Consider the following 56,412-nt stretch of genomic DNA (forward strand, 5'->3'; position numbering starts at 1 on the left):
GCTTCCAGCCGTTGCACCGCCTTGCCGATGTTCGACTTGCTGCTGCCCAGACCTTCGGCCGCCTTGGTGAAACTGCCGGTCTGTGCCACGGCGGCGAAGGCGGCGATGTCGGGAATCGAGGTGTCTGTGCGTTCGATCATTGTCTCCGCCGGGGCTACTAAGTGTCTCGGGCTGGTCGGTTTATCAAGCAGGATGCGGCAGTCAGAATTGCGCCCATGGTCAGGCAAGTCAAGCCTGAACAGGCCATGAGGATGCCCACATGTTGACCCGACAGTCGCTCAGTTCCGGGGCCTACCTGGCCTGTTTCGACTCGCTGCCCGAGGACGTGCTCTGGACCCGCGAACGGATCGAACAGTCATTCCGGGCCACCATGAACACACGTCCGGCCTCGAAGGACATCTGGGTCTTCGGCTACGGTTCGTTGCTGTGGAACCCGGTGCTTGAGTTCATCGACCAGCAACCCGCGACGCTCCATGGTTGGCACCGAAGTTTTTGCCTGCGGATGATTTTTGGCCGTGGCTCGGAACACGCGCCGGGGCGGATGCTTGCCCTGGAACCCGGTGGAGTGACTCAAGGGCAGGCGTTCCAACTGTGCCCCGACAGTGCCGATGAAGAGTTGCTGCTGTTGTGGATTCGCGAAATGCCCACCGGTGCCTATCGACCGATCTGGGCAGCGGTGACGCTCAACGATGGCCGTGAGGTGAGCGCGATTGTGTTTGTCGCCGAGCCGGATCATATCCATTACGAAACCGACTCCACGCTTGCCGTGATCGCCCCGTTGGTGGCCAGCGCTTCGGGCCAGTTCGGCAGCAACGCCGAGTACGTATTCAACCTCTCGACGGCGCTGGAACAACGCGGTGATCGCGATGCTTGCGTCGATGCCTTGACCTGCGAATTGCAGCGTCTTTCTGATCGGTAATTCCTTCCTTATGAAGTTCGTCGTCATCACCAGTGCGGTGCATGCGCCGCTGTACATCTGTTCGCCGCCCGGACACCGAGATTGGACTCAAGACATCTGCACCGGCGCAGGCACCGAGCAATTCGAACTCGAGCCCCCATTACCACAACCATTGCCGCCCCCTGTGGGAGCGAGCCTGCTCGCGAAGAAGCCATCACATTCACTACTGATGCCGACAGATTCAGAGCTTTCGCGAGCAGGCTCGCTCCCACACATTGATTGTCGCCTCGCGAGCTACAAATCGTCGCCAGTTCGGTTATTTATCCAGTTAGAGGCGAAAGTCACACTGTGCCTCACCCGGTTCTGATCTCTACAGAACCAACAAAAATACGAGGCCTGTCAGCATGTCCACCTCCCGCAAACATCTGTCCGTCGCGCTGAGTGCGCTTGTTGTGGTCGGCCTCGGTGCCAGCCTTGCTGTCCATCGTGGCTACGGCTTGAGCCCCGTCAGTTCGGCGGTCGCGGCTGGTGTTGCACCGGCCACCGAAGTGGATGTTGCCCTGGTGGTGTCCCGCCAGATCTCGCAATGGCAGAGCTATTCGGGGCGCCTCGAAGCGGTGGACAGGGTCGATGTTCGGCCGCTGGTGTCCGGCACTATCGTCGCCGTGTACTTCAAGGACGGCGCGCTGGTGAAGAAGGGCGATCCACTGTTCAGCATTGATCCACGGCCGTATCAGGCCGAAGTCGATCGCGCCGCCGGGCAACTGGCCGCCGCTGAGTCCCGGGCCGGTTACACCGCCACCGACGCGTCCCGTGCCGCGCGCCTGATCGAAGCCAACGCCGTGTCGAAACGGGATTTCGATGAAAAACAAAACGCTTCCCGGGAAGCGGTGGCTCAGGTGAAAACCGCCAGGGCTGCACTGGAAGTCGCCCGTATCAATCTGGGGTACACCACGATTACCGCGCCCGTCAGCGGCCGGGTTTCCCGCGCTGAACTGACCGTCGGCAACAGTGTTTCCGCCGGGGCCAGTGCACCCCTGCTGACCACCTTGATGTCGGTGTCGCCGATCTATGCCTCCTTCGATGTCGACGAGCAGACCTACCTCAACAACCTCAGCACTGCGAACGGCAAGATTGCGGTGACCCTCGGTCTGGCCAACGAAAACGGTTACTCCCGTGAAGGTCTGGTGGACTCGCTGGACAACCATCTCGACAGCGGCTCCGGGACCATTCGCGTCCGCGCCCGTTTCGACAACCCGCAAGGCACCTTGCTGCCCGGCCTGTATGCGCGGATCAAGGTCGGTGGCGACCGACCCCACGCCGCGATCCTGGTCGACGACTCGGCCATCGGCACCGACCAGGCGAAAAAGTACGTGCTGGTGGTCGATGGCGAAGATCGCGTGCATTACCGCGAAGTCACCTTGGGCGACCTTCACGAAGGTCTGCGCGTGGTGACCAACGGGCTTCAGGCCGGCGAGCGAATCATCGTCAACGGCATCCAGCGTGCCCGCCCCAACGACAGCGTTCGCGCCAACAGCATCGACATGGCCGACGTGTCCGCCGTCGCCAAACCTGCGGCCTAAGGGGAGCGGCACCTCATGAACATTTCGAAATTCTTTATCGACCGGCCGATCTTCGCCGGTGTGCTGTCGGTGCTGGTGCTGCTGGCCGGGCTGATTGCCCTGACCCAGTTACCAACCGCCGAATACCCGGAAGTGGTGCCGCCGTCGGTGGTGGTGCGCGCCGAGTATCCGGGCGCCAACCCCAAGGTCATCGCCGAAACGGTGGCCTCGCCGATTGAAGAGCAAATCAACGGCGTCGAAGACATGCTCTACATGCAATCGCTGGCCAACAGCGACGGCAAGATGACCACCACCGTGACTTTCAAGCTCGGCACCGACCCGGACAAGGCCCAGCAATTCGTGCAGAACCGCGTGGCCCAGGCCTTGCCGCGTTTGCCCGAAGACGTGCAGCGCCTGGGCGTGACCACGGTCAAGTCGTCGCCGACCCTGACCATGGGCGTGAGCATTGTTTCGCCGAACAAGCGTTACGACCTGACTTACCTGCGCAACTACGCGCTGATCAACGTCAAGGATCGCCTGGCGCGCATCCCCGGTGTCGGTGAAGTGGTGATGTGGGGCGCCGGTGATTACTCGATGCGCATCTGGCTCGACCCGCAGAAAGTCGCGCGGCTGAACCTGACGGCCTCCGACGTGGTGAAGGCCATTCGCGAGCAGAACGTGCAGGTGGCGGCGGGGATCGTCGGCGGTGCGCCGATGATGAGCAACGTGCCGATGCAACTGAGCGTCAACGCCCAGGGCCGGCTGAAAACCGAGCAGGAATTTCGCGACATCATTCTCAAGACCAGCGGCGGGGCGGTGACACGTCTGTCCGATGTGGCGCGGGTCGAGATGGCCGCCGCCGAGTACACCTTGCGTGCGATGCTCGACAACAACCCTGCCGTGCAGATGATCATTTTCCAGCAGCCCAACGCCAACTCGTTGCAGATTTCCGATGACGTGCGCAAGGTCATGGAGGAGATCAAACAGGACATGCCCGACGGGGTCGACTACGGCATCAAGTACGACCCGACCCAGTTCGTGCGTGACAGCATCAACGCGGTGATCACGACCCTGCTCGAAGCCATCGCCCTGGTGGTGCTGGTGGTGATCGTGTTCCTGCAAACCTGGCGCGCCTCGCTGATTCCGTTGCTGGCGGTGCCAGTCTCGATCATCGGCACGTTCGCGTTGCTGCTGGGTTTTGGCTACACCATCAACGCCTTGTCGCTGTTCGGCATGGTGCTGGCCATCGGTATCGTGGTGGACGACGCCATCGTCGTGGTGGAGAACGTCGAGCGCAACATCGCCGCCGGCCTTTCGCCGCGAGACGCGACGTACAAAGCCATGCAGGAAGTCAGCGGGCCGATCATCGCCATCGCTCTGACGCTGGTGGCGGTGTTCGTACCGCTGGCGTTCATGTCCGGCCTGACGGGGCAGTTCTATCAGCAGTTTGCGATGACCATCGCGATCTCCACGGTGATCTCGGCGTTCAACTCGCTGACCCTGTCACCGGCGCTGGCCGCGCTGTTGCTCAAGGGGCATCACGAGCCGAAAGACTGGCTGACCCGTGCCATGGATAGCGCGTTCGGGCGCTTCTTCACGGCCTTCAACCGGCTGTTCAACCGTGGCTCGGACACCTATGGCAAAGGAGTGCGCCGGGTGGTCAACCGCAAGCTGGTGATGCTGGTGATCTACGGCATCCTGCTCGGTGGTGCGGTGTACATGGGCAAGATCGTGCCTGGCGGATTTGTGCCGGGTCAGGACAAGGACTATGTGGTTGCCATCGTGCAACTGCCCAGTGGCTCGACCCTGGAGCGCACCGAGAAAGTCGTCCGGCAGATGGGTGAAATCGCCCTGCAGATTCCCGGGGTCAAAAACGTGCCGCAGTTCCCCGGGCTGTCGGTAAGCCTGGCCAATTCGCCCAGCAGTGCGCTGGTGTTCGCGGTACTGGAACCGTCGAAAAACCGCACCAAGGATCAGTCCGCTGCCGACATCGTCGCGCAGTTGAACGCCAGATATGCTGGCATCAAGGAAGCCGCCATTGCGGTGTTCCCGCCACCGCCGGTGTCCGGTCTCGGCACCGTGGGCGGTTTCAAATTGCAGATCGAGGACCGTGGTGCGCTCGGTTATGAAGCGCTGAACAATGCCACGCAGGCGTTCCTGGCCGCTGCGGCAAAAGCGCCCGAGCTTGGCCCGACCTTCTCGATGTTCCAGATCAACATGCCGCAACTCAACGTCGAGCTCGACCGGGTCAAGGCCAAGCAACTGGGCGTGTCGGTGACCGACGTCTTCGACACCCTGCAGATTTACCTGGGCTCGATGTACGTCAACGACTTCAACGCCTTCGGTCGCGTGTATCAGGTGCGGGCCCAGGCCGATGCACCGTTCCGTGCCACCGCGGCCGATATCGGCTTGCTGAAAACCCGCAACGCTGCCGGTGACATGGTGCCGCTGTCGTCGCTGCTCAAAGTCACCACCACCTACGGCCCGGAAATGGTCGTGCGTTACAACGGCTACACCGCGGCCGACATCAACGGCGGGCCGGCGCCGGGCTATTCGTCCGATCAGGCGCAGGCCGCCGTCGACCGGATTGCCCGGGAAGTCTTCCCGCGCGGCATCAAGTACGAGTGGACCGACCTGACCTATCAACAAGTACTGGCGGGTAACTCGGCGTTGTGGGTGTTCCCGATCAGCGTGCTGCTGGTGTTCCTGGTGCTGGCGGCGCTGTACGAAAGCCTGACGTTGCCCTTGGCAATCATCCTGATTGTGCCGATGAGCATTCTCTCTGCGTTGCTGGGCGTGTGGCTGACGGGTGGCGACAACAACATTTTCACCCAGATCGGTTTGATGGTGCTGGTGGGGTTGTCGGCGAAGAACGCGATTCTGATCGTCGAATTCGCTCGCGAACTGGAGATGCAGGGGCGCGGCATCGTCGAGGCGGCGATTGAAGCCAGCCGTCTGCGTTTGCGGCCGATCCTGATGACGTCCATTGCTTTCATCATGGGCGTGGTGCCGCTGGTGTTCTCCACCGGTGCCGGCGCGGAGATGCGCCAGGCCATGGGGATCGCGGTGTTCTTCGGGATGCTCGGCGTGACCCTGTTCGGGCTGATGCTGACGCCGGTGTTCTATGTGCTGTTGCGCAAGCTGTCGGGGGTGAAGCATCTGGTGAACAAACACGAAACCACCGCCGCATAACGAGGAGCACCGCATGAAATATCTATCTGCACAGCGTTTGTTGAAAGCCCCGTTGCTGCTGGTGACCTTGCTGGCGACTGCCGCGTGCTCCCTGGCGCCGGATTACGAAAAACCTTCGTTGTCGATGCCACCGGCCTTCAAGGAGGAGCGCACCGAGGCGCCGCTGGAGCCCTCCGAAGCGGGCCGCTGGAAAACCGCCCAGCCCTCGGAAGAGGTTGCCCGAGGGCTGTGGTGGACGGCGTTCAACGACACGACGCTGAACGATCTGGAGCGCCAGGCGCTGGACGCCAACCAGAACCTGGCGGCTGCGGCGGCACGGGTGAAGGAGGCGAGGGCGTTGAACCAGTCCGCACGCTCGGCGTTGTTCCCCACCGTTGATGCCGGGTTCGGTCCGACCCGGGAGAAGGTCTCGCCGGCCTCGCAGTTCCAGTCCGACAGTGGCAACGGTGCGCAGCAAACGATGTGGCGGGCGCAGATGGGCCTGTCCTATGAAGTCGATCTGTTTGGTCGCGTGGCCAATACCGTCGAAGCGTCCGGTGCCGACACCCAGCGCAGTGAAGCACTGTTGCGTTCAGTGCTGCTGACCTTGCAGGCCGACGTGGCGCAAAACTACTTCGCCCTGCGGGAACTGGATGCCGAAGCCGCGGTGTTTGCCACGGCGGTGGACTTGCGTGAGCAAGCGCTGAAACTGGTGCAGCAACGTTACTCGTTGGGCGACATCAGTGAGCTGGACGTCGCGAGCGCCGAGGCGGAGCTGGCCATGGCGCGCTCCGATGCGATGAGCGTGCAGCGTTTGCGTGCGGCGTCCGAACACAGCCTGGCGGTGTTGCTGGGCCAGAACCCGAGCGAGTTCAACCTGGCGACCAATCCGCTGCAACCGATCGATTTACGCATCCCGGCCGGGTTGCCTTCGTCGCTGCTGGAGCGACGTCCGGACATCGCGGCAGCGGAGCGTTCGATGGCGGCGGCCAATGCGCGGATCGGCGTGGCCAGGGCGGCGTTCTTTCCCTCGCTGACATTGACCGGTTCGGGTGGTTTTGAATCGGGTTCGCTGGGCAATCTGTTCCAGTGGAGTAGCCGTACATTTTTGCTTGGGCCGTTGACCGGCACGGCGTTGAATCTGCCGATTTTCGACGGTGGCAAACGCAAGGGCGATCTGGCCAATGCCCGGGCCGAGTATGAGGAGGATGTCGCCCGGTATCGGCAGCAAGTGTTGGTGGCGTTCCGCGAAGTGGAGGACAACCTCTCGGAGCTGCGGATTCTTCAGGGACAGACCCGGACTCAGGGGCAAGCCGTCGAAGCGTCGGCACGGGCGGCCGGATTGTCTCAGGCGCAATACCGCGAGGGCGATGTGATCTTCCTCAACGTGCTGGATGCCGAGCGCAGCGTGTTGCAGGCACGAAGGGCCGCGGTGCAGCTGCACGGGCAGCAGGCGGTGGCGACGGTGAACCTGATTCGAGCGTTGGGTGGTGGTTGGGGGAGTGACGTCGCAGGTAAATAATATGAGGTGCCCCCAAAAGATCGCAGCCTGCGGCAGCTCCTACAGGGTCCAGTGTAGGAGCTGCCGCAGGCTGCGATCTTTTGATTTTTGTGGCGAAGTGGATCAAGCCCCCGTTCGGCTGCGAAGCCGTCGTGATCGCGAAATTTGGGTTATACCTGAAATTCGCAGTCTCAGAATTTGGGCCACTGCGCAGCCCGGCGCGACGGTGCGGCGGTCCGACAAGCTCCCTCGCCACAGGAGAGTGGGCGCTCCCGATAACCCAGGAGAATCCGATGAAAAGCTCCGGTCCTAGCCCCGTCATCACCATCGCAGAGCAGCCAGGCTGCCTGCTGGTGAAGTTTCACGGTATTCAGGTGGCCGCGTCCGCACGGGCGCTGGTGTTGCTCGAGGCCAACTATCCTCCGGTGTATTACGTTCCGCGGGAGGATATCGACGAAAAGTACTTTGCCCGCACCGACCACACCAGCTACTGCCCCTACAAGGGCGATGCCAGCTATTTCAGCTTACAAATTCCGGGGCATGAAGGCGCCAACGCGGTGTGGAGTTATGAGGACCCCAAGGTGTCGGTAGACCAGATTCGCGGCTACCTGGCGTTTTATCCCGATCAAGTGACGTTTGAGCTGCTCAAAGATGTTTGATTGTCGTTCCCCGGGAGATAAAGAAGCCACGATCTGGCGGTTTATCCCCTGACCGGCAAAATCCAGAATGTCCTTCAACTCACCTGGACACTCTGGATTTCCCATGACGACTTCATCCGCCCACGGCTCCGACCGTGGCAAATTGCTTATCCTGCTGGCGATCTGTTTATCGGCGCTGGTGTTGCCCTTGAGCTTCACCGGCGGCGCCGTGGCCACCCCGGCCATTGGCCGCGATTTGGGCGGCAGCCCGGTGGCGCTGACGTGGATCACCAACGCCTTCATGCTGACCTTCGGTAGCCTGCTGATGGCCGCCGGCGCGCTGGCCGATGTCTACGGTCGCAAGCGTTTGTTCAGCCTCGGCATGCTGCTGTTTACAGTGGTTTCACTGGCTCAGGCCTTTGCACCTTCGGTGTTCTGGCTAGACGTGATGCGCGCCGTGCAAGGCGTGGCGGGGGCGGCGGCCCTGGCTGCGGGCTCGGCGGCACTGGCCCAGGAGTTTGAAGGGCATGCCCACACCCGTGCCTTCAGCATGCTCGGCACAACGTTCGGTATCGGTCTGGCGTTCGGTCCTTTGGTGGCGGGTGTGCTGATCGAGTGGTTCGATTGGCGGGCCATCTTCCTGTTCACCGCGCTGATCGGTGTGATTGCCATGCTCTTCGGTCTGCCACGCATGCGTGAAACCCGCGACCCGGACGCCACCGGCATCGACTGGCCCGGCACGCTGACCTTCAGCGCCACCCTGGCATTGTTCACCTTCGGCGTGATCCAGGCACCGGAAAGCGGCTGGAGCAGCCCATGGGTGGTCGGTCTGCTGGCGACGTCGGCGCTGTTGCTGGCTGCGTTCGTACTGATCGAATTGCACGTCGAACGCCCGATGCTCGATCTTTCGCTGTTCCGCTTCCCGCGTTTCGTCGGCGTGCAAATCCTGCCGATCGGCACCTGCTATTGCTACATCGTGCTGGTGGTGATGTTGCCGCTGCGCTTTATCGGCGTGGAAGGCCTGAGCGAGATTGATGCCGGTGGGTTGCTGGTGGCCTTGTCGGCGCCGATGCTGGTGGTGCCGATCGTGGCGGCGACGCTGACTCGCTGGGTCAGCGCGGGTGTGTTGTCGGGGATCGGTTTCCTGATTGCCGCGGTGGGCCTGCACTGGCTGAGCCTGTACGAAACGGGCGAGCCGACACTGGCGCTGATCCTGCCGATGCTGTTGATCGGTGTGGGTGCCGGCCTGCCGTGGGGCTTGATGGACGGGCTGTCGGTGAGTGTCGTGCCGAAAGAACGTGCGGGCATGGCCGCGGGAATTTTCAACACGGCACGCGTAGCGGGCGAGGGGATTACGCTGGCGATCGTCGCGGCGCTATTGGCGTCCCTGGTGCAATCCAATCTGAGCGGCCTTGCGGTGTTGGCTGATCCGGCACGGCTGGCAGAAGCTGCGCAGCGGGTGACTACCGGGGACATGGCTGGCGCGGCGCATCTGCTGCCGGAAGTGTCCAAGCCGTTACTGGTGGCCGGGTATGCCGAGGCGTTTCAGTACCTGTTGCATGTCTTGACGGTGATTACCGTGCTGTCGGCGGTCGTCGTTTTGAGTCTGCTGAGTCGTACTCGCACCGAGGAAGATACGGCTGTTGTCCCTGCTCAAGCCTGACACTGGTCTGATACCTTCAAAAACGATCAAAAGATCGCAGGCTGCGCCAGCTCCTACATTGACCGAATGCAATGTGCGTCCTCTGTAGGAGCTGCCGAGGGCTGCGATCTTTTGATGTTGATTGTTCCCAGGCACTGCACCGGAATGCTCAACCAAAAGATCGAACATCCACCAGCGTCGATTCATCAATCTGACTAATCGAGGTCACCCCGGTCAAGGTCATCGCTACGCGCATTTCCTTGGCGAAAATATCCAGCATGTTTTCCACCCCGCGTTGACCATCGGCGGCCAGCGCATAGGCCATCGAACGCCCCAGCAATACGCCTTTTGCGCCCAGCGCCAGCATCCGCACGACATCAAGCCCCGAGCGGATTCCCGAGTCGACCAGCACCGTCAGGTCATTGCCGATGGCTTGCATGATGGGCGGCAAGGCCTTGGTGGTGGAGAGCACACCGTCCAGCTGCCTCCCGCCGTGGTTCGACACGACAATGCCATCCGCGCCAAAGCTGACCGCGTCTCTGGCATCCTGGGGATCGAGGATGCCTTTGATGATCATCGGGCCTTTCCAGAAATCACGAATCCACTCCAGATCGCTCCAGCTGATCGACGGGTCGAAGTTATTCGCCAGCCAACCCATGTAGTCTTCGAGCGTCACGGCTTTGCCAAGGTACTTCGAGATATTCCCCAGGTCGTGTGGCCGCCCCATGACGCCGACGTTGAACGCCCAGTCGGGTCTGGTCATGGCCTGAAGCATTCGCCGCGATGATGCAAAAGGACCGGACATGCCTGAATGAGCATCCCGGTACCGGGCGCCGGGCGTGGGCATGTCGACGGTAAACACCAGGTTCTTCACGCCGGCGGCCTTGGCACGCTCCAGCGCATTTTTCATGAAGCCCCTGTCCTTCAACACATACAGCTGAAACCAGATGGATTGTTGGCTTTGTGCCGAAACCTCTTCGATCGAGCATACCGAAACCGTTGACAGGCAAAGAGGGATGCCTTTGTTTTCCGCCGCTCTCACAGCCTGCACTTCACCGCGACGGGCGAACATGCCCGTCAGGCCCACCGGCGCCAATATGATCGGCATTGAAAGTGGCTGATCGAAGAGGGTGGTTTGAAGGCTCAGGGTTTCGACGTTTTTGAGGATGCGCTGACGCAGGCTGATGCCGGTCAGATCGGCGCTGTTGGCCCTCAACGTATGCTCTGCATAAGCCCCTCCATCAATGTAATCAAACAAAAAACGGGGGAGTTTGCGACGTGCCGCCTCGCGATAGTCGGATGCAGATGAAATGATCATGATGCCTCGTTCTGAGAAGTGATGGGCAGTGGCTCCGTGGAGCCTTGGGATCAGGTTAGCGTATGCAGCGACAGGCTCATACCGTCTCTAAATATCCAGCCGCTTGAGCCGGGAAGCCAGCGTCGTGGGTTTGATGCCCAGTATTTCTGCCGCACCCCCCTTGCCAAAGAGTTTGCCCTTTGTCGCCGTCAGTGCGGCTTGCATGTTGCTGCGCTCAAGGTCGCGCATTTGTGCGTCGGTCAAAATGGACGGGCTGGTCGGGTTCAGGGGCGTACTGCTCTGAGCGAGTGTCGACTCATCCGGCAAGTCCAGGTTCAGGTCCGCGCCGTTGGAGGTGATCAACGCGCGCTCGATGACGTTTTGCAACTCGCGAATATTCCCCGGCCACGAATACCGTTGCAGCCGTTCGATGTCGCTGTTGCGCAGGCGCCGCCCTGGCATGTTCAGGCGCTTGCCGGTCTGTTTGAGGAAGTGCGCCGCCAGGGGCGCAATATCCATCGGACGTTCACGCAGCGCCGGAGACTGGATAGGAAAAACGTTGAGCCGGAAATACAGGTCTTCACGAAAGTGCTTCGCGGCGACTTCCTGGCGAAGATCTCTGTTCGTCGCGGCAATGATCCGCACATCGACTTTACGGGTGCGCTCTTCACCGACCCGTTCGAACTGGCCTTCCTGCAAAACCCGCAGCAGTTTGCTTTGCAACTCCAGGGGAATTTCGCCGATTTCATCGAGAAACAGCGTGCCGCCGTCGGCCAGCTCGAAACGACCGATTCGATCACGCACGGCGCCGGTAAAGGCGCCACGGATATGCCCGAAGAACTCGCTCTCAAACAACTCCGCAGGGATTGCCGCGCAATTGACCCGGATCAGCGGGCTGGCGTTGCGGCGACTGGCCTGATGGATCGCGCGGGCGATCAGCTCCTTGCCGGTCCCCGACTCGCCGTTGATCAGCACGCTGGCATCGGTGGGGGCGACCACGTCGATCTGCTTGATGATTTTGATGATCGGCTCGCTCTGGCCGACGATCTCGCGGAAGTTGTGTTCGATGTGAATCTCTTCCTGCAAGTACGCGTTTTGTTCTTCGAGCCGCTCCTTGAGCACCTTGAGTTCTGCCAGGGCGCTTTGCAGCTGGTTTTCGGTGCTGCGCCGCTCGGTGATGTCGCGAAACACCACCACGGCGCCGACGATCTGGCCATCGGAAATCACCGGGGTGCTGGTGAATTCCACCGGAAACGAGCTGCCGTCACGGCGCCAGAACACCTCTTGTCGACCCTCATGAACCACGCCGTCGCGCACGGCCTTGTAGATCGGGCACTCTTCGACCGGGTAATGGCTGCCGTCCGCGTGGGTGTGGTGGTGAATGCGATGGATGTTCTTGCCGATCATGTCCTGCGGTTCCCAACCCAGCATGCGCGCGCCGGCCGGGTTGACGAAGGTCGCCAGGCCCTCGCTGTTGATGCTGTAGATGCCATCGCCCACCGAACTGAGCAACAGCTGGTTATCGCGTTCGCTTTCCTGGAACAGGTTGAGAATGTTGCGCCACTCGATCAACCCACCGCGCATGGTGCGCTCGGTGTGGGCCTGGTCACGCTGGTATTTCTCATGGCTCAGCTCACGCATCACCAGAATCAGTTGTTGCTCGCCCTTGATCTGCAGCGTGGTGGCGGAGATTTCCAGCTCGATGCGTTCGCCGCTTTTGCAGTTGCAGCTCAGCTCTTCGGTCCAGCCGCGACCTTTGTCCATCACCGCTTGGGTGAACACGATCAGGTCCGCCAACTGGTGGCCGAACAACTTGCTCACCGGCAGCTCCAGCAACTCCTGGCGCGGGTAGCCGAGCAGTTTGCAGGCCGCGATGTTCAAGTCGCCCAACCGATCGGAAAACGGGTTGAGCAGGGCGATGGCTTCGGCGCAATGCTCGAACACCATGTGCCGCGACGAATACGCCAGATCGGCCCAGCCGCTGAGTGAGTCTGATTCGTTCATGACTACGAGATCTCGTGATTTGCTGCTACGAATACTCGTATTTCTACGGGAATGCGTGATTCACCGATAGCATCAGATACATCATTAAAAAGCGGATCAGATGGGCATTCTCAAATAAATCAAACAGTTACCTGCGCAGGAAAATTTATTTTATTTCCTGGCACGGCGTTCGCTCTCTCTCCTGTAACCCGGCAGCCCACTCAGGCTGACGTTCAAGCAAAAAGAAACTGGAGAGCGACACTATGCCAAGCGTGGACATCCCCCATTACAAAGACGGCGACTTCCTGGTCAATTACGAAGAGAAAGTCTTCGAGGACGTCAAAGCCGAACCCGGCGAAAAAGTCCTGATCACCTTCCACACCATCGCCTTCGAGGGCTCCATCGGCCTGGTCAACATGCTTCAGGCCAAGCGTCTGCTGCGCAAGGGGTTCGAAACCAAAATCCTGCTGTACGGGCCAGGGGTGCAACTGGGCGTGCAGCGTGGTTTCCCGACCCTGGGTGCCGAAGCGTTTCCCGGTCACCTGGCGGTGAACAAGCAGCTCATGCAGTTCATGGAAGAGGGCGGTGAGGTCTACGCCTGCCGTTTCGCCCTGCAAGCGTTGTATGGCCAGACCGAAAAAGCCCTGATCGAAGGCATCCGCCCGATCAACCCGCTGGACGTGATGGACCTGCGCCTGCTGATGCGCCGTGAAGGCGCGATGATCATCGATACCTGGACCGCCTGACAGCACAAAAGCCTTTGTGGGAGCGAGCCTGCTCGCGATGGCGGCGGTTCAGGCACACCGTCATCGCGAGCAAACTCGCTTCCACAGGACCGCTGTCGATCTTTCGAACATTACTTACTTCAGGGACCGCTCATGGCCATCATTCGCGCCGCCGCCGTACAGATCAGCCCGGTGCTTTACAGTCGCGAAGGCACCGTGGACAAGGTCTGCCAACAGATCATCGTCCTCGGTCGACAAGGCGTGCAGTTCGCCGTGTTCCCGGAAACGGTGGTGCCTTACTACCCGTACTTTTCGTTTGTGCAGCCGGCGTTTGCCATGGGCGCACAGCACCTCAAGTTGCTGGATCAATCCGTTACCGTTCCGTCCGCCGCGACGCTGGCCATTGGCGAAGCCTGCAAGCAAGCGGGGATGGTCGTCTCCATCGGCGTCAATGAACGCGATGGCGGTACGATCTACAACGCGCAATTACTCTTCGATGCCGACGGCAGCCTGATTCAGCATCGACGCAAAATCACCCCGACCTACCACGAGCGCATGGTCTGGGGGCAGGGTGATGGTTCCGGTTTGCGTGCCATCGACAGTGCGGTCGGGCGCATTGGTTCGCTGGCGTGCTGGGAGCATTACAACCCGCTGGCCCGTTATGCCTTGATGGCCGACGGCGAGCAGATTCACGTCGCCATGTTTCCCGGCTCCCTGGTGGGCGACATTTTTGCCGAGCAGATCGAAGTCACCATTCGCCATCACGCGCTGGAATCCGGTTGCTTCGTGGTCAATGCCACCGCGTGGCTGGATGCGGATCAGCAGGGCCAAATCATGCAGGACACCGGTTGTGGCCTCGGTCCGATCTCGGGCGGTTGCTTCACCGCCATCGTGTCGCCCGAAGGCAAATTGCTCGGTGAACCGCTGCGTTCCGGTGAAGGCGTGGTGATTGCCGACCTTGATCTGGCGTTGATCGACAAGCGCAAACGCATGATGGATTCGGTCGGGCACTACAGCCGTCCGGAACTGCTCAGCCTGTTGATCGACCGCACGCCCACGGCGCACGTGCATGAACGCGGCGCCCACGTGGTAGCGGTTGCCACCGAGGAGCCCGATCATGCAAACCAATGAATTGCTGGCCGAGCTGCAATGCCACGGCGTGCGCTGGCCGGCGGCACAAAACGGCTTGTCGCGACAAGGTGGCGCGGGGCCGTCCGACCACAAGGCGCTGAGTGTCGGCAGCCGAACCCTGATGGTGCCGATCCTCAATCAAGCTTCGCAGGATTCACCCTATCAAGCGCAACCCAGCGCCGATGGCAGCCAAGCGCTGATCTTTCGCGAAGGCTTACAGGTCGGTCAGGTGCAGATGCCCGGCGTGCCGAAGTTCTACGGTTTGAGCACTGCCGACGGCATTCCCTATTGGAAAATCGCCACGCTGCACAGCAGTGATGTATTGGCGACCACGGTGTTGCAGCACTGCATCCGCTTCAATGATCGCGGCACCTCCTGCCAGTTCTGCGCCATCGGCCAGTCGCTGGCAGCGGGCAAAACCATCGCCCGCAAACGTCCGCAGCAACTGGCGGAAGTGGCGAAAGCTGCGGTGGAGCTTGATGGCGTGAAGCACATGGTGATGACCACCGGCACGCCGCAAACCCCGGACCGTGGCGCGGCGATTTTGTGTGAATCCGCCGCTGCGGTGACCGCTGCGGTCGATCTGCCGATTCAGGCCCAGTGCGAGCCGCCGGACGACGATCGCTGGTTCCAGCGCCTGGCCGACAGCGGCGTGGTCTCTCTCGGCATGCACCTGGAAGCGGTGACCGACGAGGTGCGCCAACGGATCATGCCGGGCAAGGCCGAAGTACCGCTGAGCCGCTATTTCGAAGCTTTCAGCGCGGCAGTCGAGGTCTTCGGTCGGGGCCAGGTCAGTACCTACATCCTGGCCGGCCTGGGCGACAGCGAAGCGGCAATCAGTGAGATGAGCGAGCGTTTGTGTGAACTGGGTGTGTACCCGTTCGTGGTGCCATTCGTGCCCATTGATGGCACGCCGCTGGCCCATCACCCGAAACCCGACAGCGCGATGATGGCCCGGCTTTACCCGCAGATCGGCGCCAGCCTGCGCCGTCACGGTCTGCACTCCGACCGGATCAACGCCGGCTGCGCCAAATGCGGCGCGTGCTCGGCCCTGAAAAGTTACGAATAAGCCGGAGAACTCCCATGCCGAATCTCGCTTTTGCTTTGGTCGACAGCACCTTCGAACCGTTTCGGGCGGGTGAACTGGCGGTCAAGCCCGCCAGCGAAAACTGGGAGAAGCAGGCCTATTTCGCCCTGCGCCGCTCGGTGTTCTCCGATGAGCAACAACTGCTGCTGCAGGACAAGGACAGCCATGATTTCCAGGCCATCGCCATCGTCGCCCTGGCCGGCAACTGCGGGATCGCCGATCAGGTGGTGGGCGCGGTGCGCATTTATCAGCCAGAGCCGGGCCTGTGGTTTGGCGGTCGGTTGTGTGTGGCCCCGGCGTATCGGCGGCACAGCATGATCGGCAAGGCGCTGGTCAACGAAGCCGTGTCGCGGGCCAAGGAGCTGGGGTGCGAGGTTTTTCGCGCGACCGTGCAGGCGCAGAACGAAGGATATTTTCATGCGCTGCACTGGCACACCCTTGAACAACTGGCGTTGCTCGGGCAGCCCCATTGTTTGATGCAGGCTGATTTGCCGAACTACCCATTGATGCCGCGTCAGGTTTCATTACGTGCGCTGAAGGTGGCTCGCCATGAATGACGTTTTTGATTTGGCGGCGCTGCTCGACACTTTGCGCAACACGCCGGCGATGCGTTCGAAACAGGCGATCCAGCAGCCTGCCGCCGTGATCGGTGGCGCAAAACCAGCGCTGACCCGTGAGCAGCTTTACGCCTTGCCCGGCGATGACACGGCCGCCATTGCCTGTGGCGATCATTTTCAGCTGCTGGCCATCGAGGGCATGTTGCCGGCCTTCGTCAAGGTGGCGCCGTGGTTTGCCGGGTGGTCGGCGGTGATGGCCAATGTCAGCGACATCACCGCCATGGGCGGTCGTGCCACGGCGGTGGTCAACGCTTTTTGGCATCACGACAACGCTGCCGCAGACGAACTGTTGGCGGGTATCCGTGCGGCCTGCGAAGCCTATGGCTTGTTGCTGGCCGGTGGGCACACCAGTCTCGTGGCGGGTAACCCGACCACGCTGGCGGTGGCGATTACCGGCATTGCCCACACATTACTGTCGACCTTGCATGTCGCTCCCGGCCAGGTCATCGCCATGGCGGTGGACCTTGAAGGCTATTGGCATGCCGACAGTACGTATTGGAAAGCCTTCGAAGGTGTACCGGCCGAACGCCTGCGCAGCAAACTCGAAGTGCTGCCGCGACTGGCCGAAGCCGAGCTGCTGCACGCGGCCAAGGACATCAGCAACGCCGGCGTACTCGGCAGCCTGCTGATGCTACTGGAAACCACCGGCTGCGGAGCGACGATCGATTTGAATGCGCTGCCGTGTCCGCCGGAGGCCGACCTCGCTCGCTGGTTGCAGGTGTTCCCCAGCTACGGCTTTTTGATGACGCTGGATGAGCGCGACTGGGCGCACGTGCAGACCGCGTTTGCTTTCGAAGGTGTGCGTTGCGAGCGCATCGGTCAGGTCGATTCCAGCGGCGTGCTCAGCGTGCGGGTCGGCGAGCAACGCGGCGAATTCTGGAACCTGCGTGAGCAGGCGTTTACCGGCTTCAGCTACCCCCATCTCGACCTGACCCCTTTAAACCTTGATCAACAGGAGCACTGACATGCCCGCCGTCAATTTCAGAATTCGTTGGCCCAATGGCAAGGAAGCGACCGGCTATTCACCCTCGACCGTGATTTATCAATACCTGGAGGAGGGCGCGAGTTACCCGTTGGCGGATTTTCTGCAACGAGTCGAAAGCGCCTTGAACAATGCCTCGGAGCGGGTCAAGCAGGTCAAGGGCTTCTATTGCAGTTCGGCCATGGACACCTTGAGCTCGCTCAAGGGGCAGGCCAGCTATCTCGTCGAACCAACCCACGCCACCGGGCAGGTGGACGTTCTCAGCATGCGTACCGAAGGCGCCGGCCAGGTGCTCGGCGCGGGCTGGGGCTCATTCTGATTGATTGTTTTTTCCTCTAACCCTTGTGTCACCGAATACCGGAGCGCCCCATGACCAGCCATCTCACTTCTATCAAACCTCCCCACCACAGCGTGATCGTCGTCGGCGGCGGCCAGGCCGGGTTGTCCGCCAGTTACTACCTGCAACAACAGGGCATCGATCATCTGGTATTGGAAAAGCACAGCGTGACTCACACCTGGCGCAACCAGCGCTGGGACGCCTTCAGTCTGGTGACCCCCAACTGGCAGTGCGCATTGCCGGGTTACACCTACATCGACGATTTCAAGGGCAGCGATCCACACGGCTTCATGAAAAAGGACGAGATCAACCAATACCTGTCCGGCTTCGTCCAGTCGGTCAACGCGCCGGTCCGCGAAGGCGTTGCGGTGCAGCGCGTGGTCCCTCGTGCCGCCGGTGGTTTCGAGGTGCACACCTCTCAAGGCGAGTTCAGCGCCGATCAGGTGATTGTCGCGTCCGGTGGCTATCACACGCCGATCATCCCGCGCCTGGCCGAGCGTTTGCCGGCGAGCATTCATCAGATTCACTCCGAGCAATATCGCAACCCACAAGCGTTGCCCGTTGGCAACGTGCTGGTGGTCGGTTCTGGGCAATCGGGGGCGCAGATTGCTGAAGACCTGCACCTGGCCGGTCGCAAGGTCTATCTGGCGGTCGGTGATGCGCCGCGTTGCGCTCGCTTTTATCGGGGCAAGGACGTGGTCGATTGGCTGGCGGAAATGGGTTACTACGACATCGGTGTGGACACTCATCCGCTGCGTGAAGGTGTGCGCGATAACACCAACCACTACGTCACCGGTCGCGATGGCGGCCGTGACATTGACCTGCGCAGCTTTGCCCGCGAGGGCATGGAATTATTCGGTCGCCTGGACGGGTTGCAGGGCACTCGCTTGCAGTTTGTCGACAACCTCGGCGAGAGCCTGGACAGTGCCGATGCGGTCTACAACCGGATCAATGCGTCCATCGACAAGTACATCGAGCAGCACGGGATTGACGCCCCGCTGGGTGCGCGTTACGAGCCGATCTGGGTGCCTGAGCGAGAGCGCAGCGAGCTGGACCTTGATGCCGAAGGGATCACCAGCATTATCTGGTGCATCGGTTTCAGCCCGGACTTTACCTGGGTCGAAGCACCGGTCTTCAATGGTCGCGGTCATCCTGGCCACCAGCGTGGAATAACGGCGCAGGCTGGTTTGTACTTCCTTGGATTGCCGTGGTTGTACACCTGGGGCTCCGGGCGTTTTTCCGGGGTTGCACAGGATGCGCGGTATCTGGTGGATCACATTGCTGCTTCGCACAGTGAGTCGAGCCAGCAGGCAAGGCGAATGCTTGCCAGGTGATCGTGCGAGGAAATGAAAACGCCCCGCATTGCCGTAATACCGGTCCCCTGTAGGCGCGAGCTTGCTCGCGATGGACTCAAGAGCGCCGCGTTTAGCCAGTAAACAGGCGTTATCGTTAACGACCATCGCGAGCAAGCTCGCGCCTACAGGGGAACGGCATTATCACATTCGCGGGGCGCTTTTTTGGGCGTTACCGTCAGTTTTTATCCAGATCCACATTCTTGGTTTCACGCAGACAGATCATCCCCACCACCAGGCTCACCCCGGTAATCACCACCGGGTACCACAGCCCGTAGAAGATGTCCCCGGTGTACACCACCAACGCAAACGACACCGTCGGCAGGAAACCGCCGAACCAGCCATTGCCGATGTGGTAGGGCAGGGACATCGAGGTGTAGCGGATACGGGTCGGGAACAGTTCGACCATCAGCGCTGCCAGCGGGCCGTAGCACATGGCGGAAATGATGATCAGCACCACCATCAGCGCCACGATCATGGACTTGTTGACCTGTTGCGTATCGGCTTGTGACGGATACCCCGCCAATGTCACCGCGCCACGCAGGGCCGCTTCGTCGTAGCCATCGATTTTCACTTCGCCGACGCTGACCTGCACGCCGCTTCCGGCCGGGGCTGCTTCGCTGCTGTAGGGCAGGCCTTGTTTGACCAGGAAGGCCTTGACCTTGTCGCATGGGCTGTCAAATTTCGCCTTGCCCACCGGGTCGAACTGGAAGGTGCAGGTCGCCGGGTCGGCCAGCACGGTGATCGGTGCCTGGCGGCTGGCCTGGTCGATGGCCGGGTTGGCGTAATGGGCGATGGACTTGAAGATGGGGAAGTACAGCGCCGTGGCCAGCAGCAGGCCGATCATCAACACCGGTTTGCGCCCGACCTTGTCTGACAGCCAGCCAAAGAAGATGAAGAACGGCGCACCGATGATCACGCTGACGATCAGCAGGCTGTTGGCCAGGGCCGGGTCCATCTTCAGGAACTGAGTGAGGAAGAACAGCACGTAGAACTGCGCCGCATAAAACGTCACCGCTTGCCCGGCGTTGATGCTGAACAGGGCAATCAACACGACTTTCAGGTTTTCCCATTTGCCGAAGGAATCACGCAGCGGCGATTTGCAGAGCTTGCCTTCTTCTTTCATTTTCACGAACGCGGGCGATTCGTGCAGGCTCAAGCGAATCCAGGTCGAGATGCCCAGCAGCACGATCGACAGCAGGAATGGAATCCGCCAGCCCCAGACTTCGAACTGGTCACCGGTGAAGTAGCGGCAACCGAGCACCACCAGCAGCGACAGCAGCAAGCCGAGGGTGGCGGTGGATTGAATCCAGCTGGTGTGGAGACCGCGTTTGCCCATCGGCGCGTGTTCCGCGACATACGTAGCGGCGCCGCCGTACTCGCCACCGAGGGCCAGGCCCTGAAGCATGCGCAGCACCACGAGGATGATCGGCGCGGCGATGCCGATGCTGGCGTAGGTCGGTAGCAGCCCGACGCAGAAAGTCGCCACGCCCATGAGGATGATGGTGGCGAGGAAGGTGTACTTGCGCCCGATCATGTCCCCCAGTCGCCCGAACACCAGCGCGCCGAATGGCCGCACGATGAAGCCGGCGGCGAACGCCATGAGCGCAAAGATGAACGCCGTGGTGTCGTTGACCCCGGCGAAAAACTGTTTGCTGATGACCGCCGCGAGGGCGCCGTAGAGGAAAAAGTCGTACCACTCGAAGACCGTCCCGAGCGACGAGGCGAAGATGACTTTCTGGGTCTCGCGGCTAGTGCCCGCGCTGCGTACGGCTTCCAGAGGCTGAACATGTTCTGACATATCGGTGTCCCTCACAGTGATTGTTTTTGTTGTTCCACTGTCGGCGCCAGCCTTGTGGGCGGGTGCCGCTACTGTCGATGCATCGGGTGTACGTGTTCCTGTAGGAGCGAGCTCGCTCGCGATGGTCGTCAACGATAACGCTGCAAGCCTGATACTCCGCGGCGTTCTCAGGTTCATCGCGAACAAGCTCGCTCCTACAGTGTTCGTGTATGGAGTTCAGGCATTCGTAACCAGTTCCATTGGCGAGGTCAGGCTCCTTGTCGTTGGGTTAAGGATCAGTTGTGCGGCTTTTTCGGCAATCATCAACGTAGGCGAACAGGTGTTGCCCGAGGTGATGCGCGGCATGATCGAGGCGTCGGCGATGCGCAGGCCGGGGATGCCGTGGACGCGCAACCCGGCGTCGACCACCGCGTCCGCGTCGTTGCCCATGCGGCAGGTGCCGACCGGATGGAATATCGTGGTGCCGATGCGGGCGGCGGCTTCGTGCAACTCCTCTTCGCTCTGCAAGCGGTCACCGGGCAGGTACTCCACCGGTTTGAACGCTTGCAGAGCGGGGGCGGCAACGATGCGCCGGGTCAGGCGAATGGCATCGGCGGCGACCCGCAGGTCTTCTGGATGGCTGAGGTAATTGGGCTGGATCAGCGGCGCTTCCTGCGGATTCGCCGAACGGATCTCCACTCGGCCCCGGCTGTGCGGCCGTAGATCGCAGACTGACGCGGTAAACGCGGGAAAGGCGTGCAACGGTTCGCCGAAGCGCTCCAGCGACAGCGGTTGCACGTGGTATTCGAGATTCGCCGAGGTCTGTTCCGGCCCTGAACGGGCGAAGGCCCCGAGTTGACTTGGCGCCATGGACAGCGGGCCGCTGCGGTTGTACAGGTAACGCAGGCCCATGCCCATCTTGCCCCAGAGGCTGCCGGCGATCTGGTTCAGGGTGCGGGTGTTTTCCAGTTTGTAGATCAGCCGCAGTTGCAGGTGATCCTGCAGATTGCCGCCCACGCCGGCCAGTTCATGGGCAACGCCGATCCCCCGTTTTTCCAGCAGCGGGCGAGGGCCGATGCCGGAGCGTTGCAGGATGGTCGGTGAGCCGACGGAGCCGGCGCACAGCACGATTTCCTTGCGCGCCTTGAAGGTTTTCGCCTGACCCTGCCAGCGTGTGCTGACGGCTGAGGCGCGGCCGTTTTCCAGCAGTACGCGATCCACTTCGACATCGGTCAATACGGTGAGATTGGGCCGATGGCGGATCGGTTTGAGAAACGCCTTGGCTGCGTTCCAGCGGATCCCGGCTTTCTGATTGACCTGGAAGTAGCCGCAGCCTTCGTTGTCGCCCTGGTTGAAGTCATCGATGCTGGCGATGCCGCTTTGCTCGGCGGCGCTGCGGAAGGCGTCGAGGATCGGCCACGACAGACGCTGGCGTTCGATTCGCCATTCCCCGGCGGCGCCGTGAAATTCCGAGTCGCCGGCAAAGTGGTTTTCGCTTTTCTTGAACAGTGGCAGGACGTCGTTCCAGCTCCAGCCGGGATTGCCGTCAGCCGCCCAGCCGTCATAGTCACCGGCCTGGCCGCGCATGTAGATCATGCCGTTGATCGACGAACAGCCGCCGAGCACCTTGCCACGCGGGTAGCTCAGGGCACGGCCTTGCAGGCCGGGTTGCGCTTCGGTCTTGAAGCACCAGTCGGTACGCGGGTTGCCGATGCAGAACAGGTAACCCACGGGGATGTGAATCCACGCATAGTTATCGCGGCCACCGGCTTCGAGCAGCAGCACCCGGTGTTGCGGGTTGGCCGACAGCCGATTGGCCAGCAAACAGCCGGCCGGCCCGGCCCCGACCACGATGTAGTCGAATTCATCAAGGGAAGTCTGCATCCCTGACCTCGTATTGTTGTTCTTGTTGTTGGCCATCCTAGTTGTTAGCTTTCGTCAAAAGAATGTTAGTTTTTACGCAGCCGCTGTGCGTTTTTAGACAGCGCCTTAAATAGCGAAGCCCAAAGGACGATTCATGTTCGACTGGAATGACCTGCGGTTTTTTCTCGAGTTGCAGCGCAGCGGGCGTTTGCTCACCGCTGCCCGCCGTTTGAACACCACCCACGCCACCGTGGCCCGGCACATCGAAGCCATCGAAAAGAGCCTCGGTACCGCGTTGTTCGTTCAGCACGCCCAGGGTTATGAACTGACCCCGGCCGGAGAGGCGCTGCTCAAACACGCCGAAGCGATGGAAAACGTCGCGTTGCTGGCTCAGGAAGAGATCACTCAGTCCACGGCGCCCCTGGGCAAGATTCGCGTCGGCGTGACGGAGGGCCTGGGGATCATGTTCCTCGCCAGTCGCATGAACGGCCTGTTCGAGCGCTACCCCGGGCTGGAAGTGGAACTGGTGGCGGTGCCGCGCTTTGTCAGCATCCTTAACCGCGAAGCCGAGATCAGCATTCACCTCGAACGCCCGGCCGCCGACATGCTGGTCACCCGCAAACTCACGGACTATCGCCTGGCACTGTATGCCAGCCAGGCGTATCTGGATCGCTCACCACCGCTGCACAGCCGCGAAGACCTCGGGCGTCACGCCTGGATTGGCTACGTCGGCGACTTGCTGTTCAGCCAGGAATTGATGTTCCTCAACAGCTTCTGCCGCAACCCGCAGGTGGTCTTTCACAGCACCAGCGTCATCGCCCAACAAGAGGCGGCGCGTTCAGGATTGGGAATCGCCGTTCTGCCGTGCTACATGGCCAGCGCCGATCCAGGCCTGGTGCCGCTGTTGCCGGATGAGAGCATCCAGCGCAGCTACTGGATCAGCACCCGCCGCGAGTTGCACAAATCCGTGCGGCTGCGGGTGTTGTGGGATTACGTGGTGCAGTTGTGTGAGCGTGAGCAGGATTTACTGCTGGGACCGCAATGACTCAACCCTTTGGCGGTGGTTCGCGGGTGGTTCGCTGCAACGGGCCGTGGGGCTGGCCGTCCGGAATCGACAGGGTCGCCCGCAACCCGCCTTCAGGCCGGTTGACCAGCGTGATCCGTCCACCCAGCCGGGTCGCAATGGTATTGACGATCGTCAGCCCCAATCCGGCTCCCTGGGCATTGCCACGGCTGTAAAAACGTTCGAACAATCGCCCGCGATCTGCTTCGTCGATACCCGGACCCTGATCCTCGACACTCAGCGAATAGAACCCGTCCGCCTGACTTAACTGCACCGTGATAACGCCCTGTTCGGGGGAAAAGTTTGCCGCGTTGCTGACCAGGTTGTTCAGGGCGATGTCGATGGCGGCAGCGTCCGCGACCACTTTAAAGGGACGGTCGTTGACGTCGAAGGCCAGCTCAAGGTTTTTACTCAGCAACCAGGGTGTGAGCTGAACCAGGCAGTCGCGTACGGTTTCGGTCAAGTCAATGGTGTGCAGCACCGGCGCCACGGCTTTAGGTTCGAGGCGAGCCATGGTCAACAATTGATTGACCAGGCGGCTGGTACGGTCGACACCGGCGATCAGGAACTCCAGAGACTCCCGGCGTTCCTGTTCGGTACCGGCCTCCAGCAGGTTTTGTGCATGGACCCGCAACACCGCCAGGGGCGTGCGCATTTCATGGGCGGCATCGGCAATGAAGCGACGTTCTCGCTCAAGCACTTCCTGAATCTGCGCAAGCATGCGATTAAGCGCTGCTTGCATCGGTTCCAGTTCGCTGGGCAGCGGGGTCAGTTGCAGCGGCTCCAGCGACCCGCTGTGCCGCGCCCGCAATGTCGCCGCCATATCGGCCAGGGGCTTGAGGCCCCAACCAATGGCCAGCCAGACCATCGCCGCCAGAATCAGGCTGCCCAGTACATTGGGCCACAGGGTATGGCGCACGATCCGATCCACCAGGTCCGAGCGCACGTCATCCCGTTCGCCGACCCAGATCCGCAGATCATTCTGTTTGTCTTCCAGCATGAACGCGCGCCAGTGGCGGCTGTTCAGGTCCACTACCTCGCTGAAACCGGGCTTCGTCGGGGGCGCAGTGAAGGAGGGCGCGCTGGCCGTGTGCACCAGCACTTCGTTCTGACGATTCCAGACCTGAAAGGCAATCTTGCTTTCATAAGGATGGCCATCGACCCTTGGCACCGCTTCGCTCAGGGCCTTGTTGAACGCCTGATACAGCTCGGTGTGTTCCTTGCTGGCCATGGGCATGCGCATCACACCCTGCAGCAGCCGGGCATTCTGGGCCAGTTGGGCGTCGTAGACTTCGGCGATTTCGTGGTTGCTGTCGTGCAGGTTGAACACACTGATCACTGCCAACCCGGCGAGCATCAGTCCGATGATCAGCGTCAGGGTGCGGCGCCGGATCGAAGTCATCGAAGCTCCTCCACCAGGTAACCGACACCGCGGATGGTGCGGATCAGATCGCTGGAGAATTTCTTGCGCAAGTGATGGATGTGCACTTCCAGGGTGTTGCTTTCCGCTTCTTCGTTCCAGCCGTACAGCAACTGCATCAAATGATCGCGGGTCATGACCCGGCCCGGCGGCGAGAGCAATTCGTGAAGCAGCTGATATTCCTTGGGTGTCAGTGCCACCGGTTCGCCCTGATAACTGACTTGCTGTGTGCCGGGATTGAGGCTGATGCCGGCATGTTCGATCAGCACTTGGGCGCGACCGGCGCTGCGCCGCAACAAGGCCCGCAGACGCGCCTTGAGTTCGGCCAGATCGAAGGGTTTGATCAGGTAATCGTCGGCTCCGGCATCCAGCCCGGCGATGCGGTCCTCGGTGGCATCCCGGGCGGTGAGGATCAGCACCGGCAGGTTGGAGCCGCTGTCACGCAAGCGACGCAGCACCTCGAGCCCGTCCATGCGTGGCAGGCCAAGGTCGAGCACCGCCAGATCGAAGGTTTCGCTGAGCAGCGAGTGCAAGGCGCTGCTGCCGTCCTGCAACCAGTCGACGGTATAGCCTTCGCGGCCCAAGGCCTGATGGATGCCCTCACCCAGGGCCAAGTCATCCTCAATCAGTAATAAGCGCACGCTGACTCCTGTCAGTTGAGTTTCTTGTTCACGTCCACCAGCAACGCATCGATCTCCTTGCGGCGCCCGGCATCGGCGGTTTCGCGACCCGGCCGTGGTGGCGCTTGCAGGGCTTTTTGCAGCGCCGCTTTGGCTTCACCGTAGCGCTTTTGACGGTAGAGGTGATCCCCCCAGAAGTACAGACTATCGATGCCGTTCGGGTTGAGTTGCAAGGCTTGTTTGAGTAATTGCTCGGCCTTGTCGGCGTCGCCGAAGCCGATGGGCCAGCCGGGCACCCGGTCATACAGCGCAGCGAGGCTGGTGTAGGCCGAGCCTTGCAGGGCTTTGGGGTCCAGGGTCAGCGCTTTCTCCAGGTCGGCCCTGGCATCCTTGACCTTGCTAAGTGCCCCGAGCCCGCCCTGGGCGCCGGCCCAACTGCTGGTGACGATGCCGGACCAGATCCAGGCTTCGGCCACCGATTGGCGTTCCTGAGTGAACGCCGAGGCCTGGGCCGCGAGTTTTTCGAACGCCGCGGTGCGTTGGTCCGCGGGGAGTTCGTATTGAATGTGTGCCCAACTTTGCTGGATGCCATTGAGGCGTTGCTGGTCAGCGTTTTCCAAGGCCCAGACGCTCTGGCTCAGGGCTCCCAGCAGCAGGTAAACGGCGAATTTTTTCATGGTTTAAGGTCCTCGTTGTCGGGCTTTTGACTCAGGCGACGGATCAGCGGCAATTGCTTGCGCAAACCCCGGTCCACCAGATGGGGCAGCAGACTGTTGAGGCGCACGAAGAAGCGCTCCGGCCAGCCCAGGTACAGGTCGCGGTGGTCGCCGGCAATGGCGTGGATCACCGCCGAAGCGACGGTTTTCGGGTCATCGACATTGGACTTGAGCGCGTCATTCAAGGCCTGCGCCGCCGGGCTGTTCATGCTCGTGCGGGTGGCGCGCGGCGCGACGTACAAAACACCGACCCGGGTGTCCGCCAGTTCCCGGCGCAGGGCTTCGGAAAACCCGCGCAAGGCAAACTTGGTGGCGCAATAGCTGGCGTAACCGGGGTATCCGATCGAGCCGTAAGTTGAACCGACGTTGACCACCATCGCGCTCTCGGCTTGCTTGAGCAACGGCAGCAGGATTTTGGTCAGACAGATCGGTGCGCTGATGTTCACCGCCAGCATCGCGTTAATGTCACCGTCCTCCATCTGTTCGAGCATGGCGAAGTGATTGACGCCGGCGGCGTTGATCAGCAAGTTGATGCCGCCAATGGCCTCGGCTGCGGCCAGCACTTTGCGCCGGTCGGACAGAAAGGTCAGGTCCGCGCCGATCCAGCACAGATGTTGCGGATAGCGTTCGAGCAATGGCTCCAGCGGTTCTCGATGTCGAGCCACCGCCAGTACCCGGGCACCACTGGCGCACAGGGCAGTGGCTATCGCCAGGCCGATGCCGCCACTGGCACCGGTCAGTACCACGCGAGCCTCAGTCAGGCGCATGCAGGTTCTCCCCGTCGCGCGGCAAGCCGCGGAACATGTCGGTGTAAAGCGTGTACACCACCTTGGACGCGTGAATCACGGCGGCCTGGTCGGACGGATCGTCGAGGGTGTTCATCAGTCGGCGATAGGTCTGCATGTGCTCGATATCCAGGGACCCATGCGAGCTGAGGTAGCTGAAGGCACTTTCCGGCAAGTCCAGGCGTTCGCGAATACTGCCGGCGGCGAGGGTGGCCAGGGCGATACTGGTGCCTTCCAGCACGTTGACCATGCCGAACAGGCCAACCGGGTTGTCGCGGGCTATCAGGTCGTAGAGAAAGCTGACCATCAGCTCGATCGGCAACGACGGTCGGCCATCGCGTACTGCCTCCTTGTCACCGCCACAGGCCTCGATATCGTTGAGCACCCACTGTTCGTGGCCGTATTCTTCGTCGATGTACTCGCACACTGCTTCACGCAGCCATTCCAGACGCTGTGGCAGGCGCGCGCCACAGGCCATCATCAATGGCACGGTGTGGCGCACGTGGTAGTAAGCCTGGGCCAGAAAGGCCCGGTAGCTTTCCAGGCTGACCTTGCCCTCCAGGGCATCGCGGATGATCGGTAGATTGAACAACTCAATGCGTTCTTCCTGGGTAGCTTCTTGTAGGGTGTCGAAAAAACTCATGATGCGGATTCCTCGAAAAGTGCCGATTCAGTCAGTTGCTCGCGGTAACGTTCGACGATGGCGTCGCGGCGCGGGCGGCCATTGGCGGTCAGCAGGCCATTGGCAGGGGTGAAGGGTTGGTCCAGGCGGATCCAGTGATGGACCCGCGCGTAATCGGGCAAGGCCTCGTTGGCCTGGGCCACGGCGGCGGCGAGTTCTTCGTCGGTGCAGTCCGGGCGATGGGGCCAGAGCAGCGCGTGGTTGCTCGGCAGGGCTTCGCCGTAGACGAAGGCCTGGGCGATATGACGGCGTTGGGTCAATTCGGCCTCGACCCATTCAGGGTTCACGTTGCGGCCGAAACTGGTGACGAATTGATGCTTCTTGCGCCCCTTGAGGTAGAGAAAACCCTCGGGGTCGAACTCGCCGAGATCGCCGCTGGGCCACCATTCGTTGGCGTGCGGTGTTTCTCCCAGGTAACCGAGCAAGGTCGAACCCTTGATCATCACTTCGCCGTCGTCGGCCAGGCGAATCTCCACATGGGGCAGGGGCCGGCCGACACTGCCGGGGCGGCGTGCTTCTGGCCGATTCAGGCACACGACCGATGCGCACTCCGACAACCCGTAACCTTCGTAGACCGGTAGGCCGATACGTTGCGCACGATGCAGCAATTCTTCGGAAACCCGCGCGCCACCCACCGCTGCAAAACGCAGGGCGTAGGGGCTGAAGGCTTTCTGCTCGGCGGCGCTGACCAATATCAGCAGCAACTGCGGCACCAGGATCAGACTCTCGGGTGCGCGGGTGGCCAGGCAACCAAGCAGGCGTGGCACATCAACACCGCTGGCGCCCTGAATGCCCAGGGTTTTCTGGCTGGGCAGGCTCAAGGTCGCACCTGCATACAACGTGGCATAGCAACCGAGGTTTTCCAGCAGTATCGCCAACGGAAGAAGAGCGAGGTGATGCTGCGGATCGGTGGGTTTGCTGGCCTGATCCAGCTCGCGGGCGACTCTCAAAATGCTCTCGGCGCTCAGACACACACCTTTGGGCGTGCCAGTAGTGCCAGAGGTGAAGGTCAGTTTGGCGGTGCCTTCGGGCATCCTGCTCGGGCCGCTGAAGGTGCGGCGCCAGAACTCACCGGTTTTCTCGTACCCGGCCGTTTGCAGTTCGGTTTCCAGCGCCTGCTCGGCGATCACCAGTCCGGCCTGGCTCTGCTCCAGGCAATGGCTGCGTTGTGCCGGGCTGAAGAAGGGCGGTAACGTCAGGCAGGTCAGGCCTTCGAACAGCACGGCCAGGTCCCAGAGCATGGCGTCGACGCCATTGTCGAGCGCCAGTGCAACCACCTTGACGTGTTCATCGCGCAGGCGCTGCTGGCGATACACCACTTCGGCGTACAGCGTGGCGTAGTCCAGTTTCAGATGATCGCCCCATAAGGCGATGGCGTTGGTCTTGCGTTCGGCATGGCTGCGCAGGGTCTGTTTGAAACGTTCCATTTCAGGCGACATGGCTGGAATCCTCGATGGACGTTGGCAACCCCAGGCGATTGAACATCCCGACATTGCTCAAATGGATGAAGCCGGCGCGGATATTGCCAACGTGCACCCAGGGCTTGCTCTCGTAATAGCTGCCCCAGCTATGGCGGTCGTCGCCCAGCCGCGCAGGGTCGGCGGCGCACAGGGTCACCGGTTTCAAGCCCAGGCGATGGAAGCTGTTCACCAGACCGATGTTGCCGGTGAACGCCACCCATTCAAGGCCGCCCATGGCCAACAGGTAGGTGATGGCGATGATGCTCATTCGCGCACTGCCGGTGTCGCTGGCAGCCAGATTGCCCACCTCGACAATGCCGGCGCGGTCCACGGGGCGGTCGGCCGCGGCGCTGATCAGTGGATCGATCGGTTCATCCAGGTAACGCTCAAGAAACAGCTGTTCGCTGCTCGCCAGACGTACACCGGCCACTGCACAGAGTTCACCCGACGCATTGTTCATACCGAACAGTTCCGGCATGAAATGACGTATGTCGGCACCGTGGGCCTTGCGGAAACGTTGCTGAATAAAGGCTTCGAAGACCGGACGCTGGGGCTCGTCCGGTAACGCTCGGGCCAGGCTCATATGCGGTATTTCGGCTTGGCCGAAGCGCAGGGGTAGAGGAATGTTCCAGTCGAAATCGGGCATTGGAAGACGCCTCCCGGGTTAAGTGTGGGAGGAGTATCAGAGGCATTTCTTAACGGAGTCTGAAGGTGACAAAAAGATCGGCCGGGGCTGTCTTCAGATTGCCTTAAGGCTGGACGGGCAGGGTGGCGCCGTCGGTTCGGTTACCCACCGGCCCGGGGCTGCGCGAATGAGTCGGCAGCCGCTTATGACCTTTACGAGGCCCACGATGACCCGCGATTCAACAACACAGCAGTACGGAAAACTGTCGATCACCTTGCACTGGCTGATGCTGGCGCTGTTTGTCGGGGTTTATGCCTGCATCGAAATCAAGGGGTTGCTACCGCGCGGCGACAGCATGAGGAGCCTGTTTCTCGGGTTGCACGGGATATTCGGGCTGGGTATTTTTGCCCTGGTCTGGGTCCGTTTGCTCGGGCGACTTACTCCGCGTCCATCCATCACACCGGCGCTGCCCGCCTGGCAGACCGGCGTTTCGCACCTGATGCACTTGGCGTTGTATGGGCTGATGATCGCTACACCGCTATTGGCCTGGCTGATGCTGTCGGCCGGTGGCAAACCAATGCCTTATTTTGGTTTCTTCCTGCCATCGCCGGTAGCGGTCAATCCGGACCTGGCCAAGCAGTTCAAGTATTGGCACGAACTGCTCGGCAGCAGCGGTTACTGGCTCATCGGGTTGCATGCGGCGGCGGGGTTGTTCCATCACTATTGGGTCCGCGATAACACCCTGACGCGCATGCTCCCCGGTCGATCCGGCAATGGGGTCAATCAGCGTCAGAAGTAATCTCGAACTGTGTGCTGGCCAGCCGTTCACCATTCACGATCACATGCACGGCATGCGTGCCGAGGTAGTGCTTGCGGGTGGTGAGTTCCTTGATGTGTTGACCCCGGCTGACGAGTTCGGTGGCCTTGCCGGGCAGTGTCAGCGCCTTGAGCTTGAACACCTTCGCCGAGGTGCTGCCGTTGGCCTTGACGTAATCGATCGCATAGTCGATCACCAGTCGCTGGCTGGTCTGGACCGTGGATTTGACGGTAAAGGACAGGGTGATTTTCTCTCCCAGGCCAATCACGGCCGGTTCGACTTTCACATCAACAATCTCGACCTCGGGTTTGCCGCCCGCGCCGATGATCGCCAGTGCCCGCTGGTTACCTTGTTTGATCAGGCTGCGCAGGGCGTGTTTGGCGATCCAGGCCGTGTGTCTGTTTTCCAGTGACCAGCTTTCGATCAGGTCCAGCACCCACTCGGGATGGTCCTTGGTAATGTCGTTGAGGTGGTTGGCCACGGACTTGCGTACATAAAGGCTGTCGTCGGCCTTGAGGTTGTCGAGGATCGCGACCGCCAGGGTCGGGTCGGCCTGGATTTGCTCCAGGCGAAACGACCAGGGCAGGCGCGGTCGGCTGCCTTCGCTGGCCAGGCGCCGGACGTGTTCGTTGTCATCCAGGGACCAGTCGTGCATGACCGCCAGGGCGCGTTTGATGTCGCTGCGCAGGAAATGACGGATCGCGAATTCCGAGGAGCCGAACGCGGTGAAGTATTTGAGCGCCGCCATGGATCGCTCGAATGCATGTCCGCCATACGTCGCGACGTAATGGGGTAACGAGATGCTGACGAAGCCGCTGTTCAGGCGCGGGGCAAGGGCGTAAAGCACCTCGAGCGTCTCTTCATAACTCAACGGCAGTACCGCATGCAGGCACTCGCTGACGCGGGCCATGCGCTGCATGATCGACAAATCGGCAAGCCCGTCGTTAGCCATTTTCAGGAAGGCCTTGGCGTTGAACTCGGGGTAGACCGCCGTCATCTCGGCGGCGATGTGCTTGAGGCGGTCGGCGTTGAAGATTTCCTTCAGGGCGGGGGAGGATGGGTCAGCAGCCATTGTGGATTCCTTTGAAGTTGTTGTTTGTCCAGCACACCGCGTTATCGTTCATCGCGAGCAGGCTCGCTCCCACACTGGGTATGCGTCGTACATAAGCCCCTGTGGGAGCGAGCCTGCTCGCGAAGAGGACTTGACCGTCACCCAAGAATTCAAGCCTTGCCCGATTGCTCTTCCAACTGATCCGACTCAAACAACCGTGCCAATTCCGCCCGTGCTTCCTGCGCGGTCTGCAACACCTTCGCCGCATCGTCATACACCGCATGCTGCGCTTCCAGCACCTGCTCATCGTGATGCTTGAAGCGCTTGATCCGCGCATCTGCCTGAGCCTGGGTCAGTCCCAGCCCGACCAGCGTGCGCCGGCTCATTTCCAGGCTCGAATAGTAGGTTTCCCGAATGGCTTCGGCGCCAATGTCCACCAAACGGTGCACATGCTGACGGTTACGCGCACGGGCGATGATTTTCATGTGCGGGTAAAGCCTGTGCACCAGCTCGGCGGTCTTGATGTTGGTGTCCGGATCATCGGTGGCGATGACAAAGTATTCCGCCTGCTCGACCTTGGCTGCACTGAGGATTTCCGGGCGCATCGGGTCGCCGTAGAACACCGGCACGCCGCCGAAGCTGCGCGACAGTTCGATGGTTTCCACCGACGTGTCGAGGGCGACGAACTTGATGTTCTGCGCCCGCAGGATACGGGCGACGATCTGCCCCATCCGGCCCATGCCGGCGATCACGACGCGCGGTGTGTCGGTGTCGATTTCGCGGAATTTTTCCGGCACCTCCACCGGCTGCACCTTCGGGCTGACCAGTCGCGCGCAGACCAGCAGCAACAGCGGCGTCACGGCCATGGACAGGGTGATTGTCAGCACCAGCAAGTCGTACAGGCGAGGCTCGAACAAGCCCTGATCCCGGCCGATCTTGAACACGACAAACGCAAATTCACCGCCGGCTGCCAGCACGATGCCGAGACGAATCGCACTGACCTTGCCCAAACCACCGGCCAGTCGGCCCACGACAAACAGCAGCGGCAGCTTGATGGCGATCAGCAACAGGGTCAGTCCCAGCACCACGATGGGGGCGGTGAGCAACAGGCTCAGATTCGCGCCCATGCCGACGCTGATGAAAAACAGCCCCAGCAGCAAGCCCTTGAACGGTTCGATCTGTGCTTCCAGTTCGTGGCGATATTCGGAATCCGCCAGCAGCAGCCCGGCGAGGAATGCCCCCAACGCCATGGACACGCCGACCAGATCCATCAGCCACGCGGTGCCGATCACCACCAGCAACGCGGTGGCGGTAGAGACTTCCGGCAAACCGGTCTTGGCCACCACGCGAAACACCGGCCGCAACAGATAACGTCCGCCGATCACCACCACCGCGATGCTGCCCAGCACCCGCAAACCGTGGTTCAGGTTTTCCGCCGCGCTGGTGGTGTGATCACCGCCGGCCAGCAGCGGCACCATGGCAATCAACGGGATCGCCGCGATGTCCTGGAACAACAGAATTGCGAACGCCAAGCGCCCATGGGGGCTGGTCAGTTCCTTGCGCTCAGCGAGGCTTTGCAGGCCAAACGCAGTGGACGACAGCGCCAGACCCAGGCCCAACACAATCGCGCTGTTCAGAGGCTGGCCGAACACGAACAACGCCAGTACGCCGATCACCGAGCCTGTCAGCAACACCTGCGCCAGACCGACGCCAAACACCGATTTGCGCATCACCCACAAGCGTCGTGGCGACAGCTCCAGGCCGATGATGAACAGCAGCAACACCACCCCGAGTTCGGATATGTGGCTGACGCTCTGCGGATTGCCGATCAAGCCCAGCACCGAAGGCCCGATGATGACGCCGGCAAACAGATAACCCAGCACCGCCCCCAATTGCAGGCGCTTGGCCAGGGGGACGGTGAGCACGGCCGCGAACAGAAATACGACAGCGGCTTGCAACAGGTTGCCTTCATGGGGCATGACAAAAACTCCATTAACTCGATACGGCGGGGCGACAAGGATAAGGGCTTGAGCCGCAGGCGTCAGCACCGAGCTGGAGTCATGTTCACCGACACACCTCTATCGCGAGCAGGCTCGCTCCCACATTTGATCGAGGTGTGCACAGATTTTTTCCCCACTGGAGATCCATTGTGGAAGCGAGCCTGCTCGCGCTGGCGGCGCATTGTTGGCATGCATTGATGTGTTAAACGGATCATTGCAGCGGTCATGGCAGCCGCTACATCGAGTGCGTGCGCTGATAGTTTTTCGAATGATCGGACGTCACCGCGGTCCCAGATCAGCCAACCACGAATTGACTGGAGGTCCACCGATGAACAACAAGACACTTATTGCCAGCCTCGCCCTCGTCGCGGGCCTCGCCGGTATCAACCCCATCGTTCAGGCGGATGACCTCCCTCAGAAGACCGTCCAGACTGGGGTCAACAACTCCCGTGAACTGATGGTCGGCGACCGCGCCCCTGACGTTTACCAACGCAGCGAAAAAGCCCTGGCCAACTGGAAAGCCAAAGGCTTGAAAGCGCCGAAGAATCAGGCTCGGTGGGTGCAGATCAATGACAAGTACGCCATGGTGGAGATCTCCACCGGAAGGATTCTGGCAATCACGCCAGTGGAGCGCTAAGCCACAAGCGAGAGGCCTGACATGTGCCTGGCGCTACTGGCTGTGAGCACGCACCGGGTTTTGTATACCCAGCCGATACTGATTATTCCCACTGCGCTTGGCTTCATACATCGCCAAGTCCGCAATATGAATCAAGCGGTCCATGCTCGGTGCATGGTCCGGGAACACCGCGACCCCAAGGCTGGTGCCGATGTGGCGCTGGTCGTTGCCGATGGTCACGGGCGGTGACAGTTCGATGAAGATTTTCTGGCAGATGCTGCGGGCTTCGTCTTGCAGGTTGATGCCCTGGGGCAGGCCCTGAAGGATCACTACAAACTCGTCGCCACCGATCCGGGCCACGGTGTCGGTCGAGCGCAGGATCCGCTTGAGGCGGGTGGCGGTGGTGACCAGTACGCGGTCGCCCGCCGCATGGCCGTAATGGTCGTTGATCGCCTTGAAACCATTGAGGTCGACAAAGACCAGTGCCACCCGCGTGGCGGTGATGCGGGCCTGTTCCAGCGCATCGGACAGGCGTTCTTCGAGCACCAGGCGGTTGGGCAGCCCGGTCAGCGGGTCGTAATGGGCCAGGTGTTGCAGGTAGCTGGCGGAGGCTTTTTCCTCGGTGATGTCGCGCACCACGCCCATCATCTTGATGGTTGCATCATGGTCGTTCTTGACCACATTGCCGGTTTCCCGCAGCCAGTGGATGCTGCCATCGGGCCAGACGACCCGGTATTCCTCGTCGTGGTTTTCGCCGGTTTCCAGGCAGCGCAGTTCGCCGGCCCGCACCTTGGCCCGGTCATCAGGGTGAACGCAGGCGCAAAACAAGGCATAGGAGGGCGACACTTCGCCGATCTTGAAGCCGAACATGCCGTAGATCGCGTCCGACCAGTAGAGCTTGTCGGTGTCGACATCCCAATCCCAGGTGCCGATACGGGCGAAATACTGGCTGCGTTTGAAGCGTTCGGCGTCACCGTCCTGACGGATGTTCTGTCCTTCGGACAAATCGGCTATCAACGCGCGACACTCGGCCAACTGCTTTTGCAGCGAGCGCTCGCGACAGATCAGCGCGGCGATCAGGGCAAGCACCACTGAGCCGAGGGCTGCGCTGGTCCAGACGAAATTCATTCAGGAGTTGCCATCGTGGCGGATCAGCCGTTACGGGGAAGTTGTGCTTATGTTAGTTCACCCGGCTTTCAATGAGCAGCCTCCATTACCGGAGCATCACGCTTATAGCACTTCACCTTTATCCCACAGGCGCACCAGTTCACCGGGGGCCTGGTCTTCAGGCACCTTCAGCACCATCTTGTCGTCCTGCTGGTCGATGCGGTAGCGCACCTCAATTTCATAGAAACGCTGATCGCCGCGACCGGGGGAGGCGCTGGCCAGTGGCAGACAACCTTCAAGTAACGAACAAATGCGCGTGCGCTGGTCGGGATCGCATTGCGCGAACTCGATCTCCCGAGGGCGGGTCAAGGCGTGGATCGCCGCCACACCGCCCTGGCGGGAGAGACGTACCACGGCATCATCGCCCAGTATCGGCAGGGTTTTCATCGTTCCTCCTGAGTCGGTTTGACACCCACTTCGGCCCAGCCGTGTTCTACCGCCCTGACTTCAGGGGCGCCGAAGCGTTGTCGGGCCTGTTCGAGGGTCAATTGGGCGAAGTCACTGAATGTCGCCTCGCTGCTCAGGCGCTTGTCGCACAGCGTGTCGTACCAGATGCGCCCGGCTTTCTCCCAGGCAAACCCGCCCAGTGCCTTGGCCACGAGATAAAAGGCCCGATTGGGTATGCCCGAATTGATGTGCACGCCACCATTGTCCTCCTGGGTGATGACGAACTTGCGCATGTGATCCGGTTGCGGGTCCTTGCCGAGCAGCGGGTCGTCATAGGCCGTGCCCGGATGGGCCATCGAGCGCAAGCCGCGGCCTTTGATGCGGGGCGTCAGCAAATCCGCACCGATCAGCCAGTCCGCCTGGTCGGCGGTCTGTCCCAGCACATGCTGCTTGATCAGCACGCCGAACACGTCGGACAGCGATTCGTTCAGCGCCCCGGACTGGTCGGCGTACACCAGACCGGCTTCGCTTTCGATCACGCCGTGGGTCAATTCGTGACCGATCACATCCAGCGAGCGGGTGAAACGCTCAAAAATTTCGCCGTCGCCATCACCGAAGACCATTTGCGCGCCGTTCCAGAACGCATTCTCGTAATCCTGGCCGTAATGCACGCTACCGATCAGGGCAAATCCTTGATTGTCGATGGAGTCGCGGCCGAGCACCTTCCAGAAGAAATCATAGCAGGCACCCAGTGCGTCGTAGGCCTCATCGACCGCCGGGTCGCCGGTCGCCGCCTGACCTTCAAATCGCACCGGCATGCCGGGCAAGAGCATTTTGCCCTGCGCATCATGAATGCTGCGCTGCGCCAGGCCCGGTTGACCGGGTTGCGGCAGGATCGAGGCAGCAGGAGGGCGCTGCGGTGGGGCCGGCGTGTGCCGAAGGGTGCGTACGTGGGTCAGTGTGGTCAACGCGCTGGAGCGCTGATGCTCGGAACCGTGTGCGATGATTCGGTTGAGAATGTAGGGCGGAATAAAACTGCGCAGTGATCGTGAGTCGGTCATCAGAGCATCCTTTCCTGAGTACGAAGTCGATACCTATGTGAGGTGGCGGGTGGCGTTTCGGTTCCATGGATTGCCATCCACGCCGGATTCTGCGAAAACCTCCGTCCGCGCCCTCGAGACCCGGGCGACAGTGAACGAGTAAGAAGTATGAACGACGAATTGCAAATCATCGACCTTGAGCCGGGCGACGGCAAAGCCGCTGTCAAAGGCGCGCTGATCACCACCCAATACCGCGGCTGGCTGGAAGACGGTACTGAATTCGATTCTTCCTACAGCCGTGGGAAACCTTTCCAGTGCGTGATTGGCACCGGAAGGGTGATCAAGGGCTGGGATCAGGGAATCATCGGCATGCAGGTGGGCGGCAAGCGCAAGTTGCTGGTGCCGGCGGATTTGGCCTATGGCGAGCGGACAATGGGAGCGATTCCTCCCCATTCGAATTTGACGTTCGAGATTGAATTGCTGGAGGTGCTGACGCGCGATGATTGATTGTCAGGGCTGAAAGGTTTCCCGGTAGGCGTAGAGGCCCGGTGTTCCTCCAGTCATCACGAACAGCACATCGTCCCCGGAACGGAAGCGTCCTTGCCGGAGATCGGCCAACAGCCCGGCGAACGCTTTGCCGGAATACACCGGGTCGATCAACAAGCCTTCGGCGCGAGCCATCAGGCGCACGGCGTCCTGCATGGCTTGCGTCGGCAGGCCGTAACCGTCGCCCAGTTGACTGCCGTCTATGACAATTTCTTCAGCCTGCACGATGGTGGTGCTGCCCAACAATGTCAGTACGTCCTGGGTCAATTGCAGGGTTCTGGCTGCTGATGTGTCTTGCTCGAATAAAACCGAGTAAGACTTGACGATCGATGTGCCCCGACCCAGCAACTGGAATCCGGCCGCGAGCCCGGCGTGGGTGCCGGCGCTGCCGTTAGGCACCACGACTTGATTGAAGGTAAGGCTGAGCTCCGTTTCCTGCTGTGCGATCTCCGCCGCGCAGCGCGCATAACCGAGACTGCCCAGCGGTGTTGAGCCGCCCGTAGGAATGACCAGCACGGTGCGTCCCAGGTCCCGGAGTTGCGCGGCGCGAATGTCGGCCTTGGCGAGTGAGTCGCTGCCCCCGGCAAGCACCTGTAGGTGTGCGCCGAACAATTGATCGAGCAGAACGTTGCCGTTGAATTCGTAATCCACCTCGGTTTTGGGCACTGACCGGGTCAGGATCAGTTCGCAGGCGATGCCCAGGCGAGCACACACGGCGGCGGTCAGTCGCGCATGGTTGGACTGAAGGCCGCCCACAGTAATCACCGTGTCGACTCCGGTCTCCAGCGCCGCTCCGATATGGAATTCGAGTTTGCGCAATTTGTTGCCGCCACCGCCAATCAACATGTGATCGTCGCGCTTGAGATAAAGGCCGATTCCCTGTGTATCCAAGCCCAGTAGCTGTTCGAGGCGTTCGGCCCGATGAATGGGAGTGGGACCTTGCAGCAAGTCTGCCCGCGCAAAAGAACTCAGCGACTTGTCCAGTAGGGTTTGCATCAACGGAGCCTCGTTGTTCATTCTTATCAAAGTGACTCTATGGGGAAAGCCCCTCGAGATAAACGCATCGCCGGGTATTACTCCTGTTACCTGATGTATCTAATAAGGTGGGTCAGTTTTCAGGATGCGGATTTTTCAGGCGGGTTTCGATAGGCTACGTCGCGCCGGATAACCCGCTCCATTGCATGGGAGGGCGCATGTCGCCGATCAACGAATACGCCGCGTCTGTTCAACTGCTGGACGAGGCTTATCGTCGCTGGACCGGCGAAAGCCTGCCAGCCCCCGAGTCGCTGGCCGGACTTGAGCGCTTGCACTGGCTGCACGCGCACGCACCTTACAGCCTGCTGGCCCACGGCACGGAAGACGACCCTTGTTTCTTCTACGCCAATGAACAGACGCTGGCCTGCTTCAAATACCCTCGCTCGCAGTTCCTGGGCATGCCGTCGAGGTTCAGCGCTTCGCCACTGGACCGCGCCATGCGCCAGACGTTGCTTGAACAGGTCACGGCCAACGGCATCGCTCATGGTTACAGTGGCTATCGGGTGGACCGGGATGGCCATGCCTTCATGATTTACGAGGGCAAGGTCTGGACGTTGATCGATGAGCGCGGCTTGCATCGGGGGCAGGCCGCGCTGTTCTGGCCGGATGCGCAGCGCATTGGTCGGGTCGATTGACAGCCTCCGGTTACTCGCTGAATTGGTCTGAGCCCGCATCTGGACTTTGGCGAGTGTTCGATTGGGCCAATCACGCCCAATTCGATTTTATTTTTGAGCGTGATCGACTGGAAATGTGGGCGCGGGATCATGATTTGTAGGCCGTGGCCTGAAGTGAGAAACCCGCCATTTCTGTTAGAAGAGATTGCGGATTCGCATGTTTGGGATGAAGTTTTTCTGATTTTGATTTAGCGAGTCAGATGAACACTTCAATATCATCAAGCGTGTCAGCAACAATGGCTTCAAGTGCCGGGAATTTTATCTTCGCAGTATTGAGGGCAGGCATTACCGCGTTCATATCCAATTCTCCGTGTCTGCGGGCGATATGGCCAAGCGAGGTGATAGCCGCTGCCACGACCTGCTCGGTGCCTCTGTCGAGGTATTTCAAGCAAATGGTCTGAGCCCAGATTCTGTCCTGCTCATTCAAACCAATGGAAAGCAACGCGGCGACAATATTCGTCTCTACGCCGCTATCAAGAAGATGAACTGCTTCCTCGTGGCTCATTGATGGATCTTGGTAGAGAAGACTCACTTTTTAGCTCCCAGAATGTTTCCTTTGTTGTCGGTTTTTTTAGCCTTGATCAGAGCATTTTTCATATCTTGATGGAGTTTATCCCAAGGCCTGACATGACCGTGGTAAACGTCCCCTCCCGTACGATCAAAGACGACAAACTCCTTGGTTTCTGGATCAACACCAATCCGGCGTGCCGATGTAGGTTTTACCTGCACCGAGTTGTCGAGTGCTTCTTGTCCATTGGAGGGGCCCTTGCTTTTCACCGGTGTATCCGTCTTTCCATGGTAGCTGGCTGCATCGAATTCCAGTGTTAAGACAATATAAAGAGGCTTGATGCCGGAACCAGCCGGGAATACGAGAATGAAGTCCTTATACTCAGGCGGATAAATCGGGTTGACGATGATGCTGTCAGCGGCAGGTGTCGGCGGATAAATCCAGATTTGCGGCGCTTGTGGAGCAGCTTCTAGCGGTGGGATTCCCGAAGTGGTGGACGGATCTATGGCTGGTGTCCATATCAGTGTTATCCCGTTACCAAAGTCAGCCACCTGTTGAGAATCTTGCACCACAGGAATCATTTCCCAGTCGCTGCGCTTCTGGGTGTTGTACCCATATGTAGTGGTCTAATGAAACCGGACACCCATTTAGGCGAGAATGCTCGCCAGATCGAGGTGTCAGATGACCAAACAACGCCGTTCCTTTTCTGCTGAATTCAAACGCGAGGCTGCCGACCTCGTGCTCAAGCAAAACTACAGTTTCATCGAAGCCAGTCGTTCACTCTGCGTCGGCGAATCGGCCTTGCGACGTTGGGTCGATCAAGTCCAGAAGGAACGCCAAGGTGTTACCCCGCAGAGCAAAGCGCTGACCCCAGAACAACAGAAAATCCAGGAACTGGAAGCTCGTATCGCTCGACTTGAGCGAGAGAAATCCATCCTAAAAAAGGCTACCGCGCTCTTGATGTCGGAAGATCACGAGCGTACGCGCTGATCAATCAGCTGAGCGTCCATGAGCCGGTTGATTGGCTATGCAACGTATTTGAAATCAACCGCTCAAGTTACTACGCCCACCGCCTAAAGCGCCGAACGCCGGATGTCGAACGACTTCGGTTGCGCAGCCGGGTGAGCGAGTTGTTTTCACAAAGTCGCAGTGCTGCCGGCAGCCGTAGCATCCTCTCGTTGATGCGTGACGATGGTGAGCAACTCGGTCGGTTCAAAGTGCGCAGCTTGATGCGTGAGCTTGACCTCGTCAGCAAACAGCCTGGTTCTCACGCCTATAAACGAGCGACGGTTGAACGTCTGGATATCCCGAATACGTTGAATCGGGAGTTCGATGTCCCAGCGCCCAATCAGGTCTGGTGCGGCGACATTACTTACATCTGGGCCCAGGGCAAATGGCACTACCTGGCTGTTGTGCTGGATCTTTGTGCGCGTCGGATAGTGGGCTGGGCATTGTCGGAAAAGCCGGACGCCGAGCTGGTTATCAAGGCTCTGGACATGGCCTACGAGCTACGTGGAAGACCTCAGGGTCTGCTGTTTCACTCGGATCAAGGGTCGCAGTATGCGAGTCGTTTATTTCGTCAGCGGCTGTGGCGTTACCGTATGCGCCAGAGCATGAGTCGCCGGGGAAATTGCTGGGACAATGCGCCGATGGAGCGTGTGTTCCGGAGTTTGAAAATCGAATGGATACCAACCACGGGCTACCGAACGGCCCAAGAGGCCCAGCGCGACATCAGTCATTTTTTGATGCATCGGTACAACTGGATTCGGCCCCATCAATTCAACGCTGGGCTCGCGCCAGCTCAGGCTGAGAAAAAACTTAACGTCGTGTCCGGGATTAGTTGACCACTACAATAGCCCTTCAAGGTGCCATCGGCCTGTTGCTCTACATGCAGCCGGACACGTGTACGACCTTCCTTAAGTGACTTGAGTTGTTCTTCTGTGTAAGCGAACTGTCCCCCAGGCTCGACGGCCAGAGCAGTGCAACTACGCCCGCCAAAGCACCGGCAGCAACACCAGCCGTCACTGCACCTGTACCACTTGCAACAGTCGCTCCGGAACCAGCAGCTCCAGCCCCGCCCAAGAGAAGCGTTCCCAGGGAACCAGGTAACGCGCTACCGCTGATTCTTTTAAGAGGGATATTTCCGGCTGTGTCCCTTTCGCGACCACCCAAGAGAGAGAACTTTCCGTAGTCGGCCAGTTTCTCGACAGGGACAAACCCGGCTGGATTGTCGTGGTTGATTACGCCGTCCGGGAGGTTGCAGCTTTTGACGAACACGCAGCCCTTGGCGTTCTGATTTTTTCGAAAAGGCTGCCTGACAAGACGATCTTCGTATGCTTGCTGTCGGGCCATCATGTCGTCATAGGATTTTTGTCTGGCATCCCGCTCCGCCAGCTCGGTTGCAGTCAGGTACCGAGTGGTCACGTGGTGCCCGTCACCTGACGGTGGGTTTTGAATCCGTGGGATGTCTGTTTTGCGAGACATGAGCGTCTTTGTTCCATCTTTTGAAGGCGATGCAGACGCTATCTCAAAAAAGTATTCTGACGCTGTAGGACAGGTCTGAAACTCGGTATGACGTTACAAATTAGGGAGTCTCTATGAGTCAGTTTTTACGCAATTTCGTCTGTTATCTGAAACGACAAAATCCGCAATCTCAGTGGAATGAGATTGCGGTTTTTTTGTTGTCTGGATTGTGGGCGTCACGGATCTTTCAGCCTCCTTTATCAGTGCGCGTCGCCCTTTAAACAGCGGCTGAGAGTGCGTGTTTAAGTGTCATCAAAAATACTTCCTGAAAGGCTACAAATCCTTGCGTCGTTGCCTACGATTACGCCAGAATCCGCCGGCTTGTGCGCCTTAGGTCTGGGCTCTATCGTTTCCTGGTCGCTGAAAAAACAGCGATGGGGTTTGGTAGCCCGTATACCTGATGCGTAGCGCGACCTAGTGCAGGGGATTTTCTCGCCCTCTGTTTTATGGTGGCCATGCGTAGGGCACCTTCGGGTGCGCCGGGTTTCCAGGTAACCGGTCTACCAACCTTCGTATGGCCGCCACCTTCGTTTGGTAGCGAAGGTGATGGCTCCACTTTATTTATCTGGAGTTCCATCTATGTTCAAGGTCACACCCAATCCGCCGGACAACGATCCGGTATCCCCGTACGAACCCGATTCGAACAAACTCAACGAAGCCGCCGAACGGGCCCTCGATTTCCACTTCCCGTCGACTGCCGACATCAAAGCCACGCCGCGCACACCTAGCACCCTGTTTACCGTGGACCCAGACGCCACGACCGAAACCCTGGTGGTTTATCTGGTCGAGACGCTAGCCTCCGTTGATGTGATGGTTCATCACTTGGTGGATCTTCTGAATGGTGGATCGCGCAATGCTCTGCTGGGCATTTCAAACAGCATCATGCTGGCAGAAATCACGGCGAACCGAGTGCTGGATCAAATTGATCCACCTGAGTAGTTACGGTCCGCTGCGGTGGCGTGGGGCTGATCGCTTAGTCCTGAGCTTCGGTGAATAACGGAACTCGCCCATTGAGGGAAGGGCGGTAACCCCAGGCCAATCGCTCCAGCGCCGGTTTCATCGCCAGGATCTGTGTCAACGTGGCGCTGGCGATGCTCATCGCCAACATCTGCCCCGGACATTGATGGCGACCTGCGCCAAAGGTGAAGCTGTGGCGGTCCGGGCGATTCAGAAGAAATGCGTCGGGACGATCATTGAGTTGCGGATCACGATTGGCCGAAGCCAGCAGCAACAGAATCACATCGCCGGGATTCAGGCTCGTGCCGGCAATTTCACAAGACGCAGCGACGAAGCGACGGGTGTTCTGCACCGACGGGTCGAAGCGCTGGGTTTCGGCCACCAGGTCGTCAATGCGAATCGAATTGCAGCGCAACGGCGGATTTCGAATCAGAGCCACCAAAGCGTTACCAATCAGCCCGGCGGTGGCTTCATAGGTTTGGGAGAACAGGCCGATGAGGTTGGCGATCAACGCTTCAGAGTCCTCAGCGGTCGCCGCGAAGCGCTGGCGGATACCGGCGAGCAGGGCGCTCTGATTGTTGGGGTCATCCAGCAGCTCAATGAAATAGCCACGCAACTGGTCCGCCGCCGCATGCGCGGCATCCAGTTGTGCTTGATTGCCCAGGGGCGACAGGCACGCTACAAAGTCTGCGGTCAGCTCGCTGATGAGTCGGCCTTGAGCGGGCGTAAACCCCAACAACGCCGCCGCCACGCTCACCGGACCACGAAACATTGCCTTGTTCAATCCGTCAGCGTCCGCAGTGATCAACCGCGCTCCGACCAGCGCATTGACTTCAGTCGCGTCAATCAACGCCAGCCCCGGCTGAATCGCCGCCCTCGGGCAGCGCTGCCGTTCGCCTTCATTCATCCGCATCAACTGACCAAACACCTTGCCGGCCATACCGCCAACAATCGCCTTGGGCACCGGCTCATGGGACGGCCGCACATGACAGTCAGGATGCGCCAACACGCCAACACGCCAACACGCCAACACGCCAGCAACGGCGCGGGCGCTACTCGCCACCCACAGTTTCAGTCCTTCGTGAAAAACCAGCCCGCCCTCAGCGCGCAATTGCGTGTAATAGGCATAAGGATCGGCATGAGTCGCAGCGATGATCGGGTCCATGGGTCGCAGCCTTGTTCGTGGTCGGGAAAGTGTTGCTACTATCTCCAGTCCGAAAGGGCCTTGATTCGTCCGGGAGCGAAATATGAACGTAGAACAACACGACATCGGCGTCTCTCAAGTGGCCGCGGCCATCGCGGAACCGGCCCGGACGAAAATCCTCTGTTCATTGATGGATGGTCACGCTCGCACCAGCACCGAGCTGGCGGCGATTGCTGAGGTCGGGGCGTCCACCGCCAGCGCGCATCTGGGCAAGCTCAAGGAGCTGGCGCTGGTACGTTTGCATGTGCAGGGCCGCCATCGCTATTACAGCCTCGCGGACAAGCGCGTGGCCCAGGCACTGGAGGCACTGATGGTGATCGGCCAGAACAGCGCCCCGACCTTTAACTCGCGCACCCCGGATCGCCTGCAATTCGCCCGCACCTGCTACGACCACATGGCCGGCACGCTGGCGGTGTTGCTGCACGACCGGATGCTGGAAAAAGGCTGGTTGCTGGAAACCGATCAGCAGGTTTATCAGATGAGCGACAGCGGCGAAGCGTTGTTTGAAGGTTTGGGCATCGAGGTCAAGGATTTAATCGTGATGCGCCGCCGTTTTGCCTGCCCGTGCCTGGACTGGAGCATGCGCCGCCCGCATCTGGGGGGATCGCTGGGGGCGGCGCTGCTGCAAACGGCGATCAAGCGTAAATGGCTGACTCAGGACCTGGACAGCCGCGCGTTGGCGTTGACGGCGCTGGGCCGCAAGGAGATCAACGCGCGGTTTGAGTTGCTTCTTCCTGCCGACATCGAGCAGTTCAAGATCAAAAGATCGCAGCCTGCGGCAGCTCCTACAAATTCGGCGTAGACGCAATTCCGGGTAGGAGCTGGCGAAGCCTGCGATCTTTTGATGTTCCGTGGCTAGCGCAACGTATAGCCGCTATCGACGACCCAGTCCTGGCCAAAGACGTTACGTGCGCCGTTGCCGAGTTGAAACAGGATCACATCGGCGACGGCGCCCGCTTCCAGAAACTGACCATCGAGCAGGCGTAGATTCACCGCGTTGGCGACTTCGTTCAGCGCTTCATTCTTCAATCCCAGCGTCGACCAGATCGGCGTAGCGGTGGGGCCAGGGGACACGGTGTTGATGCGGATGCCGAGGGGAGCCAGTTCCACCGCGAGGGTGCGCGCATGGGCAATCAATGCGGCTTTCGACGCGATATAGGCGGCCAGCCCGGGAAAGGTCACTTGCGCCAGGAAGGTCCCGATGAACACCACCGAGGCGGATTCCGCCAAGTGCCCGCGCAGGCTGGCGAGGGTATTGAGCGCACCTGCGCCATTGACTGCCCACTGCCGGTCAAATGCCGACACATCGAGGCCATCAGCCAGTTCCGCGATGCCTGCATTCGGCACCAGGTAACTCACTGGGCCAATACTTGCGCGCCTTGGGACAGCAGCCGTTCGGTGACTGCCAGGACGATGCCTGAACTTGCTCCGGTGACGACGGCCAGACGATCCTGGAAAACAGTGTGCATGGAGTCATTCCTTTTTTCTGAAATTAGCCGGATCGACATCAGTCGATGGCGGGATAACGTTTGAAAAGCGGAATGGTTGCAGTCAAGTTTCGGGCCAGGCGCAAACAGGGCGCTTGAAAGGTAGGGTGGTTATTTTGACTAGATGCTGGCGATGTCTTTATGACTGCAAGTGTTGTCATTAAGACTTTAATGAAAAAGCCCACCCATCGCCGGGGCAATGGGTGGGCTTCGATGTTGCAGGCGTCAGGTCAAACCTTGACGATCCAGCCCGCTGGCGCTTCGACGTCGCCGGTCTGTACGCCAGTCAGCTCTTTGTAGAGCTTCTGGGTGACCGGGCCGACTTCGGTTTCGCTGTGGAACACATGCAGGTGATCGTTGTAGCTGATGCCGCCGATCGGGGTGATCACCGCCGCAGTACCGCAAGCACCGGCTTCCTTGAAGTCGGACAGCTTGTCGATGAACACGTCGCCTTCGATCACTTCCAGGCCCAGACGGGATTTTACCAGCTCGATCAACGACAGACGGGTGATGCCCGGCAGCACCGACGGCGAGTTCGGAGTGACGAACTTGTTGTCGTGGGTGATCCCGAAGAAGTTGGCCGAGCCGACTTCTTCGATTTTGGTGTGGGTCATCGGGTCGAGGTAGATGCAGTCGGCAAAGTGCGCCTTCTTGGCTTGGGAGCCAGGCATCAGGCTGGCGGCGTAGTTGCCACCGACCTTGGCCGCACCGGTGCCTTGTGGGGCCGCGCGGTCGTAGCTGGAGATCAGGAAGTTGTGCGGGGTCAGGCCGCCCTTGAAGTAGGCACCGACCGGAATACAGAAGATCGAGAAGATGAACTCGGGTGCGGTACGCACGCCGATGTTGTCACCCACGCCGATCACGAACGGACGCAAGTAAAGCGCGCCGCCGGTGCCGTAAGGCGGGATGAAACGCTCGTTGGCGCGGACCACTTCCTTGCACGCTTCGATGAACTGCTCGGTGGGCACCTGTGGCATCAGCAGGCGGGCGCAGCTGCGCTGCATGCGTGCGGCGTTCTGATCCGGGCGGAACAGGTTGATCGAGCCGTCCTTGCAACGATAGGCCTTCAGGCCTTCGAAGCACTGCTGGCCATAGTGAAGGGCTGTGGAGCCTTCGCTGATGTGCAGCACGTTGTCTTCGGTCAGGGTACCTTTGTCCCACTCGCCATTACGCCAGTGCGACAGATAGCGCTTGTCTGTCTTGATGTAATCAAAACCCAGCTTGTCCCAATTGATGCTTTCGTTACCCATGACACCCTCTATCACTTAACAACCGCCGAAACGGTTCAAGGCTTCTGACGTTTTTCTGGATGGGGACAACAATACTTCATTCCAGGGCTGTTTCGCAGTGTAAAAACGCTAAAAGATCGCAGCCTGCGGCAGCTCCTACAGGATCGGCGAACACTCGTAGGAGCTGCCGAAGGCTGCGATCTTTTGATTTTTACAGGTGCAACGTGTGGCCCAAGGCACGCAACGCCGCTTCCTGCACTGCTTCGCCCAGCGTCGGATGCGCATGGATGGTGCCGGCGATGTCTTCCAGCCGGGCGCCCATTTCCAGGCTCTGGCCAAACGCGGTCGACAACTCCGAAACGCCCACGCCCACCGCTTGCCAGCCAACAATCACATGATTGTCACGCCGCGCCACGACCCGCACGAAGCCGCTTTTCGACTCCAGGGTCATCGCCCGGCCATTGGCCGCGAACGGGAAACTTGAAACGATGCAGTCCAGCCCGGCAGTCGCGGCCTCGTCCGGGGTCTTGCCGACCACCACCAGTTCCGGGTCGGTAAAGCACACGGCGGCGATAGCGGTCGGGTTGAACTCGCGGGATTTACCGCTGATCAGTTCGGCCACCATCTCGCCCTGGGCCATGGCCCGGTGCGCGAGCATCGGTTCGCCGCTCAGGTCGCCGATGGCGTAGACATTGCGCATGCTGGTCTGGCAGCGGTTGTCGATCTTGATTGCCGAACCGTTCATGTCCAGGTTCAGCGCTTCGAGGTTCCAGCCCTGGGTATTGGGTTTGCGCCCGACGGCCACCAGCACCTGATCGGTTTCCAGGTTGAGGGTATCGCCGTTCGGGTCACGAACTTTCAAGGTATTTGCTTTTGAATCAAAGCCTTCCACGCTGTGCTTCAAGTAAAGCTTCACGCCGAGCTTTTTCAGTTCGTCGTGCACAGGCTGCGTCAGTTCGGCGTCGTAGGCCGGCAGGATGCGATCCTGCGCCTCGACCACGCTGACGTCGGCACCGAGCTTGCGATAGGCAATGCCCAGCTCCAGACCGATGTAACCGCCACCGACCACGGTCAGGCGTTTGGGCACGGATGTCGGCGCCAGGGCTTCGGTGGAGGAAATGATCGGCCCGCCAATCGGCAGCATCGGCAGGTTCACGCTTTTCGAGCCGGCGGCCAGCACCAGGTGCTCGCACTGAATGCGCGTATCGCCGACTTCGACCGTCTTGCCGTCGATCACTTTCGCCCAGCCTTTAATGACCTGGATCTTGTGCTTTTTCATCAGCGCCGAAACGCCGGTGGTCAGGCGATCAACGATGCCGTCCTTCCACTCAACACTCTTGCTGATGTCCAGCGTCGGCGCCGAAACGCTGATACCCAATGCGGAATTTTTGCTGTGGTGCTGTGTCTGGTGAAATTGCTCGGCGACGTGGATCAGTGCCTTGGACGGAATGCAGCCGATGTTCAGGCAGGTGCCGCCCAGCGATTCGCCTTCCACCAGAATGGTCGAAATGCCCAGCTGACCGGCGCGGATCGCCGTCACATAACCGCCAGGGCCGCCGCCGATGATCAGCAGCGTGGTGTTCAGAGACTGTTGCATGCCTTACTCCACAAACAGGGTAGCGGGTTGTTCGAGCAAGCCACGAATGGCCTGGATGAATTGCGCCGCGTCCATGCCATCGACCACACGGTGATCGAAGGAGCTGGAGAGGTTCATCATCTTGCGAATCACGATCTGGCCTTTGACGACCATCGGGCGTTCGACGATTTTGTTCACGCCGACGATCGCCACTTCCGGCAGGTTCAGCACCGGCGTGCTGACGATGCCGCCCAACGCACCGAGGCTGGTCAGGGTAATGGTCGAGCCAGACAGCTCGTCGCGGCTGGCCTTGCCGTTGCGGGCAGCCGTGGCCAGACGAGAAATTTCTGCGGCGCTGTCCCACAGGCTGCGGGTTTCGGCGTGACGTACCACCGGCACCATCAAACCGATGTCGGCTTGGGTGGCGATGCCCACATGCACCGCACCGAGGCGGGTGATGACCTGCGCTTCGTCGTCGTAACGGGCGTTGATCTGCGGGAAGTCCCGCAGTGCCACGACCAAGGCTCGGACCAAAAACGGCAGCAAGGTCAGCTTGCCGCGAGTGGCGCCATGTTTTTCGTTCAGGTGAGCGCGCAGTTCTTCCACGGCCGTCACGTCGATTTCTTCGACATAACTGAAGTGAGCCGCGCGCTGAGTGGCGTCCTGCATGCGCTGGGCGATCTTGCGGCGCATGCCGATCACCGGGATTTGCTCTTCGTCGTTACGCTGGGCGTAAGCAGCAGCCACGGTGGATTGCGGCTGCTGACCCTGGGCCAGATAGGCGTCGAGGTCTTCGTGCAGAACACGACCGGCGGGGCCGGTGCCACGCACCAGGCGCAACTGGATGCCGAGGTCCAGCGCATGTTTGCGCACGGCCGGGGAGGCCAGCGGGCGTTCATCGGCCTGGCGAGCAACCATCGGGCCCTGGCAGGCTGCGGCCGGACGAGGCGCCGCAACCGGTTTGCTTTCAACAACGGCTGCCACTTTCGGTGCCGCAACCGGCGCTTCTTTAATAACAGCCGGTTGCGCCGACTCTTTAACGTTGCCGGCACCTTCGACTTCAATGCTGATCAGCACGCTGCCAACCGCCATGACTTCGCCGGGCACACCGCCCAACGCAATCACCTTGCCATTGACCGGGGAAGGGATGTCGACCATCGCCTTGTCGGTCATCACATCGGCCAGCACCTGATCTTCGACGACCATGTCGCCGACCTTGACGTGCCACACCGACAATTCAACTTCTGCAATGCCTTCACCAATGTCCGGCATTTTAATAACGTGCGTGCCCATTCAGACCTCCATAACCCGTTTCAAAGCCGCGCCCACTCGGGACGGACCAGGGAAATACGCCCACTCTTGTGCGTGCGGGTAGGGAGTGTCCCAACCGGTCACACGCTCGATAGGCGCTTCCAGGTAGTGGAAGCAGTGCTCTTGCACCAGGGCGACCAGTTCGGCGCCGAAGCCGCAGGTGCGGGTCGCTTCGTGAACGATCACGCAGCGGCCGGTTTTCTTCACCGACTTGACGATGGTGTCCAGGTCCAGCGGCCACAGGCTGCGCAGGTCGATGACTTCAGCGTCGACGCCGCTTTCTTCTGCGGCGACTTGCGACACATAAACGGTGGTGCCGTAAGTCAGGATGGTCACGTCCTTGCCCGGACGGGTGATCGCGGCAACGTCCAGCGGCACGGTGTAGTAACCGTCCGGCACCTGCGCGGCCGGGTGTTTCGACCACGGAGTCACCGGGCGTTCGTGGTGACCGTCGAACGGGCCGTTGTACAGGCGTTTTGGCTCAAGGAAGATCACCGGGTCATCGTTTTCGATGGAGGCGATCAGCAGGCCTTTGGCGTCGTAAGGGTTGGACGGCATGACCGTGCGCAGACCGCAAACCTGGGTGAACATTGCTTCAATGCTCTGGCTGTGGGTCTGGCCGCCGTAGATGCCGCCGCCGCAAGGCATGCGCAGGGTCATCGGTGCGGTGAACTCGCCGGCCGAGCGATAACGCAGGCGGGCGGCTTCGGAAATGATCTGGTCCGACGCCGGGTAAACGTAATCGGCGAACTGGATCTCGGCCACCGGGCGCAAACCGTAGGCGCCCATGCCTACGGCGACACCGACGATGCCGCTTTCGGAGATTGGCGCATCGAATACGCGGGAGGTGCCGTACTTGTTCTGCAAGCCTTCGGTGCAACGGAACACGCCGCCGAAGTAGCCCACGTCCTGGCCGAACACCACGACGTTGTCGTCACGCTCAAGCATCACATCCATGGCCGAGCGCAGGGCCTGGATCATGGTCATGGTGGTGGTGGTCATGGCGGTTTCCAGCTCGATATGGGTGTTGTGATCGTTCATGTCAGATCCCCAACTCTTGACGCTGGCGCTTCAAGTGCTCCGGCATCTCTTTATAGACGTCTTCGAACATGGTCGCAGCGCTAGGAATCTGGCCGCCGGCAAGGGTGCCGTACTGTTCGGCTTCTTTCTGCGCGGCGATGACTTCGGCTTCGAGTTCGGCGCTGACGGCGACGTGTTCCTCTTCGGACCACTGACCGATTTTCACCAGGTGCTGCTTCAGGCGTGCAATCGGGTCGCCCAACGGGAAGTAGCTCCAGTCGTCGGCAGGACGGTATTTGGACGGATCATCGGAAGTCGAGTGCGGGCCGGCGCGGTAGGTGACCCATTCGATCATGGTCGGGCCGAGGTTGCGGCGGGCGCGTTCGGCGGCCCAGGCTGAGGCGGCGTAGACCGCGACGAAATCGTTGCCATCGACCCGCAGGGAGGCAATGCCGCAACCGACGCCACGACCGGCGAACGTGGTGGCTTCACCACCGGCAATCGCCTGGAACGTGGAGATGGCCCACTGGTTGTTGACCACGTTGAGGATCACCGGTGCACGGTAAACGTGGGCGAAGGTGAGGGCGGTGTGGAAGTCGGATTCAGCGGTGGCGCCGTCGCCGATCCAGGCCGAAGCGATTTTGGTGTCGCCCTTGATCGCCGAGGCCATGCCCCAGCCCACGCCCTGTACGAATTGGGTGGCGAGGTTGCCGGAAATGGTGAAGAAGCCGAAATCCTTGACCGAGTACATGATCGGCAACTGGCGGCCCTTGAGCGGATCACGCTCGTTGGACAGCAGTTGGCAGATCAGATCGACTAGCGGCACTTCGCGGGCCATCAGGATGCTTTGCTGGCGGTAGGTCGGGAAGCACATGTCATCGACGTTCAGGGCCAAGGCCTGGCCGCTGCCGATGGCTTCTTCGCCGAGGCTTTGCATGTAGAACGACATTTTTTTCTGGCGCTGGGCGACGACCATGCGGTTGTCATAGATCCGCGTCTTGAGCATGGCACGCATGCCTTTGCGCAGGATCTCGACGGGCACGCCTTCGGCCCACGGACCGAGGGCATTGCCCTCATCGTCGAGCACGCGAATCAGGCCCTTGGCCAGGTCGGCCGTGTCGGCGGGTTCAACGTCGATTGGGGGTTTGCGCACCGTGCCGGCGTCGGTCAGACGCAGGTAGGAGAAGTCGGTTTTACAGCCGGGACGGCCCGAAGGTTCGGGAACGTGCAGGCGCAGCGGTTCGTACGCTTGGTTCATGGCTTCTACGCTCGATCTTGTGAATTTCTTGTAGTGAGCTGACCGTCATTCTTCTATGGAAGAAATCTTGTCCTACAACAATCATAGGCCGGCCGAAGAAGAATATTTCTCTCTGTTTTATTGCGTTGCCGATCATTTGAAGATAAAAAATCTTCATAAACATAAAAAACAGGTGGTTTTATCTCATGCGCAAACTGGACCGTACCGATATCGGCATTCTCAACAGCCTTCAGGAGAACGCACGGATCACCAACGCCGACCTCGCGCGCTCGGTAAACCTGTCGCCGACGCCGTGCTTCAATCGGGTCAAGGCGATGGAGGAACTGGGACTGATTCGCGAGCAAGTGACCCTGCTGGATGCCGACCTGCTGGGGCTGCACGTCAACGTGTTCATTCACGTCAGCCTGGAGAAGCAGGTGGAGGAGGCGCTGGCGCATTTCGAAGAGGCGATCTCGGATCGCCCGGAAGTGATGGAGTGCTACTTGATGGCCGGCGACCCGGACTATCTGATCCGGGTACTGGTGCCGACTATCCAGTCGCTGGAACGCTTCATGATGGATTTTTTGACCAAGGTGCCGGGGGTGGCGAATATCCGTTCGAGCTTTGCGCTCAAGCAGGTGCGCTACAAGACGGCGCTGCCGTTGCCGGCCAATGGTTTGACGCTTGCCTAAAGACAAGATCAAAAGATCGCAGGCTTCGCCAGCTCCTACAGGGTTTGGGGTCATCCGCAAAATCACGGTCGTACCCGGTCAATGTAGGCGCTGCCGCAGGCTGCGATCTTTTGATCTTAAAGTTTATTGATCGGGATTTTCAGGTAGGTGGTGCCATTATCCTCGGCCGGCGGCAAATTCCCCGCCCGCACATTCACCTGAATCGCCGGCAGCAATAGCGTCGGCATGCCCAACCCCGCATCGCGCTGGGTGCGCATGGCGACGAACGCGGTTTCGTCGATGCCGTCGTGGACGTGGATGTTGCTTTTGCGTTGTTCGCCCACGGTGGTCTGGCATTGAGGTTCACGGCCTTCGGGCGGGTAGTCGTGGCAGACGTAGAGACTCACGCTGGCCGGGAATGCCAGCAGCTTCTGGATCGAAGCAAACATCTGGTTGGCGTTGCCGCCGGGGAAGTCGCAACGCGCGGTGCCGACATCCGGCATGAACAGCGTATCGCCCACCAGAATCGCATGGTCGTCGATCAGGTAGGCCATGTCCGCCGGCGTATGGCCGGGCACATGCAATGCCATGGCCTTGAGGTTGCCGATCCGGAATGACTCGTCCGGGGCGAACAGATGATCAAATTGCGAACCGTCGACGGCAAATTGCGGCTCAAGGTTGAACAGGGACTTGAACACCCCCTGAACCTTGCTGATCGACTGACCAATCGCAATCCTGCCGCCCAGTTCCCGACGCAGATAAGGCGCGGCGGACAGGTGATCGGCATGGGCGTGGGTTTCCAGCAGCCATTGCACTTGCAACTGATGTTCACGAACGAAGGCGATGATCTTGTCGGCCTGGATGGTGGCGGTGCGCCCGGCGGCCGGGTCGTAGTCGAGCACCGGGTCGACGATCGCGCATTGACCGCCATCGGTTTCGTAGATCACGTAACTGTAGGTCGAGGAAGCGGGGTCGAGGAAGGCTTCAATCAAGGCGGGCATAGTGGCCGTTTCTTTTGGGACAAGCTGTGAGGGTAGTTTCATTTTCCCTGCGTTGACCAGCCCCGCATCAATTCAATTAATGAAAAAAACTGTACGGGCTCTATCCTGTCATTCAATCGATACCGGGCGTCCCCGGCCTTTTTTCGCGGATCATGAGTGTTTTATGTTGCTGGCGAGCTTTTTTGGCGTGGTCATGGGCCTGGTCCTCGGATTGACCGGCGCCGGTGGTGGCATTCTTGCGGTACCGGCCCTGGTGTTGGGACTGGGCTGGACAATGACTCAGGCCGCACCCGTCGCCTTGTTTGCGGTGGGCAGCGCGGCGGCGATAGGGGCCATTGACGGCTTGCGTCATGGTCTGGTGCGCTATCGCGCGGCGCTGTTGATCGCCTTGCTGGGGGCGATCTTTTCCCCGGTGGGCATCTACTTCGCTCACCAGTTGCCAGAAAAAATCCTGATGATCCTGTTCAGCCTGCTGATGGTCATGGTGGCCTGGCGGATGCTGCGCCGTGAGCGGCAGGACGAAGGGCCCAGCGATCACGGCCACGCCAACTGGGGCCAGAAGAACTGCATGCTCGATCAGCAGACCGGGCGCTTTTCCTGGACGGCCAAATGCACCGCAACCCTGGCGGCACTCGGCGCGGTGACCGGAGTGGTATCCGGGCTGCTCGGGGTAGGTGGCGGATTCCTGATTGTCCCGGCCTTCAAGCAACTGACCGATGTGCAGATGCGCGGGATTGTCGCCACGTCCCTGATGGTGATCAGTCTTATTTCTGCCATCGGGGTGATCGGCGCGTTTCATGCCGGGGTCCGAATCGACAGTCTGGGCGTGGCGTTCATCGCTGCGAGCATCGTCGGCATGGTCATTGGCCGCAAGCTTTGCGCACGAGTACCGGCCCGGGGATTGCAGGTCGGCTTCGCCAGCATCTGCGTCGTGGTCGCCGCGTACATGCTGTTTAGAGCGGGCGTCTAGCGGGTACCGGTTCCTGTGGACGCCATTCCGTTCCACAGGCGTACACCCTAAGTTCCGAGCCGGGTCGACGGACGGTCTTACGCCGAACTTGCCGCGCGCTGCCGGCCAGCCCAAAGCACTTCAAAACCGCCTCCAAGGCAGCGTATGACGCCGCCGGTCAGCTTTCGATAATCGCCTCCGACATCCAGTCCCCCGCTGCGGAGCGCGTCATGCACAACAATAAGAATTTCAAGCATCGTTACTTGCCAGCCTTTATCGCTAGTCTGTCGACCCTCGGTTTGAGCTCAATGGCCGAAGCCGAAATCATGCTGTACGACAAGGACCAGACCACGTTTTCCACCGACGGCTACATCAACGCCTTCTATGTGAACAGCGACGTGGACCGTGCCGGCGATCAGTTCGACCGTCGGCAGGCACGGGTCAAAATGGGTTTTCTGCCCAACTACCTCGGTTTCAACATGAGTAAACAGGTCGATGACCTCAAGCTCGGCGCCCGGTCCTCGTTCTGGGTGACCATCAACGACAGCGAAACCAACGGCACCGACACCGCCATCGACGTGCGGCAGTTCTACGGCACGGTGGCAAATCCTGAGTGGGGCGAAGTGCTGATCGGCAAGGACTTCGGCCTGTTTGCTCGTTCCAACATTTTGCTGGATGAACTGCTCACCGGTTACGGCCAGGTCAGCGATACCCTGGGGCTGGTGGATGGTGGCGGCGTGTCGTTCGGCAACATCGGCAGTGGTTATCCGTATCCGTTTCCGACCTCGCAGATCACCTACCGCACGCCGGTGATGGACGGCTTGCGGGTGGCGGTGGGGATCATGGACCCGGTGGACACCAACGACAGCAGCCCGACGGGCAAGGCGTATCAGGAGAACCCGCGCACCGAGAGCGAGATCACCTATCAGTTCGACCTCGCCGGGGCGAAGATTTACAGCTGGGTCAACGGCAGCTACCAGACTTCGGACAACACCGACTCCACCGTCGAATCCATCACGTCCAAAGGTGTCGGCTACGGTGTGCAGGCGAAAATGGGCGGTTTGTCGCTGACCGGTTCCGGCTTCCAGGCCAAGGGCATCAACCCGTTCTTCACCAACAACGCCGGCGAACCGACCCTGCGCAACGTCGACAGCGACGGTTACCTGTTGCAGGGCTCCTACAAATTGGGCAAAAACCGCTTGGCCTTGTCCTACGGCAAGACCAAGGACGACGGCAACGGCGTGGTCGGCAGCGGCGCGGACTATGAGACTCGCGGCATTGCGCTGTTCCATGACGTCAATGACAACCTCAAATTGGTGGCCGAGTACAACCAGTTCGAAATCAATGGCCATGACACCAGTGCCCAGAACGAAGACACCGATACCTTTGCGGTGGGGGCCGTGCTGACCTGGTAATAAAGGCGTCGGCATCGCGCAGATCCAATGTGGGAGCGAGCCTGCTCGCGATGA

Annotated in this window: 50 protein-coding genes and 3 pseudogenes (1 of these 53 only partly in view); 24 read left to right on the top strand and 29 right to left on the bottom strand. The window is 60.3% G+C overall.

The window, feature by feature from the left end:
* Window positions 1-140, bottom strand: the 5' end (the start) of a protein-coding gene (locus ACYZUD_RS05135; protein ID WP_462022922.1) for a LysR family transcriptional regulator. It extends 772 nt beyond the left edge of the window; only the first 140 of its 912 coding nucleotides appear in the window; it begins with the start codon at window positions 138-140; its stop codon lies beyond the left edge, outside the window.
* A gap of 119 nt (window positions 141-259) precedes the next feature.
* Between ACYZUD_RS05135 and ACYZUD_RS05140 the strand changes: the two genes are divergently transcribed.
* The 6 genes from ACYZUD_RS05140 to ACYZUD_RS05165 all read left to right on the top strand — a co-directional run bounded on the left by ACYZUD_RS05140 (window position 260) and on the right by ACYZUD_RS05165 (window position 9,433).
* A complete protein-coding gene (locus ACYZUD_RS05140) occupies window positions 260-919 on the top strand; it encodes a gamma-glutamylcyclotransferase (RefSeq protein WP_462022923.1) in 660 nt (219 codons plus the stop codon).
* Window positions 920-1,302: 383 nt separating this feature from the next.
* A complete protein-coding gene (locus ACYZUD_RS05145; RefSeq protein ID WP_462022924.1) occupies window positions 1,303-2,481 on the top strand; it encodes an efflux RND transporter periplasmic adaptor subunit in 1,179 nt (392 codons plus the stop codon).
* Window positions 2,482-2,496: 15 nt separating this feature from the next.
* Window positions 2,497-5,652, top strand: coding sequence for an efflux RND transporter permease subunit (locus tag ACYZUD_RS05150; protein WP_462022925.1), 3,156 nt, complete (start codon window positions 2,497-2,499; stop codon window positions 5,650-5,652).
* A 13-nt stretch (window positions 5,653-5,665) separates the two neighbouring features.
* The gene (locus ACYZUD_RS05155) at window positions 5,666-7,153 is read left to right on the top strand and encodes an efflux transporter outer membrane subunit (protein WP_462022926.1); all 1,488 of its coding nucleotides are present in this window, start codon (window positions 5,666-5,668) and stop codon (window positions 7,151-7,153) included.
* Window positions 7,154-7,425: 272 nt separating this feature from the next.
* The gene (locus ACYZUD_RS05160; protein WP_462022927.1) at window positions 7,426-7,791 is read left to right on the top strand and encodes a DUF427 domain-containing protein; all 366 of its coding nucleotides are present in this window, start codon (window positions 7,426-7,428) and stop codon (window positions 7,789-7,791) included.
* Window positions 7,792-7,894: 103 nt separating this feature from the next.
* Window positions 7,895-9,433: an MFS transporter gene (locus tag ACYZUD_RS05165; RefSeq protein ID WP_462022928.1), complete on the top strand. Its 1,539-nt coding sequence runs from the start codon at window positions 7,895-7,897 to the stop codon at window positions 9,431-9,433.
* 148 nt (window positions 9,434-9,581) lie between these two features.
* On the opposite strand, the gene lldD is transcribed toward ACYZUD_RS05165, so the two are convergent.
* Together lldD and ACYZUD_RS05175 are read right to left on the bottom strand one after the other, a co-directional pair.
* Complete coding sequence (gene lldD / locus ACYZUD_RS05170) at window positions 9,582-10,730, bottom strand: FMN-dependent L-lactate dehydrogenase LldD (RefSeq protein WP_462022929.1); 1,149 nt, start codon at window positions 10,728-10,730, stop codon at window positions 9,582-9,584.
* Window positions 10,731-10,817: 87 nt separating this feature from the next.
* Window positions 10,818-12,713, bottom strand: a complete 1,896-nt coding sequence (locus tag ACYZUD_RS05175; RefSeq protein ID WP_462022930.1) for a sigma 54-interacting transcriptional regulator — start codon at window positions 12,711-12,713, stop codon at window positions 10,818-10,820.
* Between the two features lie 242 nt (window positions 12,714-12,955).
* Between ACYZUD_RS05175 and ACYZUD_RS05180 the strand changes: the two genes are divergently transcribed.
* From ACYZUD_RS05180 to ACYZUD_RS05210, 7 genes are all read left to right on the top strand, one after another.
* Window positions 12,956-13,438, top strand: a complete 483-nt coding sequence (locus tag ACYZUD_RS05180) for an MSMEG_0572/Sll0783 family nitrogen starvation response protein (protein ID WP_462022931.1) — start codon at window positions 12,956-12,958, stop codon at window positions 13,436-13,438.
* A 132-nt stretch (window positions 13,439-13,570) separates the two neighbouring features.
* Window positions 13,571-14,548, top strand: a complete 978-nt coding sequence (locus ACYZUD_RS05185) for a Nit6803 family nitrilase (protein ID WP_462022932.1) — start codon at window positions 13,571-13,573, stop codon at window positions 14,546-14,548.
* The gene (locus ACYZUD_RS05190) at window positions 14,535-15,617 is read left to right on the top strand and encodes an MSMEG_0568 family radical SAM protein (RefSeq protein WP_462022933.1); all 1,083 of its coding nucleotides are present in this window, start codon (window positions 14,535-14,537) and stop codon (window positions 15,615-15,617) included. The genes ACYZUD_RS05185 and ACYZUD_RS05190 overlap by 14 nt, the downstream gene beginning before the upstream one ends.
* Window positions 15,618-15,631: 14 nt before the next feature.
* Window positions 15,632-16,192: an MSMEG_0567/Sll0786 family nitrogen starvation N-acetyltransferase gene (locus tag ACYZUD_RS05195; protein WP_462022934.1), complete on the top strand. Its 561-nt coding sequence runs from the start codon at window positions 15,632-15,634 to the stop codon at window positions 16,190-16,192.
* On the top strand, window positions 16,185-17,216 hold the full coding sequence (locus ACYZUD_RS05200; protein WP_462022935.1) for a sll0787 family AIR synthase-like protein: 1,032 nt from the start codon (window positions 16,185-16,187) through the stop codon (window positions 17,214-17,216). The genes ACYZUD_RS05195 and ACYZUD_RS05200 overlap by 8 nt, the downstream gene beginning before the upstream one ends.
* A gap of 1 nt (window position 17,217) precedes the next feature.
* The gene (locus ACYZUD_RS05205; protein ID WP_462022936.1) at window positions 17,218-17,553 is read left to right on the top strand and encodes an MSMEG_0570 family nitrogen starvation response protein; all 336 of its coding nucleotides are present in this window, start codon (window positions 17,218-17,220) and stop codon (window positions 17,551-17,553) included.
* Between the two features lie 50 nt (window positions 17,554-17,603).
* On the top strand, window positions 17,604-18,905 hold the full coding sequence (locus ACYZUD_RS05210) for an MSMEG_0569 family flavin-dependent oxidoreductase (protein ID WP_462022937.1): 1,302 nt from the start codon (window positions 17,604-17,606) through the stop codon (window positions 18,903-18,905).
* Window positions 18,906-19,101: 196 nt separating this feature from the next.
* Here ACYZUD_RS05210 and ACYZUD_RS05215 read toward each other — a convergent pair whose 3' ends face one another.
* Both ACYZUD_RS05215 and ACYZUD_RS05220 read right to left on the bottom strand, forming a co-directional pair.
* On the bottom strand, window positions 19,102-20,724 hold the full coding sequence (locus tag ACYZUD_RS05215) for an MFS transporter (protein ID WP_462022938.1): 1,623 nt from the start codon (window positions 20,722-20,724) through the stop codon (window positions 19,102-19,104).
* Between the two features lie 216 nt (window positions 20,725-20,940).
* Window positions 20,941-22,587, bottom strand: a complete 1,647-nt coding sequence (locus ACYZUD_RS05220) for a GMC family oxidoreductase (protein WP_462022939.1) — start codon at window positions 22,585-22,587, stop codon at window positions 20,941-20,943.
* A gap of 133 nt (window positions 22,588-22,720) precedes the next feature.
* Here ACYZUD_RS05220 and ACYZUD_RS05225 point away from each other — a divergent pair, with 133 nt between their 5' ends.
* Entirely contained in the window at window positions 22,721-23,611 is an 891-nt protein-coding gene (locus ACYZUD_RS05225) for a LysR family transcriptional regulator (protein WP_462022940.1), read from the top strand.
* Between the two features lies 1 nt (window position 23,612).
* Here the strand turns inward: ACYZUD_RS05225 and ACYZUD_RS05230 are convergent, their stop codons facing one another.
* From ACYZUD_RS05230 to ACYZUD_RS05260, 7 genes are read right to left on the bottom strand one after another with little or no spacing between them, the layout of a single operon-like run.
* The gene (locus tag ACYZUD_RS05230) at window positions 23,613-25,031 is read right to left on the bottom strand and encodes an ATP-binding protein (RefSeq protein ID WP_462022941.1); all 1,419 of its coding nucleotides are present in this window, start codon (window positions 25,029-25,031) and stop codon (window positions 23,613-23,615) included.
* Window positions 25,028-25,690, bottom strand: a complete 663-nt coding sequence (locus ACYZUD_RS05235) for a response regulator (RefSeq protein WP_462022942.1) — start codon at window positions 25,688-25,690, stop codon at window positions 25,028-25,030. The genes ACYZUD_RS05230 and ACYZUD_RS05235 overlap by 4 nt, the downstream gene beginning before the upstream one ends.
* Before the next feature lie 11 nt (window positions 25,691-25,701).
* Window positions 25,702-26,346, bottom strand: a complete 645-nt coding sequence (locus ACYZUD_RS05240) for a tetratricopeptide repeat protein (RefSeq protein WP_462022943.1) — start codon at window positions 26,344-26,346, stop codon at window positions 25,702-25,704.
* Window positions 26,343-27,152: an SDR family oxidoreductase gene (locus tag ACYZUD_RS05245; protein WP_462022944.1), complete on the bottom strand. Its 810-nt coding sequence runs from the start codon at window positions 27,150-27,152 to the stop codon at window positions 26,343-26,345. The genes ACYZUD_RS05240 and ACYZUD_RS05245 overlap by 4 nt, the downstream gene beginning before the upstream one ends.
* Window positions 27,139-27,813, bottom strand: a complete 675-nt coding sequence (locus ACYZUD_RS05250) for a TenA family transcriptional regulator (RefSeq protein WP_462022945.1) — start codon at window positions 27,811-27,813, stop codon at window positions 27,139-27,141. The genes ACYZUD_RS05245 and ACYZUD_RS05250 overlap by 14 nt, the downstream gene beginning before the upstream one ends.
* Window positions 27,810-29,291: an AMP-binding protein gene (locus ACYZUD_RS05255; protein WP_462022946.1), complete on the bottom strand. Its 1,482-nt coding sequence runs from the start codon at window positions 29,289-29,291 to the stop codon at window positions 27,810-27,812. The genes ACYZUD_RS05250 and ACYZUD_RS05255 overlap by 4 nt, the downstream gene beginning before the upstream one ends.
* Window positions 29,281-29,958 (bottom strand): thermostable hemolysin, encoded by a 678-nt coding sequence (locus tag ACYZUD_RS05260; RefSeq protein WP_462022947.1) that lies wholly within the window; start codon window positions 29,956-29,958, stop codon window positions 29,281-29,283. The genes ACYZUD_RS05255 and ACYZUD_RS05260 overlap by 11 nt, the downstream gene beginning before the upstream one ends.
* Window positions 29,959-30,163: 205 nt before the next feature.
* Here ACYZUD_RS05260 and ACYZUD_RS05265 point away from each other — a divergent pair, with 205 nt between their 5' ends.
* Window positions 30,164-30,736, top strand: coding sequence for a cytochrome b (locus ACYZUD_RS05265; RefSeq protein ID WP_462022948.1), 573 nt, complete (start codon window positions 30,164-30,166; stop codon window positions 30,734-30,736).
* Here the strand turns inward: ACYZUD_RS05265 and ACYZUD_RS05270 are convergent.
* The gene (locus ACYZUD_RS05270) at window positions 30,717-31,826 is read right to left on the bottom strand and encodes a DNA alkylation repair protein (protein ID WP_462022949.1); all 1,110 of its coding nucleotides are present in this window, start codon (window positions 31,824-31,826) and stop codon (window positions 30,717-30,719) included. The genes ACYZUD_RS05265 and ACYZUD_RS05270 overlap by 20 nt on opposite strands.
* Window positions 31,827-31,975: 149 nt before the next feature.
* Entirely contained in the window at window positions 31,976-33,784 is a 1,809-nt protein-coding gene (locus ACYZUD_RS05275; protein ID WP_462022950.1) for a monovalent cation:proton antiporter-2 (CPA2) family protein, read from the bottom strand.
* A 349-nt stretch (window positions 33,785-34,133) separates the two neighbouring features.
* Between ACYZUD_RS05275 and ACYZUD_RS05280 the strand changes: the two genes are divergently transcribed.
* On the top strand, window positions 34,134-34,442 hold the full coding sequence (locus ACYZUD_RS05280; protein WP_462022951.1) for an RcnB family protein: 309 nt from the start codon (window positions 34,134-34,136) through the stop codon (window positions 34,440-34,442).
* A gap of 33 nt (window positions 34,443-34,475) precedes the next feature.
* Here ACYZUD_RS05280 and ACYZUD_RS05285 read toward each other — a convergent pair whose 3' ends face one another.
* From ACYZUD_RS05285 to ACYZUD_RS05295, 3 genes are all read right to left on the bottom strand, one after another.
* Window positions 34,476-35,549, bottom strand: a complete 1,074-nt coding sequence (locus tag ACYZUD_RS05285; RefSeq protein WP_462022952.1) for a diguanylate cyclase domain-containing protein — start codon at window positions 35,547-35,549, stop codon at window positions 34,476-34,478.
* Window positions 35,550-35,651: 102 nt separating this feature from the next.
* The gene (locus tag ACYZUD_RS05290; RefSeq protein WP_462022953.1) at window positions 35,652-35,975 is read right to left on the bottom strand and encodes a protealysin inhibitor emfourin; all 324 of its coding nucleotides are present in this window, start codon (window positions 35,973-35,975) and stop codon (window positions 35,652-35,654) included.
* Window positions 35,972-37,036 (bottom strand): M4 family metallopeptidase, encoded by a 1,065-nt coding sequence (locus ACYZUD_RS05295; RefSeq protein ID WP_462022954.1) that lies wholly within the window; start codon window positions 37,034-37,036, stop codon window positions 35,972-35,974. The genes ACYZUD_RS05290 and ACYZUD_RS05295 overlap by 4 nt, the downstream gene beginning before the upstream one ends.
* Before the next feature lie 147 nt (window positions 37,037-37,183).
* On the opposite strand from ACYZUD_RS05295, the gene ACYZUD_RS05300 reads away from it, so the two are divergent.
* On the top strand, window positions 37,184-37,522 hold the full coding sequence (locus ACYZUD_RS05300; RefSeq protein ID WP_462022955.1) for an FKBP-type peptidyl-prolyl cis-trans isomerase: 339 nt from the start codon (window positions 37,184-37,186) through the stop codon (window positions 37,520-37,522).
* 3 nt (window positions 37,523-37,525) lie between these two features.
* On the opposite strand, the gene ACYZUD_RS05305 is transcribed toward ACYZUD_RS05300, so the two are convergent.
* Complete coding sequence (locus ACYZUD_RS05305; RefSeq protein ID WP_462022956.1) at window positions 37,526-38,557, bottom strand: D-cysteine desulfhydrase family protein; 1,032 nt, start codon at window positions 38,555-38,557, stop codon at window positions 37,526-37,528.
* A gap of 197 nt (window positions 38,558-38,754) precedes the next feature.
* On the opposite strand from ACYZUD_RS05305, the gene ACYZUD_RS05310 reads away from it, so the two are divergent.
* Window positions 38,755-39,231 (top strand): MEKHLA domain-containing protein, encoded by a 477-nt coding sequence (locus tag ACYZUD_RS05310; RefSeq protein WP_462022957.1) that lies wholly within the window; start codon window positions 38,755-38,757, stop codon window positions 39,229-39,231.
* A gap of 235 nt (window positions 39,232-39,466) precedes the next feature.
* Here the strand turns inward: ACYZUD_RS05310 and ACYZUD_RS05315 are convergent, their stop codons facing one another.
* Together ACYZUD_RS05315 and ACYZUD_RS05320 are read right to left on the bottom strand one after the other, a co-directional pair.
* Window positions 39,467-39,802, bottom strand: coding sequence for a hypothetical protein (locus ACYZUD_RS05315; protein ID WP_462022958.1), 336 nt, complete (start codon window positions 39,800-39,802; stop codon window positions 39,467-39,469).
* Window positions 39,799-40,395, bottom strand: a pseudogene (locus ACYZUD_RS05320) (S-type pyocin domain-containing protein); the annotation flags it as partial. The gene ACYZUD_RS05315 and the pseudogene ACYZUD_RS05320, both read right to left, overlap by 4 nt.
* Window positions 40,396-40,459: 64 nt before the next feature.
* Here ACYZUD_RS05320 and ACYZUD_RS05325 point away from each other — a divergent pair.
* Window positions 40,460-41,622, top strand: a protein-coding gene (locus ACYZUD_RS05325; protein ID WP_462022327.1) for an IS3 family transposase whose coding sequence is annotated in 2 segments (ribosomal slippage) — window positions 40,460-40,715 and window positions 40,715-41,622 — 1,164 coding nt in all. Because the reading frame shifts where the segments join, the coding sequence is not laid out codon by codon here.
* An 8-nt stretch (window positions 41,623-41,630) separates the two neighbouring features.
* On the opposite strand, the pseudogene ACYZUD_RS05330 reads toward ACYZUD_RS05325, so the two are convergent.
* Window positions 41,631-42,262, bottom strand: a pseudogene (locus ACYZUD_RS05330) (S-type pyocin domain-containing protein); the annotation flags it as partial.
* Between the two features lie 618 nt (window positions 42,263-42,880).
* On the opposite strand from ACYZUD_RS05330, the gene ACYZUD_RS05335 reads away from it, so the two are divergent.
* Window positions 42,881-43,240 (top strand): DUF6124 family protein, encoded by a 360-nt coding sequence (locus tag ACYZUD_RS05335; RefSeq protein ID WP_462022959.1) that lies wholly within the window; start codon window positions 42,881-42,883, stop codon window positions 43,238-43,240.
* Between the two features lie 34 nt (window positions 43,241-43,274).
* On the opposite strand, the gene ACYZUD_RS05340 is transcribed toward ACYZUD_RS05335, so the two are convergent.
* Window positions 43,275-44,423 carry a cytochrome P450 gene (locus tag ACYZUD_RS05340; protein WP_462022960.1) on the bottom strand — a complete coding sequence of 383 codons (1,149 nt, stop codon included), beginning with the start codon at window positions 44,421-44,423 and terminating at the stop codon, window positions 43,275-43,277.
* An 82-nt stretch (window positions 44,424-44,505) separates the two neighbouring features.
* Between ACYZUD_RS05340 and ACYZUD_RS05345 the strand changes: the two genes are divergently transcribed.
* Window positions 44,506-45,264: an ArsR/SmtB family transcription factor gene (locus ACYZUD_RS05345; protein ID WP_462022961.1), complete on the top strand. Its 759-nt coding sequence runs from the start codon at window positions 44,506-44,508 to the stop codon at window positions 45,262-45,264.
* Window positions 45,265-45,317: 53 nt separating this feature from the next.
* On the opposite strand, the pseudogene ACYZUD_RS05350 reads toward ACYZUD_RS05345, so the two are convergent.
* From ACYZUD_RS05350 to ACYZUD_RS05375, 6 genes and pseudogenes are all read right to left on the bottom strand, one after another.
* Window positions 45,318-45,931, bottom strand: a pseudogene (locus ACYZUD_RS05350) (SDR family NAD(P)-dependent oxidoreductase).
* 248 nt (window positions 45,932-46,179) lie between these two features.
* Window positions 46,180-47,199, bottom strand: a complete 1,020-nt coding sequence (locus ACYZUD_RS05355) for a branched-chain amino acid aminotransferase (protein WP_462022962.1) — start codon at window positions 47,197-47,199, stop codon at window positions 46,180-46,182.
* A 190-nt stretch (window positions 47,200-47,389) separates the two neighbouring features.
* Window positions 47,390-48,775, bottom strand: coding sequence for a dihydrolipoyl dehydrogenase (gene lpdA / locus ACYZUD_RS05360; protein WP_462022963.1), 1,386 nt, complete (start codon window positions 48,773-48,775; stop codon window positions 47,390-47,392).
* 3 nt (window positions 48,776-48,778) lie between these two features.
* Complete coding sequence (locus ACYZUD_RS05365) at window positions 48,779-50,047, bottom strand: dihydrolipoamide acetyltransferase family protein (protein WP_462022964.1); 1,269 nt, start codon at window positions 50,045-50,047, stop codon at window positions 48,779-48,781.
* The gene (locus tag ACYZUD_RS05370; RefSeq protein ID WP_462022965.1) at window positions 50,048-51,106 is read right to left on the bottom strand and encodes an alpha-ketoacid dehydrogenase subunit beta; all 1,059 of its coding nucleotides are present in this window, start codon (window positions 51,104-51,106) and stop codon (window positions 50,048-50,050) included.
* Window position 51,107: 1 nt separating this feature from the next.
* A complete protein-coding gene (locus ACYZUD_RS05375; RefSeq protein WP_462022966.1) occupies window positions 51,108-52,343 on the bottom strand; it encodes a thiamine pyrophosphate-dependent enzyme in 1,236 nt (411 codons plus the stop codon).
* A 185-nt stretch (window positions 52,344-52,528) separates the two neighbouring features.
* Between ACYZUD_RS05375 and bkdR the strand changes: the two genes are divergently transcribed.
* Window positions 52,529-53,014 (top strand): Bkd operon transcriptional regulator BkdR, encoded by a 486-nt coding sequence (gene bkdR / locus ACYZUD_RS05380; RefSeq protein WP_123408806.1) that lies wholly within the window; start codon window positions 52,529-52,531, stop codon window positions 53,012-53,014.
* Between the two features lie 116 nt (window positions 53,015-53,130).
* On the opposite strand, the gene ACYZUD_RS05385 is transcribed toward bkdR, so the two are convergent.
* Complete coding sequence (locus ACYZUD_RS05385; protein WP_462022968.1) at window positions 53,131-53,994, bottom strand: MBL fold metallo-hydrolase; 864 nt, start codon at window positions 53,992-53,994, stop codon at window positions 53,131-53,133.
* 163 nt (window positions 53,995-54,157) lie between these two features.
* On the opposite strand from ACYZUD_RS05385, the gene ACYZUD_RS05390 reads away from it, so the two are divergent.
* Both ACYZUD_RS05390 and ACYZUD_RS05395 read left to right on the top strand, forming a co-directional pair.
* Window positions 54,158-54,964, top strand: coding sequence for a sulfite exporter TauE/SafE family protein (locus tag ACYZUD_RS05390; protein ID WP_462022969.1), 807 nt, complete (start codon window positions 54,158-54,160; stop codon window positions 54,962-54,964).
* Between the two features lie 209 nt (window positions 54,965-55,173).
* Entirely contained in the window at window positions 55,174-56,358 is a 1,185-nt protein-coding gene (locus ACYZUD_RS05395; RefSeq protein ID WP_462022970.1) for a porin, read from the top strand.
* Window positions 56,359-56,412: the final 54 nt, after the last annotated feature.

Source organism: Pseudomonas sp. XS1P51 (genome assembly GCF_054897845.1).

Excerpts from the sequence above, each read along its gene's own strand:
- ACYZUD_RS05285 (WP_462022952.1), bottom strand. The coding sequence starts at position 35,549 with ATGAATTTCGTCTGGACCAGCGCAGCCCTCGGCTCAGTGGTGCTTGCC.
- ACYZUD_RS05355 (WP_462022962.1), bottom strand. The coding sequence starts at position 47,199 with ATGGGTAACGAAAGCATCAATTGGGACAAGCTGGGTTTTGATTACATC.
- ACYZUD_RS05210 (WP_462022937.1), top strand. The coding sequence starts at position 17,604 with ATGACCAGCCATCTCACTTCTATCAAACCTCCCCACCACAGCGTGATC.
- ACYZUD_RS05145 (WP_462022924.1), top strand. The coding sequence starts at position 1,303 with ATGTCCACCTCCCGCAAACATCTGTCCGTCGCGCTGAGTGCGCTTGTT.
- lpdA (WP_462022963.1), bottom strand. The coding sequence starts at position 48,775 with ATGCAACAGTCTCTGAACACCACGCTGCTGATCATCGGCGGCGGCCCT.
- ACYZUD_RS05340 (WP_462022960.1), bottom strand. The coding sequence starts at position 44,423 with ATGGACCCGATCATCGCTGCGACTCATGCCGATCCTTATGCCTATTAC.
- ACYZUD_RS05185 (WP_462022932.1), top strand. The coding sequence starts at position 13,571 with ATGGCCATCATTCGCGCCGCCGCCGTACAGATCAGCCCGGTGCTTTAC.
- ACYZUD_RS05245 (WP_462022944.1), bottom strand. The coding sequence starts at position 27,152 with ATGCGCCTGACTGAGGCTCGCGTGGTACTGACCGGTGCCAGTGGCGGC.
- ACYZUD_RS05155 (WP_462022926.1), top strand. The coding sequence starts at position 5,666 with ATGAAATATCTATCTGCACAGCGTTTGTTGAAAGCCCCGTTGCTGCTG.
- ACYZUD_RS05140 (WP_462022923.1), top strand. The coding sequence starts at position 260 with ATGTTGACCCGACAGTCGCTCAGTTCCGGGGCCTACCTGGCCTGTTTC.
- lldD (WP_462022929.1), bottom strand. The coding sequence starts at position 10,730 with ATGATCATTTCATCTGCATCCGACTATCGCGAGGCGGCACGTCGCAAA.
- ACYZUD_RS05335 (WP_462022959.1), top strand. The coding sequence starts at position 42,881 with ATGTTCAAGGTCACACCCAATCCGCCGGACAACGATCCGGTATCCCCG.
- ACYZUD_RS05395 (WP_462022970.1), top strand. The coding sequence starts at position 55,174 with ATGCACAACAATAAGAATTTCAAGCATCGTTACTTGCCAGCCTTTATC.
- ACYZUD_RS05270 (WP_462022949.1), bottom strand. The coding sequence starts at position 31,826 with ATGGCTGCTGACCCATCCTCCCCCGCCCTGAAGGAAATCTTCAACGCC.
- ACYZUD_RS05220 (WP_462022939.1), bottom strand. The coding sequence starts at position 22,587 with ATGCAGACTTCCCTTGATGAATTCGACTACATCGTGGTCGGGGCCGGG.
- bkdR (WP_123408806.1), top strand. The coding sequence starts at position 52,529 with ATGCGCAAACTGGACCGTACCGATATCGGCATTCTCAACAGCCTTCAG.
- ACYZUD_RS05195 (WP_462022934.1), top strand. The coding sequence starts at position 15,632 with ATGCCGAATCTCGCTTTTGCTTTGGTCGACAGCACCTTCGAACCGTTT.
- ACYZUD_RS05240 (WP_462022943.1), bottom strand. The coding sequence starts at position 26,346 with ATGAAAAAATTCGCCGTTTACCTGCTGCTGGGAGCCCTGAGCCAGAGC.
- ACYZUD_RS05175 (WP_462022930.1), bottom strand. The coding sequence starts at position 12,713 with ATGAACGAATCAGACTCACTCAGCGGCTGGGCCGATCTGGCGTATTCG.
- ACYZUD_RS05375 (WP_462022966.1), bottom strand. The coding sequence starts at position 52,343 with ATGAACCAAGCGTACGAACCGCTGCGCCTGCACGTTCCCGAACCTTCG.
- ACYZUD_RS05250 (WP_462022945.1), bottom strand. The coding sequence starts at position 27,813 with ATGAGTTTTTTCGACACCCTACAAGAAGCTACCCAGGAAGAACGCATT.
- ACYZUD_RS05255 (WP_462022946.1), bottom strand. The coding sequence starts at position 29,291 with ATGTCGCCTGAAATGGAACGTTTCAAACAGACCCTGCGCAGCCATGCC.
- ACYZUD_RS05370 (WP_462022965.1), bottom strand. The coding sequence starts at position 51,106 with ATGAACGATCACAACACCCATATCGAGCTGGAAACCGCCATGACCACC.
- ACYZUD_RS05205 (WP_462022936.1), top strand. The coding sequence starts at position 17,218 with ATGCCCGCCGTCAATTTCAGAATTCGTTGGCCCAATGGCAAGGAAGCG.
- ACYZUD_RS05200 (WP_462022935.1), top strand. The coding sequence starts at position 16,185 with ATGAATGACGTTTTTGATTTGGCGGCGCTGCTCGACACTTTGCGCAAC.
- ACYZUD_RS05345 (WP_462022961.1), top strand. The coding sequence starts at position 44,506 with ATGAACGTAGAACAACACGACATCGGCGTCTCTCAAGTGGCCGCGGCC.
- ACYZUD_RS05295 (WP_462022954.1), bottom strand. The coding sequence starts at position 37,036 with ATGACCGACTCACGATCACTGCGCAGTTTTATTCCGCCCTACATTCTC.
- ACYZUD_RS05225 (WP_462022940.1), top strand. The coding sequence starts at position 22,721 with ATGTTCGACTGGAATGACCTGCGGTTTTTTCTCGAGTTGCAGCGCAGC.
- ACYZUD_RS05305 (WP_462022956.1), bottom strand. The coding sequence starts at position 38,557 with ATGCAAACCCTACTGGACAAGTCGCTGAGTTCTTTTGCGCGGGCAGAC.
- ACYZUD_RS05390 (WP_462022969.1), top strand. The coding sequence starts at position 54,158 with ATGTTGCTGGCGAGCTTTTTTGGCGTGGTCATGGGCCTGGTCCTCGGA.
- ACYZUD_RS05310 (WP_462022957.1), top strand. The coding sequence starts at position 38,755 with ATGTCGCCGATCAACGAATACGCCGCGTCTGTTCAACTGCTGGACGAG.
- ACYZUD_RS05160 (WP_462022927.1), top strand. The coding sequence starts at position 7,426 with ATGAAAAGCTCCGGTCCTAGCCCCGTCATCACCATCGCAGAGCAGCCA.
- ACYZUD_RS05260 (WP_462022947.1), bottom strand. The coding sequence starts at position 29,958 with ATGCCCGATTTCGACTGGAACATTCCTCTACCCCTGCGCTTCGGCCAA.
- ACYZUD_RS05385 (WP_462022968.1), bottom strand. The coding sequence starts at position 53,994 with ATGCCCGCCTTGATTGAAGCCTTCCTCGACCCCGCTTCCTCGACCTAC.
- ACYZUD_RS05215 (WP_462022938.1), bottom strand. The coding sequence starts at position 20,724 with ATGTCAGAACATGTTCAGCCTCTGGAAGCCGTACGCAGCGCGGGCACT.
- ACYZUD_RS05230 (WP_462022941.1), bottom strand. The coding sequence starts at position 25,031 with ATGACTTCGATCCGGCGCCGCACCCTGACGCTGATCATCGGACTGATG.
- ACYZUD_RS05300 (WP_462022955.1), top strand. The coding sequence starts at position 37,184 with ATGAACGACGAATTGCAAATCATCGACCTTGAGCCGGGCGACGGCAAA.
- ACYZUD_RS05275 (WP_462022950.1), bottom strand. The coding sequence starts at position 33,784 with ATGCCCCATGAAGGCAACCTGTTGCAAGCCGCTGTCGTATTTCTGTTC.
- ACYZUD_RS05290 (WP_462022953.1), bottom strand. The coding sequence starts at position 35,975 with ATGAAAACCCTGCCGATACTGGGCGATGATGCCGTGGTACGTCTCTCC.
- ACYZUD_RS05150 (WP_462022925.1), top strand. The coding sequence starts at position 2,497 with ATGAACATTTCGAAATTCTTTATCGACCGGCCGATCTTCGCCGGTGTG.
- ACYZUD_RS05280 (WP_462022951.1), top strand. The coding sequence starts at position 34,134 with ATGAACAACAAGACACTTATTGCCAGCCTCGCCCTCGTCGCGGGCCTC.
- ACYZUD_RS05265 (WP_462022948.1), top strand. The coding sequence starts at position 30,164 with ATGACCCGCGATTCAACAACACAGCAGTACGGAAAACTGTCGATCACC.
- ACYZUD_RS05180 (WP_462022931.1), top strand. The coding sequence starts at position 12,956 with ATGCCAAGCGTGGACATCCCCCATTACAAAGACGGCGACTTCCTGGTC.
- ACYZUD_RS05365 (WP_462022964.1), bottom strand. The coding sequence starts at position 50,047 with ATGGGCACGCACGTTATTAAAATGCCGGACATTGGTGAAGGCATTGCA.
- ACYZUD_RS05190 (WP_462022933.1), top strand. The coding sequence starts at position 14,535 with ATGCAAACCAATGAATTGCTGGCCGAGCTGCAATGCCACGGCGTGCGC.
- ACYZUD_RS05165 (WP_462022928.1), top strand. The coding sequence starts at position 7,895 with ATGACGACTTCATCCGCCCACGGCTCCGACCGTGGCAAATTGCTTATC.